Origin of the sequence: Microvirga sp. 3-52 (assembly GCF_018383585.1) — a bacterium.
In the GTDB taxonomy this organism is placed as follows: Bacteria; Pseudomonadota; Alphaproteobacteria; order Rhizobiales; family Beijerinckiaceae; genus Microvirga.
Genome location: NZ_JAHAMK010000017.1, coordinates 1 through 55,059, shown reverse-complemented (window position 1 = coordinate 55,059; position 55,059 = coordinate 1). Strand labels below are relative to the sequence as shown.

The 55,059-nt window shown below is 59.2% G+C and carries 56 protein-coding genes and 3 pseudogenes (1 of these 59 only partly in view); 36 read left to right on the top strand and 23 right to left on the bottom strand.

Annotated features, from left to right (window positions below):
- Positions 1 to 41, top strand: the final stretch of a protein-coding gene (locus tag KHP60_RS14455) for an ABC transporter permease (RefSeq protein ID WP_213565023.1). Its footprint begins 685 nt before the window's first position; only the last 41 of its 726 coding nucleotides appear in the window; the start codon falls outside the window, past its left edge; its stop codon occupies positions 39 to 41.
- Positions 34 to 843 carry an ABC transporter ATP-binding protein gene (locus KHP60_RS14450; protein WP_249688785.1) on the top strand — a complete coding sequence of 270 codons (810 nt, stop codon included), beginning with the start codon at positions 34 to 36 and terminating at the stop codon, positions 841 to 843. Before KHP60_RS14455 ends, KHP60_RS14450 begins: the two co-directional genes overlap by 8 nt.
- 197 nt (positions 844 to 1,040) lie before the next feature.
- On the opposite strand, the gene KHP60_RS14445 is transcribed toward KHP60_RS14450, so the two are convergent.
- Both KHP60_RS14445 and KHP60_RS14440 read right to left on the bottom strand, forming a co-directional pair.
- Positions 1,041 to 1,427 (bottom strand): hypothetical protein, encoded by a 387-nt coding sequence (locus KHP60_RS14445; protein ID WP_213565021.1) that lies wholly within the window; start codon positions 1,425 to 1,427, stop codon positions 1,041 to 1,043.
- Entirely contained in the window at positions 1,427 to 1,864 is a 438-nt protein-coding gene (locus KHP60_RS14440) for a DUF4112 domain-containing protein (protein WP_213565020.1), read from the bottom strand. The genes KHP60_RS14445 and KHP60_RS14440 overlap by 1 nt, the downstream gene beginning before the upstream one ends.
- Before the next feature lie 336 nt (positions 1,865 to 2,200).
- Between KHP60_RS14440 and KHP60_RS14435 the strand changes: the two genes are divergently transcribed.
- Positions 2,201 to 2,743, top strand: a complete 543-nt coding sequence (locus KHP60_RS14435; RefSeq protein WP_213565019.1) for a D-Ala-D-Ala carboxypeptidase family metallohydrolase — start codon at positions 2,201 to 2,203, stop codon at positions 2,741 to 2,743.
- Positions 2,744 to 2,801: 58 nt separating this feature from the next.
- Positions 2,802 to 3,674, top strand: coding sequence for an alpha/beta fold hydrolase (locus tag KHP60_RS14430; protein WP_213565018.1), 873 nt, complete (start codon positions 2,802 to 2,804; stop codon positions 3,672 to 3,674).
- Positions 3,675 to 4,225: 551 nt separating this feature from the next.
- Here the strand turns inward: KHP60_RS14430 and KHP60_RS14425 are convergent.
- The 5 genes from KHP60_RS14425 to KHP60_RS14405 form a co-directional block, all read right to left on the bottom strand.
- Entirely contained in the window at positions 4,226 to 4,996 is a 771-nt protein-coding gene (locus tag KHP60_RS14425; RefSeq protein WP_213565017.1) for a LamB/YcsF family protein, read from the bottom strand.
- A 5-nt stretch (positions 4,997 to 5,001) separates the two neighbouring features.
- Positions 5,002 to 6,294 (bottom strand): nicotinate phosphoribosyltransferase, encoded by a 1,293-nt coding sequence (gene pncB, locus KHP60_RS14420; RefSeq protein WP_213565016.1) that lies wholly within the window; start codon positions 6,292 to 6,294, stop codon positions 5,002 to 5,004.
- 246 nt (positions 6,295 to 6,540) lie between these two features.
- The gene (locus KHP60_RS14415) at positions 6,541 to 6,864 is read right to left on the bottom strand and encodes a cytochrome c (RefSeq protein ID WP_249688796.1); all 324 of its coding nucleotides are present in this window, start codon (positions 6,862 to 6,864) and stop codon (positions 6,541 to 6,543) included.
- Positions 6,865 to 6,927: 63 nt separating this feature from the next.
- Positions 6,928 to 8,193: a sorbosone dehydrogenase family protein gene (locus KHP60_RS14410; protein WP_213565014.1), complete on the bottom strand. Its 1,266-nt coding sequence runs from the start codon at positions 8,191 to 8,193 to the stop codon at positions 6,928 to 6,930.
- Positions 8,194 to 8,368: 175 nt separating this feature from the next.
- Entirely contained in the window at positions 8,369 to 8,872 is a 504-nt protein-coding gene (locus tag KHP60_RS14405; protein WP_213565013.1) for a pyridoxamine 5'-phosphate oxidase family protein, read from the bottom strand.
- A 221-nt stretch (positions 8,873 to 9,093) separates the two neighbouring features.
- Here KHP60_RS14405 and KHP60_RS14400 point away from each other — a divergent pair, with 221 nt between their 5' ends.
- The 3 genes from KHP60_RS14400 to KHP60_RS14390 are packed head-to-tail and all read left to right on the top strand — an operon-like array spanning position 9,094 to position 11,086.
- Positions 9,094 to 10,221 (top strand): Mrp/NBP35 family ATP-binding protein, encoded by a 1,128-nt coding sequence (locus KHP60_RS14400; protein ID WP_213565012.1) that lies wholly within the window; start codon positions 9,094 to 9,096, stop codon positions 10,219 to 10,221.
- Positions 10,222 to 10,232: 11 nt separating this feature from the next.
- On the top strand, positions 10,233 to 10,859 hold the full coding sequence (gene mobA / locus KHP60_RS14395; protein WP_213565011.1) for a molybdenum cofactor guanylyltransferase MobA: 627 nt from the start codon (positions 10,233 to 10,235) through the stop codon (positions 10,857 to 10,859).
- Positions 10,856 to 11,086: a sulfurtransferase TusA family protein gene (locus tag KHP60_RS14390; RefSeq protein WP_213565010.1), complete on the top strand. Its 231-nt coding sequence runs from the start codon at positions 10,856 to 10,858 to the stop codon at positions 11,084 to 11,086. Before mobA ends, KHP60_RS14390 begins: the two co-directional genes overlap by 4 nt.
- A 51-nt stretch (positions 11,087 to 11,137) precedes the next feature.
- On the opposite strand, the gene KHP60_RS14385 is transcribed toward KHP60_RS14390, so the two are convergent.
- Complete coding sequence (locus tag KHP60_RS14385; protein WP_213565009.1) at positions 11,138 to 11,314, bottom strand: CsbD family protein; 177 nt, start codon at positions 11,312 to 11,314, stop codon at positions 11,138 to 11,140.
- Between the two features lie 458 nt (positions 11,315 to 11,772).
- On the opposite strand from KHP60_RS14385, the gene KHP60_RS14380 reads away from it, so the two are divergent.
- Complete coding sequence (locus KHP60_RS14380) at positions 11,773 to 12,462, top strand: sensor histidine kinase KdpD (RefSeq protein WP_213565008.1); 690 nt, start codon at positions 11,773 to 11,775, stop codon at positions 12,460 to 12,462.
- An 18-nt stretch (positions 12,463 to 12,480) separates the two neighbouring features.
- Here the strand turns inward: KHP60_RS14380 and KHP60_RS14375 are convergent, their stop codons facing one another.
- Entirely contained in the window at positions 12,481 to 13,734 is a 1,254-nt protein-coding gene (locus KHP60_RS14375) for a glycerate kinase (RefSeq protein ID WP_213565007.1), read from the bottom strand.
- A gap of 219 nt (positions 13,735 to 13,953) precedes the next feature.
- Here KHP60_RS14375 and KHP60_RS14370 point away from each other — a divergent pair, with 219 nt between their 5' ends.
- Positions 13,954 to 14,754, top strand: coding sequence for an HAD-IIB family hydrolase (locus tag KHP60_RS14370; RefSeq protein WP_213565006.1), 801 nt, complete (start codon positions 13,954 to 13,956; stop codon positions 14,752 to 14,754).
- 69 nt (positions 14,755 to 14,823) lie between these two features.
- Here KHP60_RS14370 and KHP60_RS14365 read toward each other — a convergent pair.
- A pseudogene (locus KHP60_RS14365) lies at positions 14,824 to 16,402 on the bottom strand (NAD-dependent succinate-semialdehyde dehydrogenase).
- A 360-nt stretch (positions 16,403 to 16,762) separates the two neighbouring features.
- Here KHP60_RS14365 and KHP60_RS14360 point away from each other — a divergent pair.
- The 6 genes from KHP60_RS14360 to KHP60_RS14335 all read left to right on the top strand — a co-directional run bounded on the left by KHP60_RS14360 (position 16,763) and on the right by KHP60_RS14335 (position 23,093).
- On the top strand, positions 16,763 to 17,926 hold the full coding sequence (locus KHP60_RS14360) for an ABC transporter substrate-binding protein (protein ID WP_249688793.1): 1,164 nt from the start codon (positions 16,763 to 16,765) through the stop codon (positions 17,924 to 17,926).
- Between the two features lie 126 nt (positions 17,927 to 18,052).
- Complete coding sequence (locus tag KHP60_RS14355; protein ID WP_213565004.1) at positions 18,053 to 18,811, top strand: ABC transporter ATP-binding protein; 759 nt, start codon at positions 18,053 to 18,055, stop codon at positions 18,809 to 18,811.
- Positions 18,804 to 19,511, top strand: a complete 708-nt coding sequence (locus KHP60_RS14350; RefSeq protein ID WP_213565003.1) for an ABC transporter ATP-binding protein — start codon at positions 18,804 to 18,806, stop codon at positions 19,509 to 19,511. Before KHP60_RS14355 ends, KHP60_RS14350 begins: the two co-directional genes overlap by 8 nt.
- 6 nt (positions 19,512 to 19,517) lie before the next feature.
- Positions 19,518 to 20,405, top strand: coding sequence for a branched-chain amino acid ABC transporter permease (locus KHP60_RS14345; protein ID WP_213565002.1), 888 nt, complete (start codon positions 19,518 to 19,520; stop codon positions 20,403 to 20,405).
- Between the two features lie 4 nt (positions 20,406 to 20,409).
- The gene (locus tag KHP60_RS14340; protein WP_213565001.1) at positions 20,410 to 21,384 is read left to right on the top strand and encodes a branched-chain amino acid ABC transporter permease; all 975 of its coding nucleotides are present in this window, start codon (positions 20,410 to 20,412) and stop codon (positions 21,382 to 21,384) included.
- Between the two features lie 68 nt (positions 21,385 to 21,452).
- The gene (locus tag KHP60_RS14335) at positions 21,453 to 23,093 is read left to right on the top strand and encodes a GMC family oxidoreductase (RefSeq protein WP_213565000.1); all 1,641 of its coding nucleotides are present in this window, start codon (positions 21,453 to 21,455) and stop codon (positions 23,091 to 23,093) included.
- Positions 23,094 to 23,179: 86 nt separating this feature from the next.
- Here KHP60_RS14335 and KHP60_RS14330 read toward each other — a convergent pair whose 3' ends face one another.
- Both KHP60_RS14330 and KHP60_RS14325 read right to left on the bottom strand, forming a co-directional pair.
- On the bottom strand, positions 23,180 to 24,001 hold the full coding sequence (locus KHP60_RS14330; RefSeq protein ID WP_213564999.1) for a response regulator transcription factor: 822 nt from the start codon (positions 23,999 to 24,001) through the stop codon (positions 23,180 to 23,182).
- 542 nt (positions 24,002 to 24,543) lie between these two features.
- Complete coding sequence (locus tag KHP60_RS14325; protein WP_213564998.1) at positions 24,544 to 25,314, bottom strand: response regulator transcription factor; 771 nt, start codon at positions 25,312 to 25,314, stop codon at positions 24,544 to 24,546.
- A 991-nt stretch (positions 25,315 to 26,305) separates the two neighbouring features.
- On the opposite strand from KHP60_RS14325, the gene KHP60_RS14320 reads away from it, so the two are divergent.
- The 4 genes from KHP60_RS14320 (at position 26,306) to KHP60_RS14305 (ending at position 31,281) form a co-directional block, all read left to right on the top strand.
- Positions 26,306 to 26,788 (top strand): lytic transglycosylase domain-containing protein, encoded by a 483-nt coding sequence (locus tag KHP60_RS14320; RefSeq protein ID WP_213564997.1) that lies wholly within the window; start codon positions 26,306 to 26,308, stop codon positions 26,786 to 26,788.
- A gap of 312 nt (positions 26,789 to 27,100) precedes the next feature.
- Positions 27,101 to 27,673, top strand: coding sequence for a transcriptional regulator (locus tag KHP60_RS14315; RefSeq protein ID WP_213564996.1), 573 nt, complete (start codon positions 27,101 to 27,103; stop codon positions 27,671 to 27,673).
- A gap of 1,026 nt (positions 27,674 to 28,699) precedes the next feature.
- On the top strand, positions 28,700 to 29,431 hold the full coding sequence (locus KHP60_RS14310) for a TerC family protein (RefSeq protein ID WP_213564995.1): 732 nt from the start codon (positions 28,700 to 28,702) through the stop codon (positions 29,429 to 29,431).
- A gap of 335 nt (positions 29,432 to 29,766) precedes the next feature.
- On the top strand, positions 29,767 to 31,281 hold the full coding sequence (locus tag KHP60_RS14305) for a sensor domain-containing diguanylate cyclase (protein ID WP_213564994.1): 1,515 nt from the start codon (positions 29,767 to 29,769) through the stop codon (positions 31,279 to 31,281).
- 680 nt (positions 31,282 to 31,961) lie between these two features.
- Here KHP60_RS14305 and KHP60_RS14300 read toward each other — a convergent pair.
- The gene (locus KHP60_RS14300; protein ID WP_213564993.1) at positions 31,962 to 32,174 is read right to left on the bottom strand and encodes a hypothetical protein; all 213 of its coding nucleotides are present in this window, start codon (positions 32,172 to 32,174) and stop codon (positions 31,962 to 31,964) included.
- 361 nt (positions 32,175 to 32,535) lie between these two features.
- Here KHP60_RS14300 and KHP60_RS14295 point away from each other — a divergent pair, with 361 nt between their 5' ends.
- The 3 genes from KHP60_RS14295 (at position 32,536) to KHP60_RS14285 (ending at position 35,887) form a co-directional block, all read left to right on the top strand.
- A complete protein-coding gene (locus KHP60_RS14295; RefSeq protein WP_249688783.1) occupies positions 32,536 to 33,237 on the top strand; it encodes a PRC-barrel domain-containing protein in 702 nt (233 codons plus the stop codon).
- A 314-nt stretch (positions 33,238 to 33,551) separates the two neighbouring features.
- Positions 33,552 to 33,980 (top strand): SgcJ/EcaC family oxidoreductase, encoded by a 429-nt coding sequence (locus tag KHP60_RS14290; protein WP_213564992.1) that lies wholly within the window; start codon positions 33,552 to 33,554, stop codon positions 33,978 to 33,980.
- Between the two features lie 134 nt (positions 33,981 to 34,114).
- Entirely contained in the window at positions 34,115 to 35,887 is a 1,773-nt protein-coding gene (locus tag KHP60_RS14285; RefSeq protein ID WP_213564991.1) for an adenylate/guanylate cyclase domain-containing protein, read from the top strand.
- Positions 35,888 to 35,907: 20 nt separating this feature from the next.
- On the opposite strand, the gene KHP60_RS14280 is transcribed toward KHP60_RS14285, so the two are convergent.
- Positions 35,908 to 36,255 carry a hypothetical protein gene (locus KHP60_RS14280; protein WP_213564990.1) on the bottom strand — a complete coding sequence of 116 codons (348 nt, stop codon included), beginning with the start codon at positions 36,253 to 36,255 and terminating at the stop codon, positions 35,908 to 35,910.
- Positions 36,256 to 36,579: 324 nt separating this feature from the next.
- Between KHP60_RS14280 and KHP60_RS14275 the strand changes: the two genes are divergently transcribed.
- Entirely contained in the window at positions 36,580 to 36,816 is a 237-nt protein-coding gene (locus KHP60_RS14275) for a hypothetical protein (protein WP_213564989.1), read from the top strand.
- Between the two features lie 13 nt (positions 36,817 to 36,829).
- Here the strand turns inward: KHP60_RS14275 and KHP60_RS14270 are convergent, their stop codons facing one another.
- On the bottom strand, positions 36,830 to 37,222 hold the full coding sequence (locus tag KHP60_RS14270) for a RidA family protein (RefSeq protein ID WP_213564988.1): 393 nt from the start codon (positions 37,220 to 37,222) through the stop codon (positions 36,830 to 36,832).
- A 142-nt stretch (positions 37,223 to 37,364) separates the two neighbouring features.
- On the opposite strand from KHP60_RS14270, the gene KHP60_RS14265 reads away from it, so the two are divergent.
- The gene (locus KHP60_RS14265) at positions 37,365 to 37,655 is read left to right on the top strand and encodes a DUF1330 domain-containing protein (protein WP_213564987.1); all 291 of its coding nucleotides are present in this window, start codon (positions 37,365 to 37,367) and stop codon (positions 37,653 to 37,655) included.
- 40 nt (positions 37,656 to 37,695) lie between these two features.
- Here the strand turns inward: KHP60_RS14265 and KHP60_RS14260 are convergent, their stop codons facing one another.
- From KHP60_RS14260 to KHP60_RS14245, 4 genes are all read right to left on the bottom strand, one after another.
- Complete coding sequence (locus KHP60_RS14260; protein WP_213564986.1) at positions 37,696 to 38,175, bottom strand: hypothetical protein; 480 nt, start codon at positions 38,173 to 38,175, stop codon at positions 37,696 to 37,698.
- 1 nt (position 38,176) lies between these two features.
- Positions 38,177 to 38,950, bottom strand: a complete 774-nt coding sequence (locus KHP60_RS14255) for a response regulator transcription factor (RefSeq protein WP_213564985.1) — start codon at positions 38,948 to 38,950, stop codon at positions 38,177 to 38,179.
- Between the two features lie 359 nt (positions 38,951 to 39,309).
- Positions 39,310 to 39,612, bottom strand: a complete 303-nt coding sequence (locus KHP60_RS14250; RefSeq protein WP_213564984.1) for a hypothetical protein — start codon at positions 39,610 to 39,612, stop codon at positions 39,310 to 39,312.
- 551 nt (positions 39,613 to 40,163) lie between these two features.
- Positions 40,164 to 40,553 (bottom strand): hypothetical protein, encoded by a 390-nt coding sequence (locus KHP60_RS14245; protein WP_213564983.1) that lies wholly within the window; start codon positions 40,551 to 40,553, stop codon positions 40,164 to 40,166.
- A gap of 301 nt (positions 40,554 to 40,854) precedes the next feature.
- Here KHP60_RS14245 and KHP60_RS14240 point away from each other — a divergent pair, with 301 nt between their 5' ends.
- The 3 genes from KHP60_RS14240 to KHP60_RS14230 all read left to right on the top strand — a co-directional run bounded on the left by KHP60_RS14240 (position 40,855) and on the right by KHP60_RS14230 (position 43,209).
- Positions 40,855 to 41,451 (top strand): hypothetical protein, encoded by a 597-nt coding sequence (locus tag KHP60_RS14240; protein WP_213565074.1) that lies wholly within the window; start codon positions 40,855 to 40,857, stop codon positions 41,449 to 41,451.
- Between the two features lie 8 nt (positions 41,452 to 41,459).
- Positions 41,460 to 42,086 (top strand): PRC-barrel domain-containing protein, encoded by a 627-nt coding sequence (locus KHP60_RS14235; protein WP_213564982.1) that lies wholly within the window; start codon positions 41,460 to 41,462, stop codon positions 42,084 to 42,086.
- Positions 42,087 to 42,846: 760 nt separating this feature from the next.
- Positions 42,847 to 43,209: a DsrE family protein gene (locus tag KHP60_RS14230; RefSeq protein WP_213564981.1), complete on the top strand. Its 363-nt coding sequence runs from the start codon at positions 42,847 to 42,849 to the stop codon at positions 43,207 to 43,209.
- A 366-nt stretch (positions 43,210 to 43,575) separates the two neighbouring features.
- Here KHP60_RS14230 and KHP60_RS14225 read toward each other — a convergent pair whose 3' ends face one another.
- Positions 43,576 to 44,010 carry a DUF4440 domain-containing protein gene (locus tag KHP60_RS14225; protein ID WP_213564980.1) on the bottom strand — a complete coding sequence of 145 codons (435 nt, stop codon included), beginning with the start codon at positions 44,008 to 44,010 and terminating at the stop codon, positions 43,576 to 43,578.
- A gap of 365 nt (positions 44,011 to 44,375) precedes the next feature.
- Between KHP60_RS14225 and KHP60_RS14220 the strand changes: the two genes are divergently transcribed.
- Positions 44,376 to 46,142, top strand: a complete 1,767-nt coding sequence (locus KHP60_RS14220) for an adenylate/guanylate cyclase domain-containing protein (RefSeq protein WP_213564979.1) — start codon at positions 44,376 to 44,378, stop codon at positions 46,140 to 46,142.
- A 60-nt stretch (positions 46,143 to 46,202) separates the two neighbouring features.
- Here KHP60_RS14220 and KHP60_RS14215 read toward each other — a convergent pair whose 3' ends face one another.
- The gene (locus tag KHP60_RS14215; RefSeq protein WP_213564978.1) at positions 46,203 to 46,550 is read right to left on the bottom strand and encodes a hypothetical protein; all 348 of its coding nucleotides are present in this window, start codon (positions 46,548 to 46,550) and stop codon (positions 46,203 to 46,205) included.
- A 219-nt stretch (positions 46,551 to 46,769) separates the two neighbouring features.
- Positions 46,770 to 48,968: an ATP-dependent RecD-like DNA helicase gene (locus KHP60_RS14210; protein WP_213564977.1), complete on the bottom strand. Its 2,199-nt coding sequence runs from the start codon at positions 48,966 to 48,968 to the stop codon at positions 46,770 to 46,772.
- A 233-nt stretch (positions 48,969 to 49,201) separates the two neighbouring features.
- On the opposite strand from KHP60_RS14210, the gene KHP60_RS14205 reads away from it, so the two are divergent.
- The 8 genes and pseudogenes from KHP60_RS14205 (at position 49,202) to KHP60_RS14175 (ending at position 54,911) form a co-directional block, all read left to right on the top strand.
- Positions 49,202 to 49,594, top strand: a complete 393-nt coding sequence (locus KHP60_RS14205) for a hypothetical protein (RefSeq protein WP_213564976.1) — start codon at positions 49,202 to 49,204, stop codon at positions 49,592 to 49,594.
- A gap of 80 nt (positions 49,595 to 49,674) precedes the next feature.
- A complete protein-coding gene (locus KHP60_RS14200) occupies positions 49,675 to 50,040 on the top strand; it encodes a GlsB/YeaQ/YmgE family stress response membrane protein (RefSeq protein WP_213564975.1) in 366 nt (121 codons plus the stop codon).
- 105 nt (positions 50,041 to 50,145) lie between these two features.
- The gene (locus KHP60_RS14195) at positions 50,146 to 50,592 is read left to right on the top strand and encodes a GNAT family N-acetyltransferase (RefSeq protein ID WP_213564974.1); all 447 of its coding nucleotides are present in this window, start codon (positions 50,146 to 50,148) and stop codon (positions 50,590 to 50,592) included.
- A gap of 69 nt (positions 50,593 to 50,661) precedes the next feature.
- The gene (locus KHP60_RS14190) at positions 50,662 to 51,306 is read left to right on the top strand and encodes an NAD-dependent deacylase (RefSeq protein ID WP_213564973.1); all 645 of its coding nucleotides are present in this window, start codon (positions 50,662 to 50,664) and stop codon (positions 51,304 to 51,306) included.
- An 80-nt stretch (positions 51,307 to 51,386) separates the two neighbouring features.
- Positions 51,387 to 51,620 (top strand): hypothetical protein, encoded by a 234-nt coding sequence (locus tag KHP60_RS14185; protein ID WP_213564972.1) that lies wholly within the window; start codon positions 51,387 to 51,389, stop codon positions 51,618 to 51,620.
- Positions 51,621 to 51,812: 192 nt separating this feature from the next.
- Positions 51,813 to 51,938 (top strand): annotated as a pseudogene (locus tag KHP60_RS25220) (Maebl); the annotation flags it as partial.
- A 70-nt stretch (positions 51,939 to 52,008) separates the two neighbouring features.
- Positions 52,009 to 53,154 (top strand): hypothetical protein, encoded by a 1,146-nt coding sequence (locus KHP60_RS14180; protein ID WP_213564971.1) that lies wholly within the window; start codon positions 52,009 to 52,011, stop codon positions 53,152 to 53,154.
- 1,037 nt (positions 53,155 to 54,191) lie between these two features.
- Positions 54,192 to 54,911, top strand: coding sequence for a hypothetical protein (locus KHP60_RS14175; RefSeq protein WP_213564970.1), 720 nt, complete (start codon positions 54,192 to 54,194; stop codon positions 54,909 to 54,911).
- On the opposite strand, the pseudogene KHP60_RS14170 reads toward KHP60_RS14175, so the two are convergent.
- Positions 54,883 to 55,059, bottom strand: a pseudogene (locus KHP60_RS14170) (IS630 family transposase); the annotation flags it as partial. The gene KHP60_RS14175 and the pseudogene KHP60_RS14170 sit on opposite strands and share 29 nt — an antisense overlap.

Here is a 55,059-nt window from a genome sequence, read left to right as displayed (position 1 = left end):
CCCCAGCCATCGAGCCGCGTCTGGAGGCCGCTCATGTCTAACGGAGTTGCATCCTTGTCCTCCCAACCTGCGCCCTCCGAGGCCGCTCCTGCCGTTTCCGTCAACAATCTCCGCAAGAGCTTCGGGTCGCTCGAAGTTCTCAAGGGTGTCTCGCTCAGCGCGAAGGAAGGCGATGTGATCTCGATTCTCGGCGCGTCGGGGTCCGGCAAGTCGACCATGCTCCGCTGCATCAACATGCTGGAGGTGCCGGATTCCGGCGACATCCGCATCGGCGGCGAGACGATCGGCCTGAAGAAGGGCCGCAAGGGCATGGAGCCGGCCGATCAGCGTCAGGTGGACCGCATCCGCTCGCGAGTCGCCATGGTGTTCCAGAGCTTCAATCTCTGGTCCCACATGACCGTCCTGGAGAACGTGATCGAAGCGCCGGTGCACGTGCAGAAGCGCCCGAAGGCCGAGTGCATCGCCGAAGCCGAGGAGCTGCTGAACAAGGTCGGCATCGTCGACAAGCGCAATCAGTACCCCTCCCACCTCTCCGGCGGCCAGCAGCAGCGCGCCGCCATCGCGCGGGCGCTCGCCATGCATCCCAAGGTGATGCTGTTCGACGAGCCGACCTCGGCGCTCGATCCGGAGCTCGTCGGCGAGGTTCTGCGCGTCATGCGCTCCCTCGCCGAGGAAGGCCGCACCATGCTGGTGGTGACGCACGAGATGGGCTTCGCCCGCGACGTGTCGAACCGGGTCGTGTTCCTGCACAAGGGCGTGGTGGAGGAGGAAGGTGCGCCGGCGGACGTGTTCGGCGCTCCGAAATCCGAGCGCTTCAAGCAGTTCATCTCGAGCCACCGCTGAGCGTTGGCTATTGGGACGTTGGTGAAAACATCCTCTTACGTCATGGCCGGGCGTGTCCCGGCCATCCCGATGAGGTGAAGCGCAGCGCCTTTCCGATCGGGATCACCGGCACAGGGCCGATGATGACAAGAGTGTTGCTCGATGCTCCAAGACTTGAAACACAAAGGGCGAAGCGGATGTCGCTTCGCCCTTTCCCGTTATCGCTTCTCGATCCGCCGGATCGGATGCTGTCCGGGTGACGGTGGGACCGGTCCCCGTATGTGCGGGTCGATCCGAGGTCCGCGCCAATCGTCGACATAGGGCTCACGCCTCGATCCGCCCAGGAAGAGACCCAGTACGGCCGGAACGGCCAGGATCACCAGAGAGACAAGGCCCCAGACCACCACGATGGCGCCGAGCCCCAGGCTGCGCAGCGTCATCAAAGCCCAGGACAGCCACTCGACCGACTCGGGATGGCCGGCGACCATATCGGCATTGCGCGCCGCAAAGCCGCCGAAGAAGTCGAGCAGCCCATAGGCGCCCCACGCGAAGAGAGACCACACCGCAACGGCGATCCAGGCCAGGATCCAAAGGAGACGTTTCATCAGCGCTCCTCCACCCGGACGGCGGTGCCGTCGATCTCACGCGGCCCGCGCTTGGGCGTGCCCAGATGCTCGTGAATGATCCGCAGGTTGCGCTGATTGGCCTTGAAGAAGACGTCGAACACGTCGCCCGCCAGCGGGATCGCGCCGATGGCCGTATCGACCGCGACGTTGCCGATCATGCGCGCGATCTTCCACCGCGGTAGTCCAAGCTGACGCGCCTCCCAGATGATGTAGCTGGCGAGAGCAGCCGAAACCACATCGCCGATGCCCGGCACGAGACCCAGCACGGCATCGAAGCCGACGCGCCGGTTCAGGCCGGGAATCATCACGGCGTTGTCCAGCAGTTTCGCCACGAGCGTGACGCGTGCGATCGCATCGGCCTGGGTCGGGCCTGCGGTCTTGATAGCGTCGAAAACGGCGCTACGAGCAGTGTTCATTCCTATCTCCGAGTGGCCAATCCCGATGATTGACACAACGGACAGAGATGTGTGCATTCCGGCAAGCTTCCGCAAGATTGCAAGCCTGTTATCTCATAACTCACCCAAAATTTCCTGTCCTAGGATTCCTTGCAGAATAAAGCTTTGCCGAGCAGTAGCCGTCTGAGCCACTCCAATGTCGCCTAGGTGTTCTTGCCTAGGGCAAGCTTAACCTTAGGTAGCCATCCCTAACGCTGCGACCTCAACCTTCCGTTACCCACCCATAAGCAGCGAATGCCGCAGGGAGGATCATTTCGGCGGCAGTGATTGTGTAGGGGCTCAGAACGGGAGAACCCGATGAGCATCGTTTGCCGCGTTCGCAATACGTCCAGGTTGGCCCTCATGTCCGGTGCGTTTCTGGTGGGATTATCCCCGGTTGCGCTCGTGGCGGGCGACAGCGACGGCGGGATCATTCCTCCGGCGCAATATGCGAGCCTGCCCTCCGACAACCGCATCGACGACCCAGACGTCACCGGAGGCCTACCGACCGCAAGAACTCTCTCCGGCTTCGCCTCGCTCGTGTCGCAGGGGACGATCATCCTGCGCGCAAGCGCTCCGACCGACTGCATCCCGGGCGATATCCGCGATGTGGTGGCATCCGTTGCAGAGAAGTTCGGCCCTGTCAGTGTCGAATCCACCCACCGTTCTCGAGGTCGCAACTGGCGCGCCGGCGGCGCCCGCCACTCCCTGCACCTTTCCTGTCGCGCCATCGATTTTCGTGTGCGGGCCCGTGCCCGGGGTGTGATGGCCTATCTGCGGGCGCACCCTCAGGTCGGCGGGCTCAAGATCTATCGAAACGGCATCATCCATATCGACAACGGCGAGCGCCGCTCCTGGTGAGACGCCTTCCCGGATGGAAGAACTGGCGCTGCGGCGAAAACTGTAAGACAACATCAGGATGTTCGAGACCTTCACTCATCGCCAGATCGAAGCCTCCGGGGCCGTCATCAACCTCCGGCATGGCGGCAGCGGGCCACCCGTCCTTCTGCTGCATGGCCATCCGCAGACCCATGTCATGTGGCACAAGGTGGCTCCGAAGCTTGCCGAGAACTACACGGTCGTCTGCGCCGATCTGCGCGGCTACGGCGACAGCTCCAAGCCTGCGACGACACCGGATCACGAGCCCTATTCCAAACGGGCGATGGCGCGCGATCAGGTCGAGGTGATGCAGGCTCTCGGCTTCGAGCGCTTTGCCGTCATCGGGCACGACCGGGGCGGGCGCTGCGCCTATCGCATGGCCCTCGACCACCCGGAGCGGATCGTCTCGCTCTCCGTTCTCGACATCATTCCCACGGCGGAGCATTTCCAGCGCACCGACATGGCGTTCGCCATGGGCTATTGGCACTGGTTCTTCCTCGCCCAGCCCTATCCCATCCCCGAGCGCCTGATCGCATCGGATCCGGACGTGTTCTACCTTCGCCGCGGGCGTTCGCTCTTCGATGACGCGGCCCTTGCCGAATACCGCCGCTGCTACACCGATCCGGAAACGGTCCACGCCATGTGCGAGGATTACCGGGCGGGCGCCACCATCGACATGCGCCTCGACGAAGAGGACCAGAAGGCCGGCCGGCGCATCGCCTGCCCGGTGCAGGCCCTCTGGGGCCTAAAGAACGGGCTGGAACGGTGGTACGACGTTCTCGCCGTGTGGCGCGACTGGGCCGGCCATGTGGAAGGCCACGGCATCGATTGCGGCCATTACCTCGCCGAGGAGGCGCCGGAGGAAACGCTGGCAGCTCTGCAGCCCTTCCTTGAGAGGGCATTCAGAGGGTGAAAGTCCATCGTTGTCATTTGAATTCTGAGACGTGGACGAATCTCGGATGTCATGGCCAGGCTTGTCCGGCCATCCCGTTGCGGTGAGGCGCTGTGCTTCAATCCATCGGGATCGCCGGGACGAGCCCGGTGATGACGTCGGAGGGTGCGAGGGCCGGTGACGACCGGGCGGGAACGGTGATGACGCGGTGGAGCATGCCACCGTCCTTGGCTAGACCTCTCCTTCGTCCCGCATCCGCCTTCGTCACACCCTCCCCTGTCATGGCCGGGCTTGACCCGGCCATCCCGACCCGTGAGGCGCGGTGCTCCACACAATCGAGATCACCGGCACAAGGCCGGTGATGACGTGGGTGGGGGAGTGAAAGGCTGCGGCTCATCCGGCGTCGTCCATCATCCCGTCGCACCCCTCCTCCTGCCGTCATGGCCGGGCTTGACCCGGCCGTCCCGATCGTGTGAGGCGCGGCGCCTTACCGAAGCGAGATCACCGGCACGAGGCCGGTGATGATGAAGGAAGTGAATATAAGGTCAGATGCTCAGGATGAGGTGAGGGTTTTATGAAACGGCCTTCGAAAACGGCGCGATGGTGATGCCGTTCGCCTCCAGCTTCGTACGGACCGTCCGCGCCATGACGACGGCGCTCGGCTCGTCGCCGTGTACGCAGATCGTGTCGAACTGGACGGGAATGCGCTTGCCCGAGGTCGTCGTCACCGCCTTGTCCTGCACGGCACGCAGCACGCGCTCGGCCGCCGCATCGGCGTCATGCAGGACGGCGCCGGGCTTCTTGCGGCTCGTCAGCGTGCCGTCGTCCTCGTAGGTGCGGTCGGCGAAGAACTCCCGCGCGACCTTCACGCCGGTCGTCTCGGACGCCTTTTCCATCAGAAGCCCGGGCATGCAGACATTGATGAGGCCTGCATCGACGCCCTTGATGGCGCGGGCGATGGCAAGGGCGAGATCCATGTCCTCGTTCGCCATGTTGTTGAGCGATCCGTGCGCCTTCACGTAGGTGACCTCGTGCCCGGCAAGCGCCGCGACCGCCTGCATGGCGCCGATCTGATAGGCCACCATGCGCTCGATCTCGACCGGGCTGTCGCCGCGGATCATACGGCGGCCGAAGCCGTGCAGATCGTTGAAGCCCGGATGCGCACCGATCGCGACACCCTTGCGCTTCGCCGTCTCGGCCGTGCGGAACATGATCGATGGGTCGCCGGCGTGATAGCCGCAGGCGATGTTGGCCGAGGAGACGATGTCGAGCATCGCCTCGTCGTCTCCCATCGGCCAGGGGCCGAAGCCTTCACCCATGTCGCAATTGAGATCGATGATCATGTCCGTCACACCAGAACAGGTTGGGCCGTTTGCTGCCCCACATGGAAGACGCGCTTGTAGCGCTCGATTTCCGCCTTCGGCCCCATGGCCTTGGTCGGATTGTCGGAGAGTTTCACCGTCGGTCGGCCGTCGGCCGAGATGACCTTGCAGACGATGGAGATCGGGTCGAGCGCTCCGTCAGGAGCAAGGCCGCGGAAATCGTTGGTGAGAAGCGTGCCCCAGCCGTAACCGATCCGCATGCGGCCCCGGAAGTGCCGGTGGATCCGCTCGATCACATCCACATCGAGCCCGTCGGAGAAGATCGCGAGTTTCTCACTCGGATTCTGGCCGCGCTGGCGCCACCATTCGATGGCCTCCTCGCCGCCCTCGACCGGATCCTTCGAGTCCACGCGGATGCCGGTCCATGAGGCGACCCATTCCGGTGCGTTGTCCAGGAAGTTCGTGGTTCCGTAGGTATCGGGCAGGATGATGCGCAGGTTGCCCTCGTAATCCTGCTGCCAATCCGCCAGCACATGGTATGGCGCCTTGGCCAGTTCGTCCTCGCTGTCGGTCAGGGCCGCATAGACCATGGGCAGTTCATGGGCGTTCGTGCCCACGGCCTCCACTTCCTGACGCATGGCGATGAGGCAGTTGGACGTGCCGAGGAACGACGATCCAAGGCCCTCCATCATCGCCTGCACGCACCAATCCTGCCAGAGGAAGCCGTGGCGGCGGCGTGTGCCGAAATCGGAGATCGACAGATCCGGAAGCTTCCTGAGACGCTCGATCTTCTCCCAGACCCGCGTCATGGCGCGGGCATAGAGCACCTGCAGCTCGAACTTTGCCATGCTCTTGAGAACACCGCGGGAGCGCAGCTCGTTGAGGATGGCGAGCGCCGGAATCTCCCACATGGTGGTCTCGATCCAGGGACCGTGGAAGGTCAGCACGTATTGGCCGTCCTCCTTCTCGAGCAGGTATTCTGGAAAGCGGAAGGTCTCGAGCCAGTCCATGAATTCCGGCGAGAACATCTGCCGCTTGCCATAGAAGGTATTGCCGCGCAGCCAAGTGGACTCGCCCCGCGTCAGGGCCAGGCTGCGCACATGGTCAAGCTGCTCGCGCAGTTCACCGGCATCGATGATGTCGGCCAGACGGATGCGGGTGGTGCGGTTATGGATGCCGAACGTGACCTGCACGTCCCGGTGGCGGCGAAAGATCGTCTGCGCCATCAGAAGCTTGTAGAAATCCGTATCCAGAACGGACCGGACGATCGGATCGATCTTCCAGGTATGGTTGTACACCCTGGTCGCGATGTCCACCATCGCCTGCTCCATGCTGCTCAAAGGAGGCGAGACAATAGCGAAGGGACGCCCGGGATGAAAGAGCGCCGGCTACAGGATTAGGACATGGCCCCTGACAAAGACGATCAACGCTTGCCTCTCTCGTCATCGCTGGCCCGTGCCGGTGATCCCGTCTGCACAGAGTGCAGCGCTTTTCATGACCGAGCTGGTCGGGACTGATCCCAGGATCAGGTCCGGGGAAGACCACGACGGATATAAAGGGAACTGTCAGGGCGGCAGGACGTCGACCTGGATCGAAGCATAGTAAGCGGCCACGTCCGCGATATCCTCGTCCGACAATTCCTTCGCAACTATGTTCATGGTCTCGTGCTTGCGCTCGCCCGAACGATACTCCGTCAGGCTTTTGACGAGATAGGGCTCGATCTGACCGGCCAGATTGGGGGCCTCCGGGTTCTTCGACAGTCCATCGAGACCATGGCAGGCTTGGCAGGTCGTAATTTTCTGGCGCCCTGCCCGAGCATCCGCCGCGTAGGAATGATCGACAAGGACGACGCCCAGGAAAATCCCTGGCAGAGCCAGGGCACAGATCATCTTCATGACTGACCTTCTGAAAGAGGATGGGCGTGCCTCGTGGCACGCCCATCGAAGCAGGCCCTAGCGGCCTTCGTAGGAGATCCGATAGATCGCGCCGGCGGTATCGTCCGATACGAGAAGGGAGCCGTCAGGCAGCATGGCGACATCCGTCGGCCGTCCGAGATACTCGCCATTCTCCGTCAGCCAGCCCTCGGCGAAGACTTGCGGCTTGTCCGCCGTGCCGTCCTGCTTGATCGGCGTGAACATGACGCGCGCGCCGATCGGTTTGGTGCGGTTCCAGGAGCCGTGCTGGGCCGAGAAGATTCCGCCCTGGTAGGTCTGCGGGAACATCCTGCCCGTGTAGAACATCATTCCGAGATCAGCCGCATGCGGATCCATTTCAGCCTGCGGACCGATCACACCTGCCGGAACCGGATCGTCCTTGTACTCGACCGTGCGGACGGTGCCGCCGCCGTAATAGGGAAAGCCGAAATTCTGCCCCATATCGGCGATGCGGTTGATCTCTCCGGGAGGCTTGTCGTCTCCCATGCCATCGACCTGATTGTCGGTGAACCACAGCGACTTGTCGGCCGGATTGAAATCCATGCCGACCGAGTTGCGAATGCCGGTTGCATAGACCTCGCGATTCTTGCCATCCTGATCCATGCGGATGATGCCGCCGATGCCGGTCCGCTTGTAGAGGTCCAGCTTATCTTTCGCCGGCACGTTGAAGGGCTGGCCGAGCGCAATGTAGAGCTTGTTGTCCGGTCCAATCCGGCAGACACGGGCCGTATGATTGAAGCTCTCCTCCGTCGGAGGAATGAGATCGCCCTGTTTGGCCACGACGAAAGCCGCGACATCCGGCCCTTCATAGAAGAACTCGGCGGCCGGGAATTGCAGCACGCGATTCTGCTCTGCCACATAGAGAACGCCGTCACGCGAGAAGCAGACGCCGTTCGGGATCTTGAACGCGACCGATGGCGCGAACTGCTTCACTTCGTCGGCGACGCGATCCTTGTCGCGGTCCGTGACGGCATAGACGTTGCTCTTGCGGGTGCCGACGAAGACCACGCCCGCGTTGGGACCGACGGCCATGTGGCGCGCGTCGGGTACGATCGCATAGAGCTCGATCTTGAACCCGGCCGGAAGCTGGATCTTCTCTAGATTCTTCCGGATGGCATCGGCACGACGCCCTTCCTGTGGAATCGGCCGCGGCTCAGCGGTTCCCGTGCTTTGGAACGATGACAGCTTTTCCAGATTGCCGGTTGGAGTCTGGGTTGCGGGCTGAGCGAAACTCGAGGACGCGAAAGCAACAAATGAGACTGCAGAAAGCAGGACGGACTTCATTGTTTCCTCCCTAAGACTGCCCCCAACTGATTGTTCTTATGAATGGCGTGCGGATTTTCTCCAGCTTATTTCTTGTTCTGCAACTATACCCAAGCTTGTAACGTAGAGGTAGGATAAATTAAGCCAAAGAAAAGGGGCCACGTGCGGCCCCTGATGTTTCGCGTTGCAGCAAAGTTCAGCTCAGATTGACCTTTGCCTGATTGCCGGGATCGGGCTGCTGACCGGTGATGGCAGCCTTCGCGTAGCCGTAGAGATGCACCAGCGTCGAGGACGGACTGTCCCAGTACTCGCCCTTCGCCGGATGAACGCGGATCAGAGCAATCTGCGGATCGTCCACGCCCTTTGGGAACCAGGCCCGCAGGGGCTCGGACCACTTCTCCTCGATTGTCGCCTTGTCGCGTACGATCTCGGCTTTGCCTGTCACGGATACATAGGTCTGGCTGCTCGGATCGGAATAGGCCAGATTGACCTCGTTGTCCCGGGAGAGTTCCGTCGTCTTGGGAGACTGGATCTGTGTGAAGAACCAGAGGTCCCCATGCTCATCCGCCTCCTGGTTGTGCATGGGCCGGCTGTGGAGTGTCCCGTCCGTATCGACGGTCGTCATCATGGCGATCTTCACGTCCTTGATCAGCTCATAGAGCTTCCCGGCATTCGGATCGTTATGGCCGTGCTGGTGCATCGTTGTCTCCTTGATCTTGTCACATAGGCTCTCGGGAATGATCAGCGAAGGCAGTGACGCGACCGGTCGAACCTGCTCCCGAGGGATCGGGTGAACAACGGACAAGGTGCGGTTTGGTTCGGGATATTGCGACTGGACGGCCCGAGACCGTCTTAACGAGCGTGCTCTTGCCCTATACATGAGGGGGCATAGAACCTCAGAGCCATCCAGGAGATTTCATCGTGGCAATTACCCGTGAGCATGTGCTGCAGGCTCTGTCGACCGTTCCCGTCGATGCAAGCGGAACCGACCTCGTTGCCTCGGGACGGCTATCGGACGTGGTGGTGGACGATGCGGGCCGGGTCATGTTCTCGATCACCATCGAACCGGCTGAGGCCGCAGGCATGGAACAGGTGCGCCAAGCCGCCGTCACGGCCGTGCAGGGCCTGCCGGCCGTGAAAGGCGTCTTCGCCAGCCTCACCGCCGACCGGCCCGCCGGATCCGGAGCATCGCCCCCCTCGCCGACCGCACAACAGCGACCACGGGCGGCAGCTCAGCCCAAGAACCAACGTATTCCCGGCGTGCAGCACGTAATCGCCGTCGCCTCCGGCAAGGGCGGGGTCGGCAAGTCGACGACCGCCTGCAACCTGGCCCTCGGATTGAAAGCTCTCGGGCTGAAGGTCGGCCTGCTCGATGCGGATATCTATGGCCCGTCCATGCCGAAGCTTCTCGGCATTCACGGCAAGCCACGCCTTCTCGAAAATCGCATTCTCGAGCCCATGGAGGCTTACGGCCTCAAGGTCATGTCCATCGGCTTCCTCGTCGAGGAGGAAGCCGCCATGATCTGGCGCGGGCCGATGGTGATGTCGGCCATCACCCAGATGCTGCGGGAGGTCGCCTGGGGCGACCTCGACGTGCTCGTCGTCGACATGCCTCCCGGCACGGGCGATGCGCAGCTCACCATGGCGCAGGCCACACCGCTTGCCGGTGCGGTGATCGTTTCGACGCCGCAGGATCTCGCATTGATCGATGCGCGGCGCGGCGTTTCCATGTTCAAGCGGGTTGAGATCCCGATCCTCGGCATCGTCGAGAACATGGCCACGTTCATCTGCCCGCATTGCGGCCAGAGTTCCCATATCTTCGGCCATGGCGGAGCGCGTGACGAGGCCAAGCGCCTGGGCGTTCCCTTCCTCGGTGAGGTTCCGCTCAACATGACGATCCGCGAGTTGTCCGATGCCGGCCGCCCGGTCGTCGTCGCTGATCCGGAAGGGCCGCATGCCAGGATCTACAAGGACATGGCGCAGCAGGTCTGGACGTCCCTTGCCGGTGGTACGGCGGCGAAGCCGGCGCCGCGCATTGTGATCGAGTGAATAGGCCCCGCATGATCCCGCCTCCAACCCTCGGTGTCGTTCTGGCGGGGGGACTCTCCCGCCGTATGGGAGGCGGCAACAAGTCCCTGCTCGTCTTCGGGGGGCTCACTCTTCTCGAGCATGTGGTGCAGCGTCTGGCCCCGCAATGCGAAAGCGTGATCGTCAATGCGAATAGCGAACTCCCAGGCTTCGAGACTATGCCCTTTCCTGTCGTGCGGGATTCGGTCGCAGGTTATCGGGGGCCATTGGCAGGAATCCTGACAGGTCTCGAATGGACGGCCGCATATCGCCCCAGCGTCGAATGGATCGTCAGCGTTCCCGGAGATACGCCTTTCATCCCCCTTGATCTGGTCCGGCAACTGCATGGCGCACGTCGTGGATCCGAAATGGCTCTCGCCTGCGCCTCGTCAGGCTCGCAGGTTCATTTCGCTGTCGGCCTTTGGCCCGTTTCCCTGCGGCACGATCTGCGTCAGGCGCTCTTGGAAAAAGACCTGCGCAGTGTAAGAGACTGGGCGAGTCTCCATGGATATGCCGAAGCATTCTGGCCCATCGGGCCGGTCGACCCGTTCTTCAACATCAACACGCCGGACGATTGGGCCAAGGCGAATGGCCTGGCGCAGCACGGGCGCAGAATATGACCGAACTTGATCTATCCGGTTTGAAGTGCCCATTGCCGGTCTTGCGGACGCGAAAGGCACTGCTCTCCATGACGCCCGGCGAAAGGCTGCACGTCATCTGCACGGACCCATTGGCGGGCATCGATGTCCCCAATTTGATCCGCGAAACCGGTGACGTCTTAGAGGAGCAAAACCAGGAAGCCTCCCGGATCAGCTTCTTGATCCGCAAGGCGGGCAAATCTGCATGAGAAGGCCCGGCTCTTCGGCCGGGCCCGTCTTATTGACTTCGTTCAACGAGATCAGGTGCTCTTGCGGAGCGAATCCTTGATCCCACCAATGGTGTTCTGGATTTTGCCTTCGGCTTTATCCATCTTGCCCTCGGTTTCCAGCTTCGAGTCGCCCACGGCCTTGCCGAGGCCTTCCTTCACGCGGCCCTTAATGTTCTTCATGCTGCCTTCGGCGCGATCGTTATCCATGACGTTTCTCCTGAAACAGATGTTCCGACAGGGCAACGCCACTCCGAAGGGTTGGTTTCCGATAAATTTCGATTTGGGACAACACCGGTCAGGAAGGGATGATATGCCTGATCGTCCCTGAAAGTCTTCTTCAGTGGCACTTGCTGTTAGAATTCGGCTGTATGCCACTGCAATCAAAGCGTAAAACTTAATAATACATCTCATTATTCTTAAAATAGTTTTCAGACGAGGACAGACTGCTATCCTTCATTGAATATCGGGTCCGATCGCTCTGCTAGGAATGAGGGATGGACAACGGCTACGGGCGCACTAATTCGGATCAAGTCCGGTTTTGAATGTTATAAAGTAATACAGGCATCGCGTCCGTGCCCGCAGCCACCCGACGTCCTTCGCGCCCAACGCCCAGGGCCTCTCGCCGTGCGAACAGCCGCACCGCGTCGAGGAACCCGACTCACCCATTGGACCGCGTCGCTCTCCTGGCCCATCAGCTCAGAACGCCGCTTTCGGCGATCAATGCCCTGGCTCAAGGCCTGATCCGGCGCGCCGATCAGCTGAGCACGCACGATGTTCGATCAAAGGCGGAGAAGATCTGGCGCGCCAGCCTGCGCCGCGACGAACTCACTGAAACGATCCTGTCCTATACCCGGGCAACCGCCGGCGGGATTGTCCTCAACCCGAGCGAGTTCAGCCTCGATGAGCTCATTCGCCGGGTCTGCAGGGAACAAGGTGGACAGGAGCCGTCCCGCTCAATTCGGCTCCAGACTCGCGGTTTGCCTGCCGTCGTGATCGGCGATCCCATCCTGTTGGAGCAGGCACTCGTCATCGTCCTGTCCAACGCCATGAAATATTCGCCGCCAGACCAGCCGATCGAAATCACAGCCCGCAAGAGAGTCGGCATGATCCGGATTGTCGTCAAGGATCAGGGGATCGGCATCCCGGAACCGGACCTGCCCTTCATCATGCAACCGTTTTTCCGTGGCCAGAACGCAAAGAAGCTGCCCGGAACAGGATTGGGCCTAAGCCTCGCCTGGTACATTCTCAAGCTTCACGGCGGGGACTTGGAGATCGAGAGTCACGAAGGCCGTGGAACGAAGGTCACGCTGATCGCGCCGGAAACGAACACGGCCGGTCTCAGCTATTCCATCTGAGCCGGCAATCCGCTTCGCTCATGGACGAATGAGGATGCACCGGAAATCGTTCACATTCGTCAAGGTCGGACCTGTCATGACGAGCCTGTCGAGCTGCGCGAAGGCCGTATAGGCATCGTTCGTGTCCAGATGAGAGGCCAGATCGATCCCTTTCGCGCGAGCACTCTCGAACAGGCTACCATCGAACCAGGCGCCCGCATTGTCCTCGGAACCGTCGATGCCGTCGGTATCACAGGCGATGGCCGAGATCCTGTTCTCATCCTTCAAGGCTAAGGCCAGAGACAACAGGAACTCGGCGTTGCGACCACCCCGTCCCCGCCCGCGAACCGTTACCGTCGTCTCGCCGCCGGACAGCAGAACGCATGGCGCCTTGGCTGGCTCGCCATGCATCAGGGCAGAACGTGCGATGCCGGCCATGACACGCCCGACCTCCCGCGCCTCTCCTTCGAGCGCGTCGCCGAGCACGAGAGGCGTCAGCCCCAGCTCACGGGCTTTGGCGGCAGCGGCATCAAGGGCCATCTTGGGCGTCGACAGCATATGCACCACGCCGCCAGTGACAGGCTCGGTGACGGCGTTCGACCGGATGGTCTGCACGACATGGTCAGGCACCTCGATGCCGTACTTGCGCAGGATACCAAGGGCAACGTCAGGATCGACCCGCTCGGGGATTGTCGGGCCGGATCCGATGCTGCCGGGATAGTCACCCGGGACATCCGAAATCAGGTAGGTGACAAGCTGCGCCCTGCCGACAGCTCCTGCAAGCCTGCCCCCCTTGATGGCGGAGAGCGACTTGCGGACCAGGTTCATCTCCCCGATGGGGGCGCCCGATTTGAGCAGGGCGCGGTTCAGATTCTGCTTATCTACCAGGGTGACACCCTCGGCCGGAAGTGACAGGAGCGCCGAGGCCCCACCGGACATGAGACACACGACGAGGTCGTCGGGACCGGCCTCCTGAGCCAGAGCCAGGATCCTCCCGGCCGCCTGTACCCCGGCCTCATCGGGAACCGGATGCGCAGCCTCGACGATCTCGATGGCTTTTGTCGGCACCGCGTGTCCATATCGCGTGACCACGAGCCCCTCGCAGGTTCCTCCCACGTGGCCCCACGCCTCCTCGAAAGCCGCCGCCATGCGGGCCGAGGCCTTGCCGGCACCCAGAACAATCGTCCGCCCTGCGGGCTTGGGCGGCAAGCGGCCGTCGAACTGGCCATCCGGAAGCGCCGCCTTCAGGGCGGCATCGAACAGGACGTAGAGGATTTCGGCATCGTTTGGCATGGCGTCACTTTACGTCAGAAATCCCATGCGTGAAGCCTCCGGCAGCAGATTGCACACAGAACGGCGTGCCTGCTCATCAAAGACCATGGAACCCGTCGCGGGATCATGCTTAAAGACCGGCCGTTAGCCGTCTCACAATCCTTTCGATCCACTCGAGGGCCCCCTGCCGATGTCCCACTTCATCCAGCCTCCCTGCCGCCGCCCTTCAAGGAGCAGGGCATGAAGCCACTGTCCCAGATGCCCCTGGAAACGGCGCGCTCCGTTCGCGTGGTGCTGACCGATATCGATGACACGATCACCACGGAAGGAATGCTGACGGCCGCCGCCTACGGCGCACTCGAACGGCTGCATCGCGCAGGCTTCCTCGTCATCCCCGTGACCGGGAGGCCTGCGGGATGGTGCGATCACATTGCCCGCATGTGGCCGGTGGATGCGGTGGTGGGAGAAAACGGTGCCTTCTATTTCCGCTACGATCGCGAGCGCAAGACGATGGAGCAGCGCTTCTGGGCAAGCCCGGAGGAGCTCAAGCGGAATCGTGCCAAGCTCAATGCCATCGAGACGGAAGTGCTCACAAGCGTTCCCGGCTCGGGCCTCGCCAGCGATCAGGCTTACCGCATGGCGGATCTCGCCATCGACTTCTGCGAGGACGTGCCCGCCTTGCCGGAAGCGGAGGTGGACCGGATCGTTTCCATCTTCGAGCGTGCAGGCGCACAGGCCAAGGTCAGCTCCATTCATGTGAACGGCTGGTTCGGCGACTACAACAAGCTGAGCATGGCCAAGACCCTGCTGTCCGACGTGTTCGGCATGGATTGGGAACAGGCGAGAAAGACCGTGATCTATGCCGGCGACTCGCCGAACGACGAGCCCATGTTCGCAGCCTTTCCCTTGAGCGTCGGCGTCGCCAACATCCAGGCCTTCGCCCATCGCCTGACCAGCACGCCTGCCTATCTTGCGAATGGCCACTCCGGAGAGGGCTTCGTGGAACTGGCCGATCTGCTGCTCAGGGCGAGAAGCGCGTAGGAATCCGGCAAACGTCGCCACCTCTCATCCACAAAAGAAGAAGCCCGGACTTGCCGGGCTTCTTCATGCTTACATCCCTGCCAAGCAGATGTATTTGATTTCGAGGAAGCCCTCGATGCCGTATTTCGAGCCCTCGCGGCCCAGACCCGACTGCTTGACGCCTCCGAACGGCGCCATCTCGTTGGCGAGCGCGGGCGTGTTCACCCCCACCATGCCGCTCTCCAGCGCCTCCGCCACCCGCCAGACGCGCGCCATGTCCTTGGCATAGAAGTACGACGCTAGGCCGAATTCCGAGTCGTTGGCCATCGCGATCACCTCCGCCTCGTCCTTGAACGTGATGATCGGAGCAAGCGGCGCGAACGTCTCCTCCTTCGTCACCTTCATGGCCTGCGTCACGCCCGTCATCACGGTGGGCTCGAAGAAGGTGCTGCCGAGATCCGAGCGTTTGCCACCCACCAGCAGCTTGCCGCCCTTGTCGAGCACGTCGGCTACGTGTTCCTCCATCTTGGCCACGGCGCGATCGTCGATCAGCGGCCCCATGGTCACGCCGGCTTCCGTGCCCCGGCCGAGCTTGAGGCTCTTGGCCTTGGCGGCCAGCTTCTCCGCAAAGGCCTCGGCCACGCTCTCCTGCACATAAATCCGGTTGGCGCAGACGCAGGTCTGGCCGGCATTGCGGAACTTCGACGCCATCGCACCCTCCACCGCGGCATCGAGATCGGCATCGTCGAACACAATGAAGGGGGCATTGCCGCCCAGTTCCAGCGATAGGCGCTTGATGCTGTCGCCGGCCTCCTTCATCAGCCAGNTCGGCATCGTCGAACACAATGAAGGGGGCATTGCCGCCCAGTTCCAGCGATAGGCGCTTGATGCTGTCGCCGGCCTCCTTCATCAGCCAGCGGCCGACCCCGGTCGAGCCGGTGAAGGTGATCTTGGCCACCTTCGGGTTGTGGCAGAACTCCTCGCCGATCGGCTTGGCCTCGCCGGTGACCACGGAGAACGCGCCCTTCGGCACCCCGGCCCGCTCGGCCAGGACGGCCAGCGCCAAGGCGGAAAGCGGGGTCTGAGCGGCGGGCTTGAGCACCATGGTGCAGCCGGCCGCCAGCGCCGGGCCGACTTTGCGGGTGATCATGCCATTGGGAAAGTTCCAGGGCGTGATCGCCGCGCACACCCCCACCGGCTGCTTGAGCACCACAATGCGCTGGGACGGGTTGGCGCCGGGAATGACGTCGCCGTCGATGCGCTTGGCTTCCTCGGCGAACCACTCGATGTAGGCGGCGTTCGAGATCACCTCGCCCTTGGCCTCGGTCAGCGGCTTGCCCTGCTCGGTGGTGAGGATCAGGGCCAGATCGTCGGCATTGGCGATGATGAGGTCGTACCATTTCCTCAGGACGGCGCTGCGCTCCTTGGCCGTTCGCTTGGCCCAGTCCTTCTGCACCTCATGAGCCTTGTCGATGGCGCGGCGGGCGGCGTCGGGACCGAGGTCGGGCACCTCCAGGATGAGCGCCCCGTCATAAGGATCAGTGACGGGAATGGTCTTCCCGTCCGGCGCATCGATCCACTCGCCGGCCACATAGGCCTGCCCCACCAGCAGCGACGGGTCCTTCAGCTCAACAACGCGGCGATCCACAGGCTTTGCATGCACGGTCATCTCAGGACTCCAATCGAAAAAATGGGAGAATGAAAGCTGAGCGAGATATAGGTGCTGCCCCGACCTCTGTGAACCGCTGGAGATGCGGATCAGGGTTGCCGGCAGGTGGCCACGGTTTCGGAGGCCGCCGCCTCATGCCTCAAAATGAGGCAGAAGCTTGAAGCTTAAAGATATGTGCGACTTAAGGATGACCCCCTCTCGCATTGCACAAGACGCCAGTGTCTGTACCTTTCTGGCCATCGCCGGGCGTACCCTCACGCCGCGGCTTGAACAATGGCTGGATCAACCGGCTTCGGAACGAAGGGAAGGAAATCGATGCGAGTTCTCAATAAAATCCTGTTTGCCCTCAGCTGCACCGTCATGGCGCAGTCGGCCTATGCACAGCAGGCCTCGGACGGCGTGGTCAAGATCGGCATCCTGAACGATCAATCCGGCGTTTATGCGGATTTCGGCGGCAAATCCTCTGTCGAAGCCGCTCGCATGGCGGTGCAGGATTTCGGCGGCAAGGTTCTCGGCGTACCTGTCGAGATTGTGAGCGCGGACCACCAGAACAAGCCGGACGTTGCGGCCAGCATCGCCCGGCAATGGTATGACACGGAAAAGGTCGATTCCATCATGGAGCTGACCACTTCGTCCGTCGCCCTCGCGGTCCAAGGCTTGTCCAAGGACAAGAAGAAAATCACGATGACGACCGGTGCGGCGACGACCGATCTCACCGGCAAGCAATGCACGCCTTACGGCTTCCATTGGGCCTACGATACCCATGCTCTCGCGGTCGGCACCGGTGGCGCATTGGTGGAAAACGGCGGCAACAAATGGTTCTTCCTCACCGCTGACTACGCCTTCGGCTACTCCCTCGAGGAGCAGACCTCGAAATTCGTGAAATCGAAGGGCGGCCAGGTTCTCGGGGCCGTTCGTCACCCGCTGGCGGCCACCGACTATTCGTCCTTCCTGCTGCAGGCGCAGAGCTCCGGTGCCAACGTGATCGGCATGGCCAATGCCGGCCTCGATACCGCCAACGCCATCAAGCAGGCTGCGGAATTCGGTATCACCCAGGGCGGCACGCGTCTGGCAGCCCTGCTCTTTACCCTCGCGGAAGTGAAGGGCCTCGGCCTCAAAGCGGCACAGGGCCTGACGCTCACCGAAGGCTGGTACTGGGACCAGAGTGACGAGAATCGCGCCTTCGCGAAAAAATTCCAGGAGAAGACCGGCCGTATGCCGAACATGATCCATATGGGCACCTACTCCTCCGTGTTGCAGTACCTGAAGGCTGTCCAGAAGGCCGGCACGGATGCGACCGAGCCGGTCGCCAAGCTCCTGCACGAGATGCCGGTCGAGGACGTCTTCGCCAAGAAGGGCAAGGTGCTGCCCAACGGCCGCATGGTCTACGACATGTATCTCTTCCAGGTGAAGAAGCCCGAAGAGAGCAAGAGCGAGTGGGACATGTACAAGCAGCTCGCCAAGGTTCCGGGCGATCAGGCTTATCTGTCGGTTGCCGACAGCGGCTGTCAGGTCACGCAGTAATCTTCAAACTAGAGGCGGGGCGGCACAAGCCTCCTCACCTTCTTCATCATCTGACAACGGCTGGTATCGAGCCTTGCGCCCGAACCAGCCGTTGCCTCCTCACCAAGAGAGTGTCGGCCGGTTCATATGGTCAGTACGCAACCTATCTTGAGCGCCACCGGGCTCACCATGGAGTTTCGCGGCTTCCTGGCCGTGAAGGACGTGACGCTTTCCGTCAACGAGGGCACGATCCATGCCCTGATCGGCCCGAACGGCGCCGGCAAGACGACCGTCTTCAACCTGCTCACGAAGTTCCTCACGCCGACCCGCGGGCAGATCACCTTCAAAGGCTCGGACATCACGGGCCTGAAGCCTGCCGAGGTCGCCCGCCTCGGGCTTGTCCGATCCTTCCAGATTTCGGCGGTGTTCCCGCACCTGACCGTGCTCGACAATGTGCGCGTGGCGCTGCAGCGTCCGTCCGGACTCGCAACGCAGTTCTGGCGCTCGTCCAGCAGTCTGTCGGCGCTCGATGAACGAGCCCTGGAACTGATCGACGCCGTCAATCTCTCGGCCTATGCCGATCTGGCCGCCACCGAATTGTCCTATGGCCGCAAGAGAGCCCTGGAGATCGCCACCACGCTGGCGCTCGACCCGGCCATGCTGCTTCTCGACGAGCCCATGGCCGGCATGGGCCACGAGGATATCGGCCGCATCTCCGATCTGATCCGGCGCATCGCCCGCAACCGCACCGTGCTGATGGTCGAGCACAACCTGAACGTCGTTTCCGATCTTTGCGACCGGGTCACCGTTCTGGCGCGCGGCGAGATACTCTCCGACGGATCATACGACAAGGTCAGCCAGGATCCACGCGTGCGTGAAGCTTACATGGGAACCGAGCATGAGTAGCGCTCCCCTTCTCGAAGTCCGCGGGCTCAATGCCTGGTACGGCGAAAGCCATGTCCTTCATGGTGTCGACCTCGATATCCGCGAGGGCGAAACAGTCACCCTGCTCGGCCGCAACGGTGCGGGCAAGACGACCACCTTGCGCGCGATCATGGGCATCCTGCGCCGCCGTGAGGGCGTCATCCGCCTGCGCGGCCAGGATCTCCTGAGGCTGCCGCTCCACAAAGTCGCCCAGGCTGGGATCGGCTACGTGCCCGAAGAGCGCGGCATCTTCGCGAGCTTGAACGTCTCCGAGAACCTGATGCTGCCGCCGACGGTCTCGGAAGGCGGCATGAGCGTGGAGGAGATCTACAACCTCTTCCCCAATCTTCATGAACGCCGTTCGAGCCAAGGCACGAAGCTCTCGGGCGGCGAGCAGCAGATGCTCGCCATCGCCCGCGTGCTGCGCACGGGTGCGCGCATCATCCTTCTCGACGAGCCGACGGAAGGCTTGGCGCCTGTGATCGTACAGCGCATCGGTGATGTACTGGTCGCCTTGAAGAAGCGTGGCATGACCATCCTGCTCGTGGAACAGAACTTCCGCTTCGCGAAGAAAGTGGCCGACCGCTTCTACCTCATGGAGGATGGGCGTATGGTGAACTCGTTCCCTGGGCATGAACTCGATGCGCGCATGGACGAACTCCACGAAGTTCTTGGAGTGTAGAGCATCATGAGTACGATTTTCGGCATTCCCACCCCGGCTCTCTTTGGCCAAGTCCTCATCGGCCTGATCAACGGCTCGTTCTATGCCATGCTGAGCCTCGGCCTTGCCGTGATCTTCGGCCTATTGCGGGTCATCAACTTCGCCCATGGCGCTCAATATATGCTGGGCGCCTTCGCCGCTTACCTGCTCCTGAACTACTTGGGCATCGGCTATTGGCCTGCGCTCATCCTGGCACCTCTGATCGTCGGCGCTATCGCAGTCGTAATCGAGAGAACGATGCTGAGCCGCCTCTACGGCGTCGACCCGCTCTACGGCCTTCTCCTGACCTTCGGCCTCGCCCTTATTCTGGAGGGCGCCTTCCGCCACTGGTTCGGCGCGGCCGGACAGCCTTATGCCGCCCCGCCGCAGCTGACCGGTGCCGTCAATCTGGGCTTCATGTTCATGCCCATCTACCGCGGCTGGGTGGTCATCGCCTCCCTGGTCATCTGCCTCGGCACCTGGCTCCTCATCGAGAAGACCCGGCTCGGCGCCTATCTCCGGGCAGCGACGGAAAATGCTACGCTCGTACAGGCCTTCGGCGTGAACGTTCCGTTGCTTCTGACCCTCACCTATGGCTTGGGTGCGGCGCTCGCTGCGCTGGCGGGTGTGTTGGCGGCCCCGATCTATCAGGTGAGCCCGCTGATGGGTACGAACCTCATCATCATCGTTTTCGCCGTCGTGGTCGTCGGCGGCATGGGCTCCATCCTGGGCGCCATCGTGACCGGCTATGTGCTCGGCATTCTCGAAGGGCTGACGAAGGTTTTCTACCCGGAAGCCTCAAGTATTGTTATCTTTGTGATCATGGCCATCGTTCTGCTCGTCAGGCCGGCGGGTCTCTTCGGGCGGGAGGAGTAATATCATGGCTGTTGGGACCCAATATCTTGCGGAACAGCCCAAGCTGCGCACCACCTCCATGGTGCTGGGCGCAGCCGCCATCGCGGGGATGCTCGCGGCTCCGTTCTTCTTCTATCCCGTCATGCTGATGAGCGTGCTGTGCTTCGCGCTCTTCGCCTGCGCGTTCAACCTGCTCATCGGCTATGTTGGTCTTCTCTCCTTTGGCCATGCGGCCTTCTTTGGTGGCGCTGCCTATGTCACCGCTCATGCCGCCAAGGTCTGGGGCTTGGAGCCTTTGACCAGTATCCTACTGGGCGCGGCAGGTGCCGCTGTCATGGGCCTCATCATCGGGTTCGTGGCGATCCGACGCCAGGGCATCTATTTCGCCATGATCACCCTGGCGCTGTCGCAGATGTTCGCATTCATCTGCCTGCAGGTACCCTTCACCCATGGTGAGGACGGCATCCAGGGCGTGCCGCGCGGCTATCTGCTCGGTTTGATCGACCTGAACCAGCCTCTGACCATGTACTACGTCACGCTGGCGATCTTCCTATTCGGCTTCTTCGCCATCTGGCGCATCGTGAACTCGCCGTTCGGCAACATCCTCAAGGCGATCCGGGAGAACGAGAGGCGCGCGGTCTCGCTCGGCTATCGGGTGGATCGCTACAAGCTCGGCGCCTTCGTCATGTCGGCCGCGCTGGCGGGACTGGCAGGTGGCACCAAAGCCATCGTGTTCCAGTTCGCGACGCTCACGGACGTGCAGTGGCAGATGTCCGGCGAAGTCATTCTCATGACCCTGCTCGGGGGCATCGGCACGATGATCGGTCCTATCGTCGGCGCTGGTCTTGTGATCGCCCTGCAGAATTATCTGGCTGCGTCCAATTTCCCTGTGACGGTGCTGATCGGAATCATCTTCGTGATCTGCGTATTGCTGTTCCGCCGCGGAATCGTGGGAGAAATCCTGGAGCTGATGAGGCGCAAGACCAAAGGCGTCTCCTAACGCACGAACGTTAGAAACCCTGCCGGCGTTCATGTGGTGAACGCCGGCTCATTTCATTGAGCCGTACCATGTCAGGCAGCGATACATTCGATTATGTGATTGTCGGTGCAGGTTCCGCCGGTTGCGTCCTGGCAAACCGCCTGTCCAAGGGCCCGAGGAACTCGGTCTGCATCCTCGAAGCTGGCGGCAAGGACAACTGGATCTGGTTTCACATCCCAGTCGGCTATCTCTTCGCCATCGGCAATCCCCGGGCCGACTGGATGTTCAAGACCGAAGCGGAGGCTGGCCTGAACGGCCGCATCCTGAACTATCCGCGAGGCAAGGTCCTGGGCGGCTGCTCGGCCATCAACGCCATGGTCTACATGCGCGGCCAGCGCGAGGATTACGACAACTGGCGCCAGATGGGCCTTACCGGCTGGGGGTGGGATGATGTGAAGCCGATCTTCCGTCGGCATCTCGATCACTACCTCGGAGCCGGCGAGCATCATGGCGTGGGCGGCGAATGGCGCGTCGAGGCCCCTCGTACCCGCTGGGACGTCCTGGACACCTTCATCGAAGCCGCGGTCGAGGCCGGCATTCCCCGCGTCAGCGATTTCAATACGGGCAGCAACGAGGGCATCTCGTATTTTCACGTCAATCAGAAGAGCGGCCGGCGCTGGTCCGCAGCGCGCGGCTTCCTCAAGCCGGCTCTGTCCCGTCCCAATCTGAAGGTTGAAACCAACGCCCATGCCACGCGCATCCTTTTCGAGGGCAAGCGCGCAATCGGCGTCGAAATTCTGCAGAACGGTACCTCGAGGCGTATTCTGGCGCGGAAGGAGGTGGTGCTTTCCGCTGGCGCCATCGCCTCCCCGCAGCTCCTGCAATTGTCGGGGATCGGGGACGGTGAGTTCCTCCAGCAGCACGGAATCGAGGTGTTTCACCACCTGCCAGGTGTCGGTGAGAACCTGCAGGACCATCTGCAACTGCGGCCGATCTACAAGGTGCACGGGGTGCGAACGCTCAACGAGGACTATCGGTCCTTGTTCAAAAAGGGACAGATGGCGCTTGAGTATGCCCTCTTCCGCAAAGGGCCGCTTACGATGGCGCCTTCGCAGTTGGGAGCATTTACACGCTCGTCTCCTGAGTATGCGACACCGAATCTCCAGTTTCACATCCAGCCCCTGTCGCTGGACAAATTCGGCGACGACCCGCATCCGTTTCCTGCCTTCACGGCGAGCGTCTGCAACCTGCGGCCGACCAGCCGGGGTAGCGTCAGGATCCGCAGCGCCCAATCGGGCGATGCGCCCTTCATCCGGCCGAATTATCTGTCGACTTTGGAAGATCAGAGAGTGGCCGTGGACGCGCTGCGCCTGGTCAGGCACATCGTCTCGATGCCGGCCCTTCAGAAATACCGCCCCGAGGAGTACAAGCCCGGAGCCCAACTGACGGCCGATGACGAGCTTCTGAATGGCGCACGGGATATCGGGACCACGATCTTCCATCCCGTCGGGACCGCCAAGATGGGAACCGACAGCGATCCAATGGCAGTCACAGACGCACGCTTGCGTGTCCGTGGGATCGAGGGCCTGCGCGTCATCGACGCTTCCATCATGCCTACTATTACGAGCGGAAACACGAATTCGCCGACGCTGATGATTGCCGAAAGGGGAGCTGCGATGATCCTGGAGGACCAGACGCAGATCTCTATGCCTGCTCTGCGCTCGGTTTGAGCTATTCGGAGTATCTTTACACGCTTCACAACGAGCAATGGGGGCTAGTGGCCCCTATTGGTGAAAAGCGGTTTAAGCCCACACGCTCAGCTGGCAGGCGCGCCGCGGTTGGACGGCAGATGGCTTGCAGCCCAGATTGCAGCCTGGGTCCGATTCTTTGCCTGGATCTTGCGCAGGATCGCCTTGACGTGAACCTTGACGGTAGCTTCCGTGATGTCGAACTTTCGAGCGATGATCTTATTCGAGTCGCCATCCATGAGGCAGCGAAGAATGACTGTCTCGCGGACCGAAAGACCTTTCGCCGGAGAGCTCATCTCATGATGCTCTTCCGGAGCCGGCGCTTCATTCGCATGATTGGTCCGGTCTTCCCGCTCCCGCAGCAGATCAAGGATTGCACTAGGGAAGATAGCTTCTCCCAGCATCACGAGATCCAGCGACTTCACGAGTACCTCGTGCGAGATCGACTTTTTGAGGTACGCATCCGCGCCAGCCTGAAAGGCTGCAACCACCTGCTTAAGGTCGTACTCTTCGATCAGCATGACCACTTTGGCACTCGGATTGCTCTCTTTCAGCATCCGAGCCTGACGACAGGTTTCATCGTGATCGCGACTTGCATCAATGATGAGAACAATAGCACTGCTGTCGATTCCCGGCACCACCCCCATCTCATCGAGGCTCGCAGCTGCTGCGGAAGGTGAATAAGCTGTTTCGGCCAGAATTCTGCGTAGGCCTTCCCTCAACAGGGCGTTCGGCTCGATGAGGAGCGTCTTGATGGAGCGAGCAGCGGCATGCTCTGTCGAAGACGGCTCAACCGAACGGGCCAGCTCCATGTATCTTGAATACGCAACATCCTTGGCCGAAGAGGCGCCTGGATGAGGGAGACTATCAAGATCGTAGGTGTTCCGCATCGCAGATGCCTTTCTGGTCTTGATTCGGTAAGGAAACGATAAAATACTCCAAAGATCTTTAGCTTATAATCTCATCTGAGACAATCATTACCCATTCAAATCCTTTTAACAATCTTTAATCAAAAGGTATTTCTATGATATAAAGTAGCAACTACATAGTCATCTTGCTGCCCTTTGCAAATAGTCAAATATGTGGATAGGCAACGCCCTGTGCATCAACGGTATCTCTCAAAACCATTCATCCCGAGGGAAGCAGATTGAAAGATCGTTGAGCAGCTATTTCTTTTTACTCATGCAAATCAGAAGCAGACGAGGGACAGGAATAAATCGACGGCCTGCCCGAGCGGACTGATTAGATGCGGAAATTCGGTGAGCTTTCTAGCTTCAGACGGCGTGTCCTGCACGACCGGAGAATTCAAGGACGTACCTCAATTGAACGCCCTGTGCCCTCTATCATCCGCGCTCTACAGGGCACAGAGGAACGCGAGATCACGCCATTCGGGCGAAGCCGCACCATTGAACGCCGGCAGCAACGAAGCGCGTCAGCGAAGTCCTTGCGTGGCCGATCTTTCGCCCGACTGGATCCAAGACGTATCTGCAGAATTTGAGGACAGATGGTTCACGGCCCACATAGCAGCCTGCGTCCGGTTCGCAACACGGATCTTGCGGAGAATAGCCTTGATATGAACTTTCACAGTTGCTTCGGCGACATCCAGTTTGCGTGCGATAACCTTGTTCGGGGCCCCTTGCATCAGGCATTGCAGAATCTCTGCCTCTCTGCTCGACAAAGTCCGAATAGGAGAGTCGTGACCTTCCGATGGATGAGCAACCTGCAGCGAGGATACCTTGCTGGCAGGTGCCTCCTTTAAGAGATCCAACTCGTCCACGTTGGTCGAAATTGCCGCCAGGAAGGCTGCAGACGGGAAGACGACTTCGCCAAGCATCACGAGGTCTAGATATTTGATCAGAGCCTCACATCCTGTTGTCGCAAGGCAATATCCGTCTGCTCCAGATTGGAAGGCAGCTTTCATGCCATCGAGGTTGAAGCTGTCAGACAGCACGACAACACGGGCTTGCGCATGTTGCTGCTTCAACGACCAAACTCCCTCAGCCAGTCCGGATGGATAAAGATTCGCATCAAGGATGAAGAGAAGAGAGCCTTCATGATCCGCCTGATCGAGTGTGATCTCCCCGCGCGTCAAGTTTTCCGGGTGCAATCGGAACCGGGTGCTTGAGAGGATATGCCTCAAGCCCTCGCGCAGCATCGAATTCTTGCAGCCTAAGATCGTGGTGACTGGCAGAAGGTGTGACATGCGAGGGAGCCTTTCCGCAGAGGTTACCTCGAATTGTACAAATTAACGGTTTGTTATCCATCCTTAATAAAGGGGTATCTAATTATGCTTAGGAGGTAGAAATTCATGCCTCACAAAGGATAGCCCATCTTCAGCGCACATTGGCGCAAGCAATCGGAGCAATCACTATAGACTCATAGAAACTAAGTTACACAGCTCTTCAGCAAGCATAGCCGCCGATACCTGATCGGAATCAAGCTGAACCGTTCCAAACCTTGCTTCGCTCGCAGTTGAATATCTGCCTCGCCGATGCTCCTGCGGCACGCTCTATCATGGCGATCATACGTCGCGCATTGCTGCAACGCGCATATCTCTGCGACAACCGATTTCCTGGATACGCGAGCGCCGATGCCGTGACCGGCATAACGAAAGCTCTTGCCCCACCCACAAAGAAGACTCCGAACTTGCCTCTCCTACACATCGAATATGAGCGCTGCCATGTATCCTGGAATGCAGACACAGCTGCTTAAATCTCACTTCCTGGCAGTTCCTTCGGCCGTCCTCAGCCAAGTCTGTGGCGCACGTATATTCACGTCCGTGCCGAAGCCGAGGGTCATGGCAAGGCTGAGGTCGTACAAAATACTTCAAGCGATAGATTCGGGACGCCAATCATACGGTGATCTCATCACCTGCTTTCGCGAAAGTGGCTGACGCGAGTAAGTCAGCAATAGTGACCTTCCAAAGCTCCCCGGGAATCGTGAGCGTCTTGAGCTTCAACGACATCGAAATAGGATTGCCACCCTACCTCTTTGGAGGAGACGACAGGGATGACGCAGAAGGGCAGTGTGATCAAAGCATCTGCCGAACAGCTAAACGTCCGAAGCGGATTACAACGGACGACGACCAAGCGATATAACTTGGATTTGCCCTGCCTCGCGAAACTCTTACGGTCAAGCTGACGTCCAATTGCCACGATTGGTCATGACAAATCTCCTCAAACAAGGGGACCTTCATGATTTCTCGTCTTGCTCTCGCGTGTGTGGCGATCGCGTGCACGCTGCCTGCAACGGCATCCGAGCGCGCCCAAATCGATGCGCTTGTTTCCCAACACGCGAAGGTGCACGGTGTCCCTGAGACACTGGTGCATCGGATTATCAGGCGTGAAAGCGGCTATAATCCACGCGCCTCCAGCAGAGGCAACCTCGGCCTCATGCAGATCCGCTATGCCACTGCGCGTGGCATGGGCTACAGAGGAACGGTCTCCGGGCTGCTCGATGCCAACACCAATCTGACTTATGCAGTCCCCTATCTGGCGAACGCATACAGGGTCGCAGGCGGAAATCCGGATCGCGCTGTCGCGCTATACGCCGGGGGCTACTATTACGAAGCCAAACGAAAAGGCCTGTTGCACGCTCTCAGAACAGGGGTTAGCGATCCTGTAGCAACCGGTTCAATCTCTGCCTCCACGGGCTTTGCATCCGCCAATGCGCGCTAACGAGTCCACGTAACCGGGGCTGTCCTGAACCGTCCTAAGAATCCGTCGTACAGCCTCTTCATCTCTGCGCGATGGAGATGGAATGGACAATGTGAGACCGGATCAGGCACATCCCGTGCTGATGCCGGATGCTGCTGGGGCTTCGAAGCTGCCAATGTCGATGACAGCCATATAACCCATACCGTGGAAGGTACTCCTGCCAAGCCCGAGCGCCCGCCGACGCGCCGCGTTGGAGGATGGTCCTGTACCTTTTTGGATCGTGACACCGTCTATCCGTGGTCTGCAGCGCCGACATGTGTGAGTTGATCCGCGATGACTTGCCTGACGAATATCGTGTTCCTCGATTTTGAGGCGTCTTCCCTTGGCAAACAGAGCTATCCCATTGAGGTCGCCTGGGCCTTTGCCAGTGGCGAGGAGGAGAGCCATCTCATCAGACCCGCCGAGTCTTGGACTGACTGGGATGCCAAAGCGGGGAGAATTCATGGCATTTCCAGAGAGCAGTTGAAATCGGAAGGAAGGTCGCTCGAAGATGTCGCTCAACGAATGGTGTCGGTTCTGACGGGGCGCTCCCTTTACGCGACAGCCCCATCATGGGATGGAAAGTGGCTGAGCAAGCTCCTGCGGGCGGCAGGATTACCACGGCATGCCCTGCGTCTTGAGGACACTGAAATGGCTCATAAGCGAGTAATGCGTGACGTGCTGCGAACTGCTCAAGTCCCGGCTGATCTTCATCGCACGCTCATGCAGGATATTCTCGCGCAGGCGCAACGCAGCGATGATGAACTGGGTGCTACTGCACATCGCGCCCTTGCTGATGCACAGCGGGAGCGACGTCTTTGGTTCGATATACGTCGTCGTGCGGAAGAGGTTGCAGGGCAATTTTAACAGGTTGCTACTGAACTTATCCAAACTATTAGCCAGCACGCCAATTGATGCCTGTGTTGAACCCGTTCGGGTTAGGCCGCATAGCTTTCCGCTAAAACCCGAATCGACAGATCAGTAGCCGTCCGGCAGTCCCGATGCGATATCCTGATCGGGACGTGTCAGAACGTCGATGCGACGACCGTCCGGGAGTTGAATGGTTCGCAACCTCATAACCTGAAGTCCTGCGTCCAAGCCCTCCTGCATGGATCCGTAGCGTGTGACCCGCGCGCGACGCTCAAACGCACGACGGGATTCTGCCTGAGACACCTGCGTCCTGGTTACACGCCGGCGCGCGACTTGCCCATCCTGTCTCTGGCTGCGGCGCGATGAGGTGGCCTGCTGTGAGCGAGCGCGTGCCTTCCGTACAGTCGCTGCCTTTTGCTTGGCTTGGCTCTCGGCTGCAGTCTTGCGCGGCGAAGCCGCAACGGTCGGCGGAGATGCCGCGCTTGCAGCAGATTCGGTGGGTGATGGAGAGGGAGGGGTCGCAGAGTTGGGAAGCGCAGCTTGGGGAGGCGTCGCGGGAGGCGACGGCGGCGTTGACACTGGCGCCTGCGTCCTGGTTTCCGCCTCAGACGGAGGGTCGACCCATGGCCGCTCAGCTTGGGCAAGAGCCGTCAATGGTCCTCCCAGCATTCCCACAAGCGAGGCAGTCACTAGCCACCGTCCTGAAATTCCTGCCATGACATGCCTCCAGATCATTCCATGAGAGAACGCTTGTCCTGCCGCGGGCGGTTCCACAGCGCTGACGCCGCACGCAGCACAGGATCCAAGGCTCTGATACCAAACTTTATTTCGCCCGGCTCACAGGGAAGCGACGCCAACGCTCATCCTTGGATCAAGTGGGCACAGGAACTCCCACTTCAACGCTCCCGACATCGAGATCATCCGATTGTGAAATCGGCAAAGTGCAGCGGAATCCCCGGCCCAACCCCTTGCGCAAGCTCGACAATAACCGAAATAAGGGCATGATACGACAGCAAGGGCTTCATGGACTATATTTTTGCATTGGCCGCGGATCCGGCAGCTTGGGCTGCCTTGGCGACGCTTATGGTCATGGAGGTCGTGCTAGGGATCGACAACCTCATCTTCATCTCGATCCTGACCAACAAGCTGCCTGCCGATCAGCAGACAACAGCCCGGCGCATCGGCATCGGCCTCGCCCTTGTTCTCCGCCTGGGCCTGCTTGGAACCATCGCGATCATCGTCCAGCTCACGGAGCCTCTCTTCACAGCCTTCGGCCACGGTTTCTCCTGGCGGGACCTGATCCTGGTTGCCGGCGGTCTGTTCCTCGTCTGGAAGGCCACCAAGGAGATCCATCACAATGTGGATCCCGATCCCGGACCTGACCTCTTCGAAGGTGCAAAGGTTCAGATGAGCTTCTCCTCAGCGATCGTGCAGATCCTGCTCTTGGATCTCGTCTTTTCCATCGACAGCATCATTACCGCCGTCGGCATGACAGATCATGTACCGATCATGGTCGTCGCCGTCGTCGCCGCCGTGACTGTCATGCTGCTGGCCGCCGACCCCCTCGCCCGCTTCATCCAGGCCAATCCGACCGTAGTTATGCTCGCCCTGGGCTTCCTGCTCATGATCGGCATGGTGCTGATTGCAGAGGGCTTCGGAGCTCACGTCCCGAAGGGCTACATCTACGCGGCGATGGCTTTCTCGGCCTTGATCGAGGCATTAAACATGCTCTCGCGGCGCGCCCGGAAGCCATGACAAGCGACAAGAATGATCAGACGCGGTCGAGTCCCTAGTCGACTGCGTCCGATGTTTCTTGGTCAATCAGAGCGGCTCAACCACGCGGCGACCAATCCACTTGGGACCGATCCCCGAGAGTTTCGAAAAGGGCCGCATGATCCTCGAACTTGACCAATGCCGATCACTCAAAGAACTATCCGTAACAATATCCTAGGAAAATGCTCAATTGTGAAGCTCATTGGTCGAACTCGACAGGCAAACATCCTATTCAATAGTCTCACCCATAGCACGGTTGTAACAATCTATTAGGATCGCCTATAGAATATATTCTGTAGTGAGTTGTGCAGCCTCAAATGAAACGTCTGTTCTCAGAAGTCTACTTACACCTGATTGCAGGCGTGATCGCCCTGGGCATTCTCGGGATCTCAGCACACACGTTGTGGATGGATCGCCAGAACACATGGCAGGAGGCCGAAAAGTCCTCGCGGAATGTGCTCACCACCATCGCCCGTGACCTCGACGGAAAACTCGAACGTTTGGATCTCTCGCTGAAGGGGGCGATGGAGGGGCTGAGATATCTCAGCGTTCAACAGCTTCCTCCCGACCTTCAATACCGGATGCTCTTTGACCGTGCAGTTTCGGCCTCCTTTCTGGGAGCGTTGCTGCTCGTGGACGAGGCCGGCAATCTCATCGCCGATGCCGGGCCTGTCATCGCCTCGCGGTCTCTCAATGTTGCCGATCGCGAATACTTCATTGCTCACAAGCAGAACAATCACATCGGCCTGTATGTCAGCCGTCCCTTTGCGAGCAGAACGCGGCACGGCGACCTCAGCATCGGAATCAGCCGCAGGCTTTTGGATCCAGCTGGACGCTTTGCAGGCGTCGTCATGGGATCAGTGCCCCTGACGACCATCAATCAATTGTTCGACAATCTAAGTCTTGGTCAGCACGGAGCAATCAATCTCTTCCGTAACGACGGCGTCCTGCTGACACGCTACCCATATGACGAGAGCCAGATCGATCAGGATCTGGGTAGCTCTCCGCATGTGCAGCGGCTCCTGCAGGGGCAATCCGGGACGTTCGACTCAGTCTCACCCATCGACGGCGTTCGACGAATCATCTCCTTCGAGCGGTTCGACAAGTATCCTCTCGTTCTCACTGTTGCGCTCTCCGTCGACGAGATCTTCTCCGCTTGGCAGCGAAAGGCTCTCGTTCTAAGTCTCGCGACATTGATCCTGTGCTGTGCGGTCGTCGGACTGACGATCCTGTTTCAGCGTGAATTGAGACGCCGCACGAGGGCGGAGACCAAGCTCCGGCGCATCGCGCGCACCGATGATCTGACGGGCCTGCCGAACCGGCGGGCTTTCCGCGAAACCTTCGAACGGGAGTGGCGTCAGGCCATTCGTTCCGGTTCGGTGCTGTCACTGCTTTTTGTCGATGCCGACTACTTCAAGAGCTTCAACGATCGTTATGGACACGGACGAGGCGATGAGGTCCTTTGCGCGATCGCCAGTACGCTCGACACGAATATCCGCCGCCCGCGTGATATTGCAGCCCGTTATGGCGGCGAGGAGTTTGCCGTCGTATTACCGGAGACGGATCTTGCCGGCGCCCAGCTGATTGCCGAGAACATTCGCCAGACCATCGTCGGCATGGGAATCGCGCATGAAGGCAGCCCCTATCATGTGGTAACGGCTAGCATCGGGGTTGCTTCAGTCCAGCCGTCTCGCGGAAGTGAACGCTCCGCTGTCCTCGAAGCTGCAGACCGAGCGCTCTACCGAGCCAAGGCGGCAGGTCGAAACTGCGTTTGCAATCCCGAGGACGGCATCGGACCGGGTCAGCGACGACTCCCGCATGCGGCAGCCTGATCGGCGACTTCAAAAGATCTGGATACATGGGCTCGCATGGGAGAGACGAAGCCCCTCTTCAGCAGTTTGGCTGTTCCAGAGGAGACCACTCTCGCAAAGCCCTCGGGAAGAGCAGAGTTACGATCGCAGCATGACAGGAGCGCTGCTTGGCCCAAGCCCAAGCTCCCTGCAGACAGTTCGTACAATTTTGTCTTGGAAGTTTGGTAGCGGAGGTCCGATACAGCCTTTCCCCCATGATGGCTACCCCCTGATCTCCTTCAGATCAGACGAGAGTGCTGAAGACACCTAAGCCCAACACTCGATTGTTGATCTAATGCTACAACGAGTCATGCATCTACCGCACGACACCCGCCATGAAAAAGGGCAGCTATGCTGCCCATTTGAGCTTGCCCACGGTTCAGGCAAGAACTATATTTTGCAATGCAGCACGGCGATTGGCGTCGCAGTGTTGCTGCCCTTCTTGGGCGTTTCCTCCCTAAACTTCGGGCCGCTTTTTAGCGGCCTTTTTTCTTGGGTGTTCTCGTTTAGTAACACTCTCAAGGACGGGGCAAGGTGTTCAGCCCGAGGGAGCATTCATTTGCGACTAAAGTATACGCTGCTGCGGACCAGCAGTGTTTGACCAGCGGCCACCCTCCCCCGGTCTTGAGACACTCAAAAAATTTAAGATCGATAAGCCTTGTTCAGGTCGGGTGCCCCTCCGTATCGTCGATCTCTGGCGACTGCTCCACTGGTATCTGCTGATCCGGCACCTTCGCACTCTCGGTTGCGTTGAGCTTCCCATGCTCATGGGCTGGGTTGCCGGTGCCACCTTCGTTCACACCGCTGCGTCGGCTGCTGTTGACACTCAGATTTTCGAGACCCGTGTCCTGGTTAGGCTGCTTTACACCCGTCATGATCACCTCCGAGGGCATACCATCCTTCAGGTGAACGGTGATCGCAGTGCTCGGTTGCCCGATTTTATCCCGTCACCGCATGTCTGATCCGAGCAGCGGCTTCTATGGGTTCAATGCCATCGGTGTACCAGTCCAAAAGCGCGAGATAGAGAGTGCTTTGCAGCAATTTGTGGTGCTCGGAGGGAAGGTGCTCCTCGACAGCCGTCAGGTATTGCGAGAAGGGCTTTAGCATCAGACCAGCCTCCGTTGATGTTCATCGCTCTGAGACACTGCCCTTCCAGGTAGAGCATCAATGAAGCAGCATTTTGGCTTTCACCTTCTGCACGAACTTTAAGCTTGTTCCACATGCTGTGACGGTTAGATGCTGATGTCGTTCAGCCCAACACTGTCGCTGTCTTGTGCCTGGGCCTCTCAAGCGCAGCGTTTGCTGTTTCTGGAGGGTGAAATGCGTCCCCACCATCTCCTGATGCCCTTCCTTGGGGTAGTCCTGATTACGGCCCCAGCCTTGGCACAAACAGGACAGGTTGCACCCCCTTCACCGCAGTCCAGTGCAGGTGGATGGATTATCAAGTTACACCCGGATCAGTGGCGAGCTTCTGATCTGGAGGGACTGCATGTCTACAGCAGCAACAACGGCGACAAAATCGGCGATATCAGCGAACTGATCTTCGATAGCAGCGGCAAAGTACAAGCGGTGGTGATCGGAGTGGGTGGCTATCTGGGGATTGGCGAGCGCGGCATAGCGGTGCCGTTCGAGGAGATCAGGTTCGAGACCCAGCCACGTGGCGCTGCCACCGGCACAACAACAGGCGAGGCCCGACTGGCGGGAACCAGCCCTGGCGGCGGTACCGTCGCCTCACCGGCGGCAACAGGAACAGCGGCAGTGCCAGCAGGAAGCAGTCCTGCCGCACCCAACACACCGGCCCCTGGCGCACCAGGAACTTCAGGACTGGGGCAAGTGGCTCCTGCCGGGAGTCGCTCCACCCCTGATCATGCCGTTTTCATAATGAGTGTCACCAAGGATGAGTTGCGAACGGCTCCCGAGTTCAGAACCACCCGCTGAGGATTGCTCCAGACAATGAGGCGTCGCAGCTAACCGTGACGGTTGGCGTATCGCCGCTTCTTGGTGAGGTTCCTCTGCCCTTCGAGCACCTTGGCTGGGGCAATCATCTCCCGATAGCGCTTGGTGTGCTTCTTGAACGAGGGTCTCGCGCGAGATTTACCAGCCATTGACTTCGCCCCTTTCAGTTGATGCCGCATGGAACCACACTGAGCCGTAAGGGAACACCTCATCCTGAATAGGTACATGCACTCGGGTGGCAGGCGGCTCCAGCAGTGTTAGGTTGATCGCGCAAGTGAATGGGAGGGAGAAAGGCCGTGCGGATTCTTACCTTAGTGACAGCCATTTGCCTGAGTGGTTCGGCTCCCGCCATGGCGCAGGACAAGGCAACCATCCAGAGCCTGAGCGACAAGTTTGCCCAAGCCTTCAATGCGGGTGATGCAGCAGGAGTTGCCACCCTTTACACCGACGAGGCCGTCATCCTGCCGCCTGGGGCCGAGATGATGAAGGGCAGGACTGCCATTCAGGCGTTCTGGAAGGGCGCTGCCGAGCAGCTTGGCAATGGCAAGCTGACAACCGTTGAAGTGAAGTCACTCGGCCCTGAAGCAGCCCAGGAGATTGGCACTTTCTCGTTCCGCACGAAGGGGTCACAACCTCAGGAGATTTCTGGCAAGTATGTGGTGATCTGGGAGAAGGTCGGGAGTGATTGGAAACTCGCCACCGATATCTGGAACACAAACAAGTAGCTTAGATGACCGCTCTCCCACTTCCAACAGAAGCTTAGCAGCGTAGCTGTTGGATCACTTCTTATCATGTGTGGAGGCTGGACACCTCACCCGCCCAGCAGCACAATTCCCTCTGAAAATGCGCCGAGGGTCCCATGGATCGGCAGGAGCATAAGGTCGAACGGCGGCTCGCAGCTATCTTCGCGGCTGACGTGGCGGGCTACTCGCGCCTGATGGAGCGGGACGAAGTCGGCACACTCCAGACCCTTAGTTCTCGTCGCAAAATCATGGACCGCCTTATTGCTCATCATCGCGGGAGGATTGCCAACACGGCGGGTGACAGCGTTTTGGCCGAGTTCCCTAGCGTAGTGGATGCCGTTCAGTGTGCCGTGGCGGTGCAGGAAGCCCTCGCGTATGCCAACCAAGACGCTCGTGTAGAACGCCGTCTTGTTTTCCGGATCGGAATACATGTCGGCGACGTGATGGTCCAGGGATGCGACCTGCTTGGAGACGGTGTAAATATCGCCGCGCGACTCCAAAGCATTGCTGATCCGGGTGGCATCTGCATTTCGGAATCCGCCTATGGCTATGTGCGAAAGGTCGTTCCGGTCGGCTTTACCGAACTTGGACCACAGAAGGTCAAGAACATCGAGGAGCCCATTCGGGCTTTTGCGGTTACCCTAACCAAGGTCGCTCCACCCAGCACCCAGGCTACGCCTGCCAAGGCGCTTTCCCCTCCCGATAAGCCATCCATTGCCGTCCTTCCCTTTACGAACATGAATGGAGACCCAGAACAGGATCACTTTGCTGAAGGGATTACAGAGGACATCATTACGGAGCTTTCGCGGATCAGCGCGTTTTTCATCATCGCTCGAAACTCCACCTTCACCTACAAGGGCACCAATCCCGATGTGAGACAGGTCGGTCGCGAACTGGGCGTCCAATACGTCGTCGAAGGCAGCGTAAGGAGGTCTGGCGAACGGGTCCGCGTCAACGTTCATCTTCTGGAGGCGAGCACAGGCAATCACATCTGGGGTGACCGCTACGACCGCCCTCTGGCGGACCTCTTCGATGTCCAGGACGACATCACACGCAGCATCGTCGCATCGACCCAAACACAGGTGGTTCTCAACGAGGGGCTCATAGCAGAGCGGCACGAGCACCCTGACTTTCACACCTGGGATATGGCGAAACGTGGATGGAGGAACATCTATCAGTTGAGCCGCGAGAGCCTGGAAAGGGCTCGTGAGATTGGGCTTGCCATCAAGCGCCATGACCCCGCCAGCCCCAAGGGACCACAGATCGTCGCCACTGCAACCTACCACCTCGTCTATATGGGATTTGCCTCCGACCCGGATGCAATGCGGCAAGAGGCCATTGCTGAAGCTCGTGAAGCGATGCGGCTTGATGACCGTGACGAGTACACCCAGTGGACCTACGGAAACGTGCTGATGGGACTGCTCGGACGGCGTGAGGACGCGATCTCTGCCTATGAGCAAGCCTTAGAGATCAACCCGAACTTCTCTCTCGCCTATGGCAGTTTGGGGACTACTCTGGCTTGGCAGGGTCGATCTGATGAGAGCATCCGTACCGTGGAGATTGCCATTCGGCTCAATCCACGCGATCCCAGCATCTTCTTCCGCTATACCGCGCTGGCTGTCGCCTACTACTCCAAGCAGGACTACCAGAGCGCTCGTGACTGGGCGCAACATAGTGTTGCTCGACGGGCGAATTGGTGGATTGGGTGGGCTCTCCTCGCTGCCAGCCATGCCCAACTCAAGGATATCGCAGCGGCCCAAGCTGCCCTTTCAGGATTGCTGGAGGTGCTCCCTAACCGAAGGATCAGCACACTGCCATTTCCACCGCTCGGAGAGGAGCAGATTACCCATCTTCGAGAAGGTCTGAAGATGGCTGGCCTCCCAGAGTGACGGGATTTTCGCCCTGTTCCTCACACCTCTACATTTTGTGCTTCAGCCGCCGTCCACAGCCCTAAGATCGTATCGGGATCAGAGAGGGTGTAAAGTTGTTCCAGGGTCATCCCGATAGAGAGGCCGTACTGGAGCATCCTCGTCCGGTCGGCTTCGAACGTATCTTGGTCGGCCCATTCGGGCACCGCATCAACTAACGCGTTCATCATCCGCCAAACCCTATGTGAGCGGGATGGGCCGAATGCTGGCTCAGCGGGAACGGCAGGAGGCAGAGCAGCCGTTCGAGAGTGCGATTCGACAAAATGGTCGATAGCTGAGGAGCCGCTGTCGCTGTGTTCCAATACCAGTTCCAGACGATGTTGATCCATCTTCGCTCTCGTTCGCCGGATCGGCTGCACTGGAGTCATCGCCGAATCCCGTTAACAAGAGATGAGGTCACGTCGGGCTCAGCGCTGCGCATATGCTTCAGGAGCGAGAAGTGCGGGGGTGGCACTGGAGGCATGAGCCGTCGCCGTCTACAACAAAGTTACTTCATAACTCAGACCGCCGTATAGATTGAGGGCTCAGGTGGGGCTGTGAGCGACAGCGACTCCAGGAAGGCGCTTAACCTTCACGGTGCAATCAAGATGAGAATATGGCTGCTGAAGATGGCCTGAGGTTGGGCTCGTTGCCCCACCAAGGCGAAGGCTGAGATGCTCGATCTCGGACGCCGTCATGGGCTTTTCATGCGCGGCTATCATTTCCGCGAGGTCCTCCGGAAGGGCATCAACTTGCTCCTGGAGCAGGAGAAGGGCGGCACGGATGGTACTCAACTCCCGTTCGTCAACGACAAAGGTGAGCTTTTTCATGGGATAGGATCGGCCTCTGAGCTTATCCTTTCAGGCTACTGGTGGATGCGGCGGAAACAAGGCAACTGCGTGAACGGATGATCAGCATGGTGATCTAAGCGACGGCGACGCATTCGATCTCGATGTCGAATTCCATCGGCCATGAGGCCACCGGCACAAAGGTGCGGGAGGGCGGGTTCTCCGGAAAGAAGCGAGCATAGACCCGATTGATCGTTTGATAGAACCCCGCATTGCTCGCGTAGACGCGCACCATCACCACCTTATCGAGCGAGGTGCCAGCGCTCTCCAGGCAGTGCTGAACTGCTCTGAGCGAGGCTTCGGTCTGAGCCTCGATATCGCCTCGGATGAACTTGCCCGTTTCCAGGTCGAAGGGTGGCGTCCCGGACACGAAGACAAAGCCATTGGCCTTTGTCACCAGTGAGAGAGGAACTCCGACATCGCGGACGCCCTGTGAGAGAACAGGCACTTCGATGATCTCTTTGGACATGGCCAGCACCCTTTCCAGACGCTTCACTCTGACTGACAAGGTGGAGTCGTCCCAAGAACTCTTGCGGATAGAAGGCTCGCCTTTTCCTCGACGGAACCGGTTTCAGCATTGAGAATGGCAGTACCGGAATGGAGAACAGGCTATGTCTGCCGCCTACCTGATCGTGCAGATCAAGATCACCCGTGAGGAGGGTTGGCCTGAATACCGCCAGAAGGTGGCTGAACTGTTCGCTCAACACGGCGGACGCTATCTCGTCCGGGGCGGTCCAGTCGAGGTCTTGGAGGGCTCCTATGACGGGCGACGACTCGTGGTATTCGAGTTCCCGTCTATGGAGGCGATCCGATCCGTCTGGCACTCACCAGAGTATGCGGAAGTGAAGAAACTGCGCGAGGGCGCAGGCGAACTGGATGTCTGGGCTGTACCTGGAGTTTGACATTCACGGAGTCCCTTCCACGCAAAGCCTGCCTCAATCATCATTCTTTCCGTCCAAACAGGGTAGCGATCAGGCCAGAACGTGCTGGGGCAGGCTGACGGTCAATCTCAACCTGAGTTGGTTCGGACGCAGCGTCGGCTTCAGGGATTTGTTCGACCTCAGTCCATGCGCGGGTCTCCGCGTTAATCGGGGGCGGATCGTTGGCTTCTTGCTTGGTCTCTTCCCATAGGTCCATCAACGTTAGATCGAGCGAAGGTTCTGGCTCCGCATCGGGTGCGGCGGACAAGACCTCGATCCTGCCAGGGAAATCATTCCGGCACTCATACTCGACGTAATCGTGGAAGTCGGGCCTAATCCGGTGCGGCTGGTCGAGAAGGACCTCACTTTTGACTTCAAGCACGAAGAAGCGTCCTTCCGGCGTGGTCACATCCACCCGCCTGACCACCCCCTCAGAGAAACTCTTCCATGGACCGGCGGGATGGAGGTGAACGCGGACCTCATCTCCCACCGCGATCTTCACCTCAGCCGCCTCGGGCACTCATAGGCGCTTCACCTTGATGCGGCAGGCGCTGAGACGCCCACATAGCCGCCTGGGTGCGATTAGCGGCCCCGACCTTGCGCAGGATAGCTTTAACATGGACTTTTATCGTGGCTTCCGTGATGTCGAGCTTGCGCGCAATGACCTTGTTCGGCTCCCCTTGCGTCAAGCATCCCAGGATTTCCTTTTCTCGCGCCGAGAGTTTGCAAGCATTCAGGTCAGACAGCTTCGGCTCTGCCCTGCTGCCCTGGAGCGGCTGCTCCCGGTTCTGGGAAGCCCCGCCCAGGAGGGAACGCACAACCTCGAAGGGCAAGACAGTCTCCCCGAGCATCACCAGTTCAAGCGACTTGATCAGAACGTCGGAGGCACTCGCGGCTAAGCAAAAGCCGTTCGCCCCTGCCTCATGTATGGACCGCACAACGCTGAGATCGAACTGATCCGCCAGAGCTACGATCCGCGCCTGCTGGAAATGTTCTCTGGCCTGCTTGATCACCTCCAGCACACGACCGCTGCTCTGACTGGCATCGACGATGACCAGGGCAGGCGTCGAAGCTGCTGGCTGGAGCCGTCCTGGCCCAGTGGCAGACGCCGCCTCGACAAGCGCAAACGACGTTCCCCGGAGGATGGTTTGAAGCCCTGAGCGTAAGAGGAGGTTGTCACAGATGAGCGCCGTTGGGACTGCTTTGGTATGAATGGTGGACGACGTGTTTGTGTCCGACGAGCGATCATGTACAAGCGTCAGCGTGTGCGCGGTCATGCGTACCCCCTGCTTAATTTCTTCTGTTAAGAGAAAATTAACAGGTTGAGAGGGCTTCGTCTGTCGGATTCCAGACAGTGGTCCCGTTAGAAGGACTATCCCGACCGTGGCATGCAGTCACATCTCCGTGATCACGGGCATAAAGCCGAAATGTCTTACGACGGGCGAGTATTGGCCGATCACCTCCGAGGCAAAAGATACAAAGGAACACACTTCAACGTTCGTGAGGCTCTCTGTCGCTCCTTCTAAGCTTCAGCCAATGATGCCAAGGGACACCCAAAACAAGAAAAAGCGCCCATTGAGGGCGCTTGAGGTCCCGGTCCGTAGGACCAGATGAGCCGGTGAAACTATAAAACTGATTAGCCTGCTGCCTGAAGGTCATCCGACACGGCTGATGAAAGGTGCTTCGAGAGTTCGGCAATAAGCATCACGTAGGGCTGACGCCGCTCGCGGTGCCTTCGCCGAAGATTCTCCACGATCTGCCTCTTCAGCATGGGATCGGTTCGACTGCGCTCCAGGCGCTGCATCTCATGCTGATGCTCGAAGTCGAGATTGGACAAGGTGCGCGATGTGTTCTGCAACAATGCAGGCAGATCGAAGGTTCGCTCAGCGCCCACGACCAGCCGAGTGAACACAGAGGAGACGTGCTGTTGGTTCTGCATTGCGGCCTCCAAACGAGTCGTGCTGAGCCGCACCATTGTTCAGGTGCTTAAGCTCAGCACGTGCCCGTTCTCAAGAAACGGTTCATCCCTAAACTGTCTCACTTCAGCAGACATGGTCATGCCACGGATTCCAACCACCTCTGTATGAGAATTCAGGCGGCGTCGGGCTGCGTTGATCAGATGTTTGCTGAAGGCGCGCTGGGAAATACTGGAAGAAACCCCTTTCGTCTGTCTGAAACCCGACAAAGATGATAACTATTTCGTATAGGTCAGCTTGCCGCAGCGGGATTGCTCTGGCTCTGAAGTTGATCGCGGGTCAATAGCTTTGCTGTTCTAAATTTATTGATGATCAAAATCAAAGCCAAAGAAATGACCTGCGAAAGCTTTGCTTGACCAGCGGTCTGGTTGAACCTTCCATTTGCGGCACATTCTGGACACCGCATGCGTTCAGCGGCACATCTCTACCTTGATTTCCTGCCAAGGATTCGACGGGTCGGCGGGAACTAAAAGCGAGCGTCGGCTGGCACTCGTTTCCGGGTCGTGTTCGAGGGCTAATTCCGTGCTGGCCCAGCCAAGGGTGTGCTGGGAGCAAGGCGGCAGCGCTCCCGAAACATCTGTTGCGCGGCCGCAAGATCAGGAACCCAGGTCTCGAACCGCGCCGACATTGCCCCGACTCCCTCTACATTCAAGGATTGGAGCCCTGTTGTATGCAGCGGCCCCACAAGGATGTCGCCTTCACCAAAGAACAGGGTGCCGTCCTCCCACTCCAAGAGCACAAAGCCCCGTTCGGTCTGGACCACGAAGATTTGGCAGAACGGCTTGAAATCGAGAACAACTGTGCCGGTGAAGCGGGGATTGCCAGGACCGGTTGTGATGAGAGCCACGACGCCAACCACAAAGGCAACACACCAGAGGCCAAAGGCCAGGAGAGGCTTTGTCATCGCAGGCCCCCTCGCAGTATTGGAGAGAACGCCCAGATCGACTCGGCACTAACGTCGTGAACATTATAGCCGCTTCAGTCGGCTATGTTAATGTTCCTCCTATCCCGCCATGAGAACAACATGAGTATTGCTGCCACGAGGTCTGGAAACTTGGCAGGATTGCAGAGCTTACCGCGCCAAGCTCGTCAGCCAAGGTCTTCACATAGGTTAAAGCACCCCGGAACGGCGCTCGCAGCCATGGCGTTTATCAAATGGTGCAGGTTGCTCGACAAACCTGCTCTGAGTGGCCTGGAGGGCTCGCATGGTGAATGTATCCGGTATCAGCAGCCAACTCACTTCTGATCAGGAGAAGGGTAAATCTCCGGAGTGTCCCCCGGACAGCAAACTGCCTGAGAACTCGCAGGAGAACCTCGACGCAAGGCTCGACCATGCCATCGAGGAGACCTTTCCCACGAGCGATCCGGTTTCCGTGACCATCACCAAGGGGCCTGAGCCTGATCGTCCTGACCAGGAAGCTCGTGCCTCTTCGGCGGAAGAACAGCAGGGTCAACCGGAGCAGGGCTCAACCGAGCAAGCTCTGGATCAGGTCCGGGAGGCGCTCAACGACGTTGCAGATCAAGCGTCCGGAGCAGCCCGTGAGGTGTATCGGCGAGGCGAGCACTACGTCCGCCAAGCAGGCGAACGCTATCCGCAGGCTGAACGCTACTACCGTGAAGGCCAGCAAGTTCTCAGGCAACAAGTCACCGAGAGCCCACTACTATCGCTTCTCCTGGCGGCGGCTGCGGGTTACGCGCTGGCCTGGATGATTCATGGCCGGTGGCAAGGTCAAGATACAGGAGTGCCGGATTACGGCAGAACTCGCCAGGGCTACGCCCCACATCGCGACAGGTACCGATAAGGGGTGACATGCGCGTCCATCGTTTGTGGCTATCCTTCCTCGGGGCAGTCCTGGTTAGCACTCCGGGTCTGGCGCAACCGAGCCAGACCACAGCGCCCGCCCCGCAAACTGCCATCGGCGGTGGGATCACCCAGTTGCAGCCGGATCAATGGCAGGCTTCCAACCTGGAGGGGCTGGATGTCTACAGCAGCAATAACGGCGATAAGATCGGCGACATCAGCGACTTGATTTTCGATGACAGCGGCAAGGTTCAGGCGGTGGTGATCGGGGTTGGCGGATACTTGGGAATTGGCAAACGCGCCGTTGCAGTGCCGTTCGACGAGATCAGGTTCGTCAACGAGCCGCGCGTCAACACCACCCGCACAACAACGGGCGAGGCCCGACTGGCGGGAACCCGCCCTGGTGGCGGCACCGTCGCCTCACTGTCACCAGCCGGAACAGCGGCAGTACCAGCAGGCCCAGACGGTCCTGCCACGTCGGACATGGCTACGAACAATGCGTCTGCTCCTGCCGCATCTGGAGCAGGACAAGCGGCGGCTGCTGGGAGCGGCTCCACCCCCAATCACGCCGTCCTGATGATGAGCGTCACCAAGGTTGAGTTGCGGACGGCTCCCGAGTTCAGAGCACCCCACTGAAGTTCGTTTCTAACGAACGGCTTCAGGACTACCCGTGGCGGTTGGCGTAGCGACGCTTCTTGGTGAGGTTCTTCAGCCCTTCGAGCGTTTTGGCTGGGGCAATGACCTCCTTGTAGCGGCGGGTGTGCTTCTTGAAGGATGGACGCATGCGCGATTTCCCGGCCATGAGCTTTGTCCCTTTCTTGCATAAATGGTGAGACCACCAGGGGTGAACATAAAATCCGAGAAACCGTTCAGGCGCGGACATTTCCCTTAGGAGTCTCGTACCGAGCGAGCCGCTCGACAAGCTCTGTCAATCGGGCTGGAAGGGGAGCCTCGACCGGACCGCAGGCAACCCGCAGGCGCTCTCCCAGCCATTGAAGGTCACTGGGGCCCAGCGACCGGCTTAACGTAGTGTTGGCTGAGGAAGGAAGCGTGACTGTCGGGGAGTGGGTGTCAGTCGGGAACAGGGCTTGCATTGAGACACTCTCATTAGCAGCACGAATGTGCCGGTACATGCCCCTATGGTCTTGCCCTTGTTCAGGGTCTCTGCTGTGCAAAGCAGCGAGATTTTGTGGCAATTGTGCGGACAGAGCATTGGGCTCTTCTACGGCAGAAACCTCATTGCTGTCCTGAGGTGGGCTCCTGGAAGCCTTTGCTCCCTCTGTCCACGGTGGAGGGCATGATGCATTCGCCATCACCTGAATAGTCATTGCGCACCTGTTGAGGCCCTTACCGATCACGAGCAAGATCGGTAGGAACAGTGCTCTCGGAGGCTGTGATGCCGAGTCTTCTCGTTCATATCACCTGTGGCCCTGAGAACCCGACAAAAGCGACGCTCGCTTTCTTTGTCGCAGCGGCGGCAGTTGAAGCAGGCCACGAGGTTCATGTTTTTCTCGCTGGCGATGCCGTCCAACTGTTCCGTGAGCCCGTGCGGAACGCCTTAATAGGGCTCGGCACAGGAGCGCTGCATGAGCACTACTTGAAAATCATAGCGGGAGGCGGTCGGCTCTACGTCTCGGGTGGGTCCTGTGCCGCACGAGGTGTGACCGACGACGATCTCGAAGGTGTGCCGCACGAGAAGGGAGCACCACCCACACTGGTTCGGCTGGTCATGGAGTGCGACCGCAGCATCGTCTATTGACGAGATCACCACCGGAGGGCTGGATCAAGGTCGTTCATCACATCACTCCCACCGTTGATCGGGTTGAGGTCCGTGTCCTCGTAGACAACGTGACCGACAGCCTGTCCACCGTTCCGAGCTATGTCGAGAACGAGTGGAGCTACCTGCGGTGGAACGGGATGACAAGGCTGTCAGGCCGGTGCACTTGCTGTGCCGCCCATGGTCTGTCATGTCTGATCACGGCCCATCGTGGCGAGCGTAGGCATACCATTCTCTTCGACACGGGGCCAGAGAGTCCATCGGCAACATCTGCGACCTGTTCGAGCCGTATGAACGCTTGAACGAACTCAGGGCGGCTGGATACGTGTCGGTCAAATCATCCGATGCTCAAGACGAGGGTTTTCTCGTCCATGTATGCAGTACGAGATGCCACCCGCTTTCGTCTTTCTTGAAAACTTGGGTGACATATCCGGCAATCGTCTTGCCGCCCGATTCGGCCTGCCAAGTGCCATAGGCATAGCCCAGGTTCCCATCCGCCTCTGCGCTCTCCACAGTGACTTTGTGCGCCTTTACCCCGCTCTTGATGATACCGCCATAGAGATTCTGCACACCCTCGTGACCGGTAACCGGATTTCCTCCAGCAGGCATGATGACGGCATCCTTCGTGTAGAATGTCGCGATCTTCGAAGCATCGCCCGCGTTGAAGGCAACGTCCCAATTTGCCGCCCCGGTAGTGACTTGGCTCTTGAAGTCTTGACCTTGAGCCGCGCCAGCCACGAACATCCCGGCAGTTACGAAAAGATACCTCACGCAATGCGTCATGACATCCTCCCTTTCTTGGGAGGTCTGAGTTTAGCAAGGTTTAGCAGCCTGCGACAGGCGCTACCGAATGCACTTGTGCGATGCAGAGGCTCCCCACCTTGGAAGCGCACTGGCGCGCCCTCGGCGACGTATCCAATCTCTTCGAGCCTCAGGAGTGCTGGAACGATCCCAAGGCCGTCGATTATGCGTTTGTCTAACCGACCGCTGCTCTAAATTGATGGCGTCCGCTGTCCCTCCCGACCGATCTGACCGACAAAGTGCTCCAAGCGAAGCTTGGCTTTTGGAGCGCTCCATATCACTCATGGAGACTGGACACCTCACCTCGTCCACCGCACACTTCCCTCTGAAATTGCGCCGAGAGTGCCATGGGTTCGCAGGACCACAGGGTTGAGCGGCGGCTCGCCGCCATCTTCGCCGCCGATGTGGCAGGCTATTCACGCTTGATGGGCCTGGACGAGGTCAGGACCCTCCGAATACTGACCGCCCATCGCGAGATCATGGACCGGCTCATAGCCGAACATGGCGGACGGATTGCCAACACGGCGGGGGATAGCATTCTGGCCGAGTTCCCCAGCGCTGTAGACGCTGTCCAGTGTGCCATTGCAGTACAGGGAGCACTGGCAGTGGCCAACTTGGATATCTCTGAGAACCGCCGCGTCCGATTCCGGATCGGCGTCCATGTTGGCGATGTAATGGTTCGAGGCGGCGATCTGCTCGGAGACGGAGTGAATACTGCGGCGCGGCTGGAGGGCCTTGCCGATCCAGGGGGCATCTGCATCTCAGAAGCTACCTATGGCTATGTCCGAAAGACCCTGCCTCTGGCCTTTACTGATCTTGGCCTTCAGAAGGTGAAGAATATTGAGGAGCCCGTCCGTGCCTACGCCGTGAAGGCGACCCTGCCTGCCGCAAATGGAATGGCAGAGACTAAACCTCTCACCTTGCCTGACAGGCCCTCTATCACCGTCCTGCCCTTCACCAACATGAGCCCTGATCCAGAGCAGGAATTCTTCGCAGATGGCATGACAGAGGACATCATCACGGGCCTTTCCCGACTCCGGTGGCTATTCGTCATCGCCCGAAACTCGACTTTCACCTACAAGGGCAAGGCTGTCGATGTGCGACAGGTTGCTCGCGAGTTGGGCGTCCGCTATGTGCTGGAGGGAAGCGTCAGGGCTTCTGGCAAACGTATCCGTGTCACAGGCCAGTTGATTGACGCAGAAACCAGCAAGCACATCTGGGCCGAGAAGTATGACCGGCAACTCGATGATGTCTTCGCCGTGCAGGACGAAATTACGGAAAACGTCGTAGCGGCAATCGAGCCGCAGTTGTACGCCCGAGAAAGTGTTCGTTTGGCAGGCCAGCCACCTGAAACCATCAGCACCTGGGGACTTGTTGTTCGTGCCATTGATTTGGTCAGTCATCTTGGCCAGCGCCACAACGAAGAAGCCAGAGCCCTGCTTGAACGGGCTGTTTCGAGTGAGCCGACTTATGCGAGAGCGCAAGCCATCCTGAGTTGGGCGGTCTGGTGGGCAGCATGGAATTATTGGCTACCTGACGAAAGCCATGGGTTTGGGCAGGCTAAGCGACATGCAAAGGACGCGCTTGCTCTTGATCCAAGTGAGCCATGGGCTCGAATGGTGTTTGGTCTCTGCCTGAGTTCTGAAGGGGAGCACGAACGAGCATTGCGCGAGCTTGAAGAAGCCCTACGTATCAACCCAAGCTTCGCCCTCGCGCACTCGATCTATGGCTGGGCACTTGCCCGTGCCGGAAGGTTTGACGATGCAGTGGTGCAGACTGGGACCGCTCTTCGCTTGAGCCCCACCGACAGCTTTCTAAGCTTCTACGAATTCCTTCATGGGTTCGCCCTTTTGGCCCGCCACCGTTTTGAGGATGCTCTTCCCCTCCTGCGCAAGTCCATTGTGGCGTTCCCGGAGTTTGCAACCCATTACGCCCTCCTCATTAGCTGCTGCGGTCACCTCGGGTTGCTTGAGGAGGCTCAAGCTCTGCTGGAGCACCGAAATACTCTTGGTCCGCCGCTTACGGTCAGCCTGAACCGGAGCCAACTGAGAAGGTATGCGACTGGGGCAGTCATCGCGGAGGGCTTGTCCAAGGCAGGAGTACCTGAGACTTGATTGGCTAAAAGGCAGAAACACATTTTCTACGCTGCCTGCTCCATAGGTGTGAGGTTCCCTCTAAACCTCCACATCCTTAGCTTCAGCCTCGGTCCATAGCCCTAAGATCGCATCTGGATCAGAAAGAGCGTAAAGCTGCTCCAGAGCCATACCCCTTGAAAGGCCATGACGAAGCATCTTCTCGCGATCTCGTTCGAATGCTTTGACATCTGCCCACTCTGGGACGGCATCAATCAAGGCGCTCATCATGCGCCAGACCCGATGCGAGTGGAATGGGCCGAGTGTTGGCTCAGCGGGAGCGGCGGTGGACAGCGCAATAGTTCCAGATCGCGTTTCGACAAAATGGTCGATAGCTGAGGAGCCGCTGTCGCTGTGTTCCAATACCAGTTCCAGACGATGTTGATCCATCTTCGCTCTCATTCGCCGGATCGGCTGCACTGGAGTCATCGCCAAATCCCGTTAACAAGAGATGAGGTCACGTCGGGCTCAGCGCTGCGCATATGCTTCAGGAGCGAGTAGTGCGGCATGTGCCACTGGAGGCGTAAGCAGGAAGACCTTGCCGCAGCGGTCAATGAGCTTCGGATATGTGATTAGCCTCCCGATTCAGAACGCGCTCGTTTTGGCCTTTCAGGCTACGGCGAGCCATTCCCGCAGTTTCGTCCAGCGCCTCTTCATCTGCCCGCCCCTGACCGCAATCCCAATAGCTTTCTTCTGCCCCACCAGCACGACCAGCCGCTTGCCACGGGTGACCCCCGTGTAGAGCAGGTTGCGGGCCAGCATCGTGAAATGCTGCGTCACGACCGGGATGATTACAGCAGGATATTCCGAGCCCTGCGACTTATGAATGGTCGTCGCATAGGCAGGCACCAGTGTATCGAGTTCACCGAACGGGTAGGAAACCTCCCGTCCATCGAACGAGGCAATCAATGCTCCTTCCTCGTCATCGATCCGAACCACCATGCCGAGGTCACCGTTGAACACCTCCCTATCATAGTCGTTCTGGGTCTCCATGACCCGATCTCCCGGCGAGAAGCGCCAGCCAAACCTCTCCACTTTGGTGGGCGGATTGGGATTGAGCACCTCCTGAAGCTGGATGTTCAGGTTGCGAGCGCCGAGCAACCCTCGGTTCATCGGGCAGAGCACCTGAACATCCTTCATCGGATCAAGCCCGAACCGGCGCGGCATACGCTCCTTGATCATCTGGATGATCTTCGGCACACCCTCCTCGGGATCGTTGATTTCCACAAAGTAGAAGTCGCTCTCTTCCCCTGCCTTCGGTGGCTCAGGCATCTGGCCCTTGTTGATCCGGTGGGCATTGACCACGATCCGGCTTTCCGCCGCCTGACGAAAGACCTCTGTCAGCCGAGCGACAGGAACACGTTCGGAGGCGATGATGTCAGCCAGCACCTGTCCCGAGCCGACTGAGGGCAACTGATCCACATCTCCCACCAGCAGCAGGCCAGCTTGCGCGGGAATGGCCTTGGTCAGCGCATTCATCAGCGGCACATCGACCATGCTGGTCTCGTCCACCACCAGCAGATCGCAGTCGAGCGGGTTCTCCTCCGTGCGGGAGAAGCCACCATGCTTCGGATCAATCTCCAGCAGGCGGTGGATCGTCTTGGCCTCGATCCCGGTCTGCTCGGTCATGCGCTTAGCCGCCCGTCCTGTCGGAGCGGCCAGTGCCACCCGAACGCCTTTGGCGACCAGAAGGCGTAGGATCGTGTCGAGCAGGGTTGTCTTGCCGACACCAGGGCCACCGGTCACCACGGCCACTTTCGAGCCGAGCACCAGCTTCAGAGCCTCGCGCTGCGAGGTCGCCAGGGTTTTGCCCGTGCGGCTCTCGACCCATGGAATGGCCTTGTCGATGTCGATCTCTGGCCATGGCGGTGGGCCAGACGCTCGTTCCATCAGCCGTGACGCAATGGCTTGCTCGGACAGATGCAGACCCTTGAGAAAGAGACAGGTCTCGTCACCGATGGTGTCAGAGATGATCTCTCCTTTGGCTAACTCTTCTACGATGGCCGTGCGGATCAGTTGCCCATCAACCTCCAGTAACTGCTCGGCCAAGCGGGTGAGCGCCTCGACGGGCAGAGCACAGTGACCCTCGTCGGTGGCAGTCTGGAGCGCGAACGAGATACCGGCGCGAATACGCTGCGGGGCAGTCTTCTCCATGCCGAGCTTGACCGCAATGGCATCCGCCGTCTTGAAGCCAATCCCGCGCACGTCCTTGGCCAGCCGGTACGGGTCCTCGGTCATGACCTGAATGGACTCATAGCCATAGGTCTTGAAGATACGCACCGCTCGCGCTGTCCCAACGCCATGGGCATGCAGGAAGATCATGATCTCCCGCACCGCCTTCTGCTCGGCCCAACCTGAGACGATCCGGGAGGCTCTCATAGGGCCAATTCCAGAAACCTCGGTCAGACGCTCGGGCTGGGCCTCAATGATCTCGAAGGTGTCCACCCCAAAGGCAGCGACGATGCGCTTGGCCATGGCCGGTCCGATGCCGCGCATCTGGCCTGAGGCAAGATACTTCTCGATCCCCTCTGCTCCGGTCGGCGGGGTGGTCTTGAGTACCTCGGCCTTGAACTGAGGCCCGTGGGTTCGGTCGCTGATCCAGAGCCCACTCGCAGTGATCCATTCGCCTGCCGATACACTGGGGGTATGGCCGACTACTGTCACAAGGTCACGCTTGCCACGGGCATGGACCTTCAGAACAGCAAAGCCGTTCTCGGCATTGTGGAAGGTGACGCGCTCGACCGAGCCCGCGAGGGTTTCCAAGGCAGGTTTCTGTTCAGCCTGTGCGGGTCGGAACATCTGGTTCATGGTGCCTGCTGGGTCGAATTCCCAGCCTCTTTGACTCTATCGCGGGATTGCATTGCTGACGAGGTGGCGCTCCTTCGCTCCCGGTCACTTCGCCGAAGACTACCGGTACCGGGATCGCGGTCGGCCCTCAGCAAGCTTCAAGGGAACGGCAGGAGGTCAGAACGTGACTTGACCCTGACCTATGTTCTATGTTTGTTCTTTTCGAGGCATAGATCAAGAGAGGCCACCAGACCATGATTCGCACCGGATCAGACCGAAAACTCGTCACGCCGAGTGAGCCCGAGCAACAAGCCAAGGACATGCAGCGGTTGCTCGCAAAAGCTGAGCAGCAGATCAGGAAGCTTCAAGAGAAGGTCGCGGATCAGAAGCAGCAGATTCGTGAGTTCCAAGCTCAGGCCAAACACGAGGATGGCCTTGCTGCCGAGCGTGAGGAACTCAAAGCTGAGATTACTGATCTAAAGGGTGAGATCAGGGAATTGATCCGTGTCAACCGGGAGCAGGTCGAGAACCTTGAGGCGCTCCGGGTTGAGAACGCGAGATTGAAGGCAGGAACAAAGGTCCAGTCGCCGAGCAATAGGGCCACAGGGGCAGTCCTCCGGGGAGCACCACAGCCCTTGCTGTCCTAATAGTCGGCGAGGCAGGCCGGTCTACGGTTCTCCCGGCGTAGCTCCTGGATAGTTGCTCCACGAACATCCATATCGAGCGCATGGCGAAAACATCCAAGAGCAATCCAGGCCAAAGGCGAGGTGCGCACAAAGCATCTGAGCCCACCGGAACTCGGCTTCCGTTCCGCATCAGTGTGGACCGGGAGGCACTTAACGCATTGGACAAACGAGCTATCGCGGCCCAGGTTGGAATCGGGATCGTGGCAGGTTGGCTGGCAAGCTGGCTTGTTGGCGGCTCTGGCCTTCTTCATTACGTGGTCACCGGACTTGCTGGATCACTCGTTGGCGGCTTTCTTCTTGAGCGCTTCGGAATTGATCTGGGCATTCGTAATCAGACCGCCAGCCGGATTGTCACTGCAATGATAGGAGCGATTGTGGTTGTTCTGATCGCCCGCCTTGTAAGCTGACATCCTCTCGGCATCCAATCCCTTGATCAGGTGTGTGGGCCATTAGTAACAAGCGATCTACGTTTGGAGCACTACCTTACCTCGTTTCTGTTCACTGACAGTCCTATGACTATCGAGCTACGACCGGCTTGTTCGGATGACTATGTCTTTGCTCTTGAACTCTACATCGAAGCGATCAGACCTCTTGCAAGTGCCTGGATAGAGTGGATCGAGACTGATCAGGAGGCTGAGTTCGCCAGTCTGTGGCGTCCTACCGATACCCGGATCATAACTCTCGATGGCCAGGAAATTGGCTGGGTGGAGTTTCGGCGGACTGGCGACGAGGTCTTCCTAAAGCAACTTTATATCGCGCACTCACATCAACGGCGTGGCATTGGCTCACGAGCCATGCGACTGCTGCTGGAGAAGCAGCGTGAGGCGGCAAAGTCGATGGCGCTGTTCGTGCTGAAAAACAACCCTTCCTATCGGTTTTACGAGCACCATGGCTTCAAGGTCGTTCACGAGACCCACAGCACCTTTGTGATGCGCCGTGAGTTGATCCGCGCAGCCTGAACTCCGAAGCCCCGGTCAATCAGGTGAAAAATGCAGTATGGTCGGCCCGCCTAAATCGTAGGAGGAGCCATGAACATCTTCATCCTGACTGGGGCTGGCCTGTCAGCCGAAAGCGGCCTTGGTACCTTCCGAGACAAGGGTGGAATTTGGTCCAAGTTCGATCCGATGAAGCTCGCCACTCCAAGTGCCTTCGCGCGCAGTCCCGATGACGTTCATGCGTTCTACAACATGCGCCGCCAGAACCTACTCGCGGCTGAACCGAACGAAGCCCATCGGGCGCTTGCCCGTCTCGAAGAAGGGTTGGCTGGGCACGGGAGGCTTTTCCTGGTGACTCAGAACATCGACGATCTGCATGAGCGCGCAGGGGCACAACATGTCATCCATATGCATGGCGAGCTTCTGAAGGCGCGCTGTACAGCCTGCACTTCGGTGACGCCTTGGCATGAGGACCTGAGCGTGAACCACGCCTGTCCGCACTGTGGAGAGACCGGGACCTTGCGACCGGATGTTGTCTGGTTCGGTGAGGTTCCGCTCCACATGGATGCTATTGATGACGTGTTAGCTCAGGCCGATCTGTTCGTCTCCATTGGCACCTCCGGGTCGGTCTATCCCGCCGCAGGGTTCGTGGAGCAGGCCAAGGAGCTTGGGATACGCACCTGTGAGATCAATCTTGAGCCCTCAGACAATGCTCGTCTCTTTGATGAGACGTATTAAGGACCTGCGACACAAACAGTTCCTGCCTGGGTCGAGAGAGTGATTTCAGGGCAGGTAAGCCCATAGCAGGAATCGTCACAATGTTGCTCGAACTGACCAAAGAGCAATTAGGCGTTCTTAGACGCGCCCTCGAAGCAAGAGTCCGTGATATGCAACTGCGCCTGGGCAGCGATCCCGGAGATGATGGCTTCCGGCGCGAAGCGACACTCACGACACAGCTTCTTCGGCAGGTTGAGGGGTTGGAACGGCAGGCTGGCCCGCGCGCTCGGGGAATTTTGGAGCCAGAGTTCTTGCCGGATGATGACGAGCACTGAACCGCAGCACGTCGTCTCGCCGATAGACCGCCGCCACTCCAGGCTGTTCTCTGAGAAGATCGTATAGGCCCTGGATTCCTGTGTACGGGCAGGGATTGTCAGTGAAATAGTGTGCCCCGGAACTTCGTCGTACACGGTCTCCTCAGTTATGATCCAGCAAGTTTCCTCTGAAATCCGCCGAGTAGCCTATCAATGCCAGAACCCCGCTCGGCTCGTCTTGCCGTCCTGATCGATGCTGACAATGCCTCCCCAAGGATCGCTGATGGTCCTTTCGAGGAGATCGCCAAGATCGGCGAAGCCAGTGTCCGCCGAATCTATCTACGGCCAGCGACACACTAAGTGCCGCCAACACACACACCGCTCCTAACTCACGGAAGACCGAACAACCGTGGCAACAACACGCACTATTGGACCGCTGCATCTCGAAGACCTCGAACCCCACCGGTTCGAAGACCTCGCACGTCAACTTCTCTACGACTTCCGCATATGGCGGCAACTGGAGGCGACTGGCCGATCCGGAGCCGATGAAGGTTTCGATGCCAGAGCATACGAGATCGTCGAATTCGCAGATCAGGAAGACACAGGTGAGGCGGACGAACGTGACCTTACCGGACGTTCTGACCGCCTTTGGATGATCCAATGCAAACGCGAGAAGGCGCTAACGCCAGCAAAGATCGAAAAGTACCTGAGAGAGCTTCCGAACGAATCGATTCAGGGCGCATGGGGAATTGTCTTTGTTGCCGCCTGTGATTTTTCACTGAAAACCCGAAACACCTTTCGGAATATCACCCGCGAACTTGGCTTTTCAGAAGCTTATCTATGGGGGCGAGGAGAGATTGAGGACCTACTCTTCCAACCCAAGAACGATCATCTCCTGTTCGCCTACTTCGGAATCTCCCTACAAGCGAGACAGCGGACATTAAAATCCGATTTGCGAGCCCGCCTTGCAATCAAGCGGAAGGCTCAGCGCACATTCCACAAACATGCTCATGTTCTTATCCGCGACGCTTCAGATGAACGTTATCCGGAATACGATAGTAACAAGGAGCTTGACCTATTTGATCGAGGTCGGTGGCAAGTGATGACAGTAGAAGGAGTCTGTCATGACGGCATTCGCCTACTTAAGCGAAGACACATGGCATACATCAGCCCCGATGGGGAACAATGGGATTATGCCGAGACATACAATGATGCTCGACCAGGGCCGCATTCCGATCCGTGGAGTGAAGGCTTTGATGAGCGCCACCAACAGCAGCAAGAGCCTAAAGGCATCTGGTTCGAACTCGAACCAGAGGAGCGTGGCTGGTACGAAGTCTGTATTGTGCTTCCGTTTGAAGCTGTCCTGGACATCGACGAGGACGGAGACGACATCTTCAAGGGGCCTCACGTTTTCACAATACCTCACCTCAGCCGCAATGGCCCATTTAGGGGATACGTTTACACCTCATTGAGAACTCCAGACGGACGAACCGCTGAACCTCGCATCGAGACCCGTATCGCTAAGTTTCCAAGGCCCGACGAAAAGAAGAGATAGGTAGTTCGGGCTAACCTCTGCATCCGCCAACTTGGGCACCACCTCCTCCATTGCCAAGTTTGGAAAGGTAGTATCGAAGCTTTGGCATTTCCTGCAAGCGGGCATTTCGTAGAGAGGCGGTATTGCTCGGCTTATGGTTTCCCGCCCCTGATCACCTGGAGCTTTCGCTTCGACGGCGGGAGATCAGGGGGCTTTGGTGGACGGTCCCAATCCAAGAAGTAGGCTCCACAGTGTGGGGCATCCGTTCGGGCTCGCCGGTCCCGAGGACATCCTCTCCAAGGACAGTCATGCGCCACCTTGTCGAGAAGCTCGTCGAGAGGAATCTCCGAGCCATACTTGGCCGCGAGGCGGGCGAGACGGTATTCACCGCGCCTGTTACAGAGTTTGCACCGAATCCTCACGACGACCCACGGGTACTCGGAGAGCCGTTCTACCATGCTCCTCTCCTGTCCAGCCGAGAACATAATAGGAACAAGATAGCTGCGGTTCCAGGAGAAGTCCGCTGACCTGTCAAGGTGGGCGTCCTCGATGACGGTGGGGGACGGCACCGGCAGAGCCGCTTCAGCAAGCAGCACGATATTGGTTGCGCGTTTCCAGTCCCGTGAGAGCCTTTCTATCTTAAGTCAGCTAAGAGGTGACGCGTGGAGATTGGTCGAGCGAAGCAACTGCCTGGGCTTCGTCCTTTCGAGGGCTGGGCACTCGAAGCCATAGCTCAGGCTGATAGAACTTCGGCTGGCATGCTTCGCACTGCCTTATCGGCGAGTTCGCTACGTCGCCAAACCATGTTCCTGGTGTTTGCCTCTCTCGATTGGGTCCCACCAGAGGCAATGGCGGCAAACCTCCGCAGTATGAACCTGGAGGGGTGTCGCCCGGATGGGAATCCGCTTCAGGTGATCAGTCACGCCCTTGGTGCATGCCGTCGTGTCCGCGATCTACTCCACGCAGCTTACGGACCCGTGGATGGCCTGCTCGGAGCCCTTAAGCGTCTCGGAGACGATCCATTGCCACGAGCATCCTATCGAGAATTGATAATTGTGATGACGGAGCCTGAGCATCTCACGAGGGCGAAGGTCCTGGCGCAACTGCCGAGGCTCACGTCAGCCTACCTGACCACGCTCTTGCGGCTTGAGGAGCCTTTCATTCTGAAGGAATTGGTCGAGCACCTCGATCCTAATGATGTAGTCAATTTCTCGACTGCTGTTAGGTTGGTCGAACATCTATCGCCGCAGATGACCACTGAAGACCTCGTCACCTCGATCACGTCCCTCCAACCCGAATCCAATCTGCATATCTGGTTACAAAATCAGGTCAGACGAGCACAAATTTTCCCTGTGACCCTGCCGGAACTTGATAAGGCTTTCGTCCCTCTCACCTCATCAGAGATAATCCGCGCCAAGGCCCTGGAGTATCGCAATTGCCTCCGGAGTCGGTTTGGGGAAGTTGCGCTGGGGCGCACATGCTATGTGGAGTATCAGCCATCCCCGGCAATCATTGAGCTTACCGCGTTGAGTGAGGGCCGCTGGGCCTGCTTCGATAGAATTTACGGGCCGCGAAATGCCCGCCTGACCTCCGCTACCCGACGAGCGATACTTCAAAAGCTGAGAGCTTCCGGCGTCTTGATCTACGCCCATCATGACGAGATCAGTCGCTGGAACTCAATCTCAAGGTGGCTTGGCGTTCATGACTACGACGAAGCTATTCTTGACGAAATTTTAGAGCACCGGTCATTCAGACGAATCCGTATCCGGCTGCGGTGAAGTAGTTACGGCATGCCTCGGGCTCGACGAGATCACAGATGTCGCCGATGGCCCGCCAGAGCGCCTCGACGGTCCGGGCTTCGGCTTTGCGCAAATGTGCTTTGATCTGTGAGAAGACCTGCTCAATCGGGTTCAAATCCGGACTGTA

Excerpts from the sequence above, each read along its gene's own strand:
- KHP60_RS14445 (WP_213565021.1), bottom strand. The coding sequence starts at position 1,427 with ATGAAACGTCTCCTTTGGATCCTGGCCTGGATCGCCGTTGCGGTGTGG.
- KHP60_RS14280 (WP_213564990.1), bottom strand. The coding sequence starts at position 36,255 with ATGGATCAACATCGTCTGGAACTGGTATTGGAACACAGCGACAGCGGC.
- KHP60_RS14425 (WP_213565017.1), bottom strand. The coding sequence starts at position 4,996 with ATGATCATCGATCTCAATTGCGACATGGGTGAAGGCTTCGGCCCCTGG.
- KHP60_RS14285 (WP_213564991.1), top strand. The coding sequence starts at position 34,115 with ATGGATCGGCAGGAGCATAAGGTCGAACGGCGGCTCGCAGCTATCTTC.
- KHP60_RS14235 (WP_213564982.1), top strand. The coding sequence starts at position 41,460 with ATGCGCGTCCATCGTTTGTGGCTATCCTTCCTCGGGGCAGTCCTGGTT.
- KHP60_RS14370 (WP_213565006.1), top strand. The coding sequence starts at position 13,954 with ATGAAGCCACTGTCCCAGATGCCCCTGGAAACGGCGCGCTCCGTTCGC.
- KHP60_RS14310 (WP_213564995.1), top strand. The coding sequence starts at position 28,700 with ATGGACTATATTTTTGCATTGGCCGCGGATCCGGCAGCTTGGGCTGCC.
- KHP60_RS14450 (WP_249688785.1), top strand. The coding sequence starts at position 34 with ATGTCTAACGGAGTTGCATCCTTGTCCTCCCAACCTGCGCCCTCCGAG.
- KHP60_RS14345 (WP_213565002.1), top strand. The coding sequence starts at position 19,518 with ATGAGTACGATTTTCGGCATTCCCACCCCGGCTCTCTTTGGCCAAGTC.
- KHP60_RS14390 (WP_213565010.1), top strand. The coding sequence starts at position 10,856 with ATGACCGAACTTGATCTATCCGGTTTGAAGTGCCCATTGCCGGTCTTG.
- KHP60_RS14230 (WP_213564981.1), top strand. The coding sequence starts at position 42,847 with ATGCCGAGTCTTCTCGTTCATATCACCTGTGGCCCTGAGAACCCGACA.
- KHP60_RS14360 (WP_249688793.1), top strand. The coding sequence starts at position 16,763 with ATGGCGCAGTCGGCCTATGCACAGCAGGCCTCGGACGGCGTGGTCAAG.
- KHP60_RS14190 (WP_213564973.1), top strand. The coding sequence starts at position 50,662 with ATGAACATCTTCATCCTGACTGGGGCTGGCCTGTCAGCCGAAAGCGGC.
- KHP60_RS14210 (WP_213564977.1), bottom strand. The coding sequence starts at position 48,968 with ATGAACCAGATGTTCCGACCCGCACAGGCTGAACAGAAACCTGCCTTG.
- pncB (WP_213565016.1), bottom strand. The coding sequence starts at position 6,294 with ATGGTGGACATCGCGACCAGGGTGTACAACCATACCTGGAAGATCGAT.
- KHP60_RS14255 (WP_213564985.1), bottom strand. The coding sequence starts at position 38,950 with ATGACCGCGCACACGCTGACGCTTGTACATGATCGCTCGTCGGACACA.
- KHP60_RS14270 (WP_213564988.1), bottom strand. The coding sequence starts at position 37,222 with ATGTCCAAAGAGATCATCGAAGTGCCTGTTCTCTCACAGGGCGTCCGC.
- KHP60_RS14415 (WP_249688796.1), bottom strand. The coding sequence starts at position 6,864 with ATGATCTGTGCCCTGGCTCTGCCAGGGATTTTCCTGGGCGTCGTCCTT.
- KHP60_RS14195 (WP_213564974.1), top strand. The coding sequence starts at position 50,146 with ATGACTATCGAGCTACGACCGGCTTGTTCGGATGACTATGTCTTTGCT.
- KHP60_RS14185 (WP_213564972.1), top strand. The coding sequence starts at position 51,387 with ATGTTGCTCGAACTGACCAAAGAGCAATTAGGCGTTCTTAGACGCGCC.
- KHP60_RS14350 (WP_213565003.1), top strand. The coding sequence starts at position 18,804 with ATGAGTAGCGCTCCCCTTCTCGAAGTCCGCGGGCTCAATGCCTGGTAC.
- KHP60_RS14315 (WP_213564996.1), top strand. The coding sequence starts at position 27,101 with ATGACTTGCCTGACGAATATCGTGTTCCTCGATTTTGAGGCGTCTTCC.
- KHP60_RS14435 (WP_213565019.1), top strand. The coding sequence starts at position 2,201 with ATGAGCATCGTTTGCCGCGTTCGCAATACGTCCAGGTTGGCCCTCATG.
- KHP60_RS14355 (WP_213565004.1), top strand. The coding sequence starts at position 18,053 with ATGGTCAGTACGCAACCTATCTTGAGCGCCACCGGGCTCACCATGGAG.
- KHP60_RS14240 (WP_213565074.1), top strand. The coding sequence starts at position 40,855 with ATGGTGAATGTATCCGGTATCAGCAGCCAACTCACTTCTGATCAGGAG.
- KHP60_RS14405 (WP_213565013.1), bottom strand. The coding sequence starts at position 8,872 with ATGCACCAGCACGGCCATAACGATCCGAATGCCGGGAAGCTCTATGAG.
- KHP60_RS14300 (WP_213564993.1), bottom strand. The coding sequence starts at position 32,174 with ATGACGGGTGTAAAGCAGCCTAACCAGGACACGGGTCTCGAAAATCTG.
- KHP60_RS14330 (WP_213564999.1), bottom strand. The coding sequence starts at position 24,001 with ATGCGGAACACCTACGATCTTGATAGTCTCCCTCATCCAGGCGCCTCT.
- KHP60_RS14325 (WP_213564998.1), bottom strand. The coding sequence starts at position 25,314 with ATGTCACACCTTCTGCCAGTCACCACGATCTTAGGCTGCAAGAATTCG.
- KHP60_RS14295 (WP_249688783.1), top strand. The coding sequence starts at position 32,536 with ATGCTGATGTCGTTCAGCCCAACACTGTCGCTGTCTTGTGCCTGGGCC.
- KHP60_RS14305 (WP_213564994.1), top strand. The coding sequence starts at position 29,767 with ATGAAACGTCTGTTCTCAGAAGTCTACTTACACCTGATTGCAGGCGTG.
- KHP60_RS14225 (WP_213564980.1), bottom strand. The coding sequence starts at position 44,010 with ATGACGCATTGCGTGAGGTATCTTTTCGTAACTGCCGGGATGTTCGTG.
- KHP60_RS14375 (WP_213565007.1), bottom strand. The coding sequence starts at position 13,734 with ATGCCAAACGATGCCGAAATCCTCTACGTCCTGTTCGATGCCGCCCTG.
- KHP60_RS14385 (WP_213565009.1), bottom strand. The coding sequence starts at position 11,314 with ATGGATAACGATCGCGCCGAAGGCAGCATGAAGAACATTAAGGGCCGC.
- KHP60_RS14250 (WP_213564984.1), bottom strand. The coding sequence starts at position 39,612 with ATGCAGAACCAACAGCACGTCTCCTCTGTGTTCACTCGGCTGGTCGTG.
- KHP60_RS14275 (WP_213564989.1), top strand. The coding sequence starts at position 36,580 with ATGCTCGATCTCGGACGCCGTCATGGGCTTTTCATGCGCGGCTATCAT.
- KHP60_RS14215 (WP_213564978.1), bottom strand. The coding sequence starts at position 46,550 with ATGGATCAACATCGTCTGGAACTGGTATTGGAACACAGCGACAGCGGC.
- KHP60_RS14245 (WP_213564983.1), bottom strand. The coding sequence starts at position 40,553 with ATGACAAAGCCTCTCCTGGCCTTTGGCCTCTGGTGTGTTGCCTTTGTG.
- KHP60_RS14220 (WP_213564979.1), top strand. The coding sequence starts at position 44,376 with ATGGGTTCGCAGGACCACAGGGTTGAGCGGCGGCTCGCCGCCATCTTC.
- KHP60_RS14335 (WP_213565000.1), top strand. The coding sequence starts at position 21,453 with ATGTCAGGCAGCGATACATTCGATTATGTGATTGTCGGTGCAGGTTCC.
- KHP60_RS14265 (WP_213564987.1), top strand. The coding sequence starts at position 37,365 with ATGTCTGCCGCCTACCTGATCGTGCAGATCAAGATCACCCGTGAGGAG.
- KHP60_RS14320 (WP_213564997.1), top strand. The coding sequence starts at position 26,306 with ATGATTTCTCGTCTTGCTCTCGCGTGTGTGGCGATCGCGTGCACGCTG.
- KHP60_RS14410 (WP_213565014.1), bottom strand. The coding sequence starts at position 8,193 with ATGAAGTCCGTCCTGCTTTCTGCAGTCTCATTTGTTGCTTTCGCGTCC.
- KHP60_RS14205 (WP_213564976.1), top strand. The coding sequence starts at position 49,202 with ATGATTCGCACCGGATCAGACCGAAAACTCGTCACGCCGAGTGAGCCC.
- KHP60_RS14175 (WP_213564970.1), top strand. The coding sequence starts at position 54,192 with ATGACGGAGCCTGAGCATCTCACGAGGGCGAAGGTCCTGGCGCAACTG.
- KHP60_RS14430 (WP_213565018.1), top strand. The coding sequence starts at position 2,802 with ATGTTCGAGACCTTCACTCATCGCCAGATCGAAGCCTCCGGGGCCGTC.
- KHP60_RS14200 (WP_213564975.1), top strand. The coding sequence starts at position 49,675 with ATGGCGAAAACATCCAAGAGCAATCCAGGCCAAAGGCGAGGTGCGCAC.
- mobA (WP_213565011.1), top strand. The coding sequence starts at position 10,233 with ATGATCCCGCCTCCAACCCTCGGTGTCGTTCTGGCGGGGGGACTCTCC.
- KHP60_RS14340 (WP_213565001.1), top strand. The coding sequence starts at position 20,410 with ATGGCTGTTGGGACCCAATATCTTGCGGAACAGCCCAAGCTGCGCACC.
- KHP60_RS14440 (WP_213565020.1), bottom strand. The coding sequence starts at position 1,864 with ATGAACACTGCTCGTAGCGCCGTTTTCGACGCTATCAAGACCGCAGGC.